The organism is Chromobacterium haemolyticum, assembly GCF_009936155.1.
Lineage (GTDB): Bacteria > Pseudomonadota > Gammaproteobacteria > Burkholderiales > Chromobacteriaceae > Chromobacterium > Chromobacterium haemolyticum.
On sequence record NZ_AP019312.1, the window covers coordinates 962,892 to 1,018,927 of the forward strand.

A 56,036-nucleotide genomic window follows, 5' to 3' on the forward strand; every position below is an offset into this window, starting at 1 on the left:
GCAGCAGCGCGCGGCCGGCCAGATAAATGCCCATTTGGCTGCCGCGCACCACGCAGATGCGCTCGGCGTCGGCGTTGAGGCCGCGCTCCATGTCCAGCATTTCCGCCAAGGCCTGGCGCAAGGGCAGTTCGCCGCGCGGGTCGCCGTAGGCCAGCCGCCCGGCGCGGGCCGTGGCGATCAGCGCGCGGCGGTAGGCGCGGCCTAGCACGTCGAAGGGAATCAGCCGTGAATCCGGCACCCCGTCGCCAAAGTCGATGTCGTCGTGCGCGGGGACGCTTGCGGGCGTCCGCGCGGCGGCCGGCGCGGACCGCGGCGACAGCAGCGGCAGGCTGGGCGCGACGAAGGTGCCGCGCCGGCCCTGGGTCAGCAGCCAGCCTTGCGCCGCCAGTTCCTCATAGGCCAGCACCGCGGTCTTGCGGTTGACGCCTAGCTGCGCGGCCAACTCGCGGCTGCCCGGCAGCGGCGCGCCCGGCCGCAGCCGGCCGCGTTGGATGTCGGCGCTGATCTGCTGGGCGATTTGCAGATGCACCGGCAGCCCGCCGTCTCTATCCAGGCGGAGTTGCAAATCCCATTTTCGCAGCATGCGCGGCCACCTTCCCTAATGTGCTTATTTTGGTTCTGGACCATCAATCTTATCAAAACTGGATGTTTTTGCTGGTCCAAAGGCGGCCTAAAGTCTAGTCGTTCATCTGCGCCGCCGACGCGGCGCGCGAGATATCAAGGAGTGGCAAATGAGGGAACAGGAAGACAGCGGCGCGCGCGGCTACCGGCTGGCGGCAATGGAGCGCTTGGGACGCGATGTCTGCCGATTGCGGTTGGAGTGCGTTGACGCGGCGCCGCTGTGTTTTCGCAGCGGGCAGTTCGTTTCGGTGACGGCTCCGGGCGGGCTGACGCGCAGTTATTCGATGGCGGCGGCTCCGCGAGCCGATGGCGATATCGAGCTGCATGTGAGGCTACAGCCGGGCGGCGCTTTTTCCGAGTGGTTGCGCCGGCAAGCGCGGCCGGGAGACACGCTATGGCTGGAGGGGCCATACGGCGATTGCGTGTGGCGGGAGGACTCCGGCGCCGAGCGGTCGTTGATGTTGGCGACCGGCACCGGCATCGCGCCGCTGCGGGCGATGTTGCAGCAGGGGCTGGGAGTGCCCGGAACGCGACCCGTGACCTTGTATTGGGGCGGCCGCAACGCGGACGACCTGTATTTGCTTGAGGAGATGCGGGCGTGGGAGCGCGAGCGTCCGGGCTTTCGTTTCGAGCCGGTGCTGTCCGAGGCCGGGCCGGGCTGGCATGGACGGCGCGGCTTCGTCCAGCAGGCGGCGGCGGAGGATTACCTCTGTTTGCGCGTTGCCGAGGCCTACGCCTGCGGGGCGCCGGCAATGGTGGACGCGGCGCGTCAGTTGTTGTCGCGGGAGTGCGGCCTGCCGGAGGAGCACTTCCTGGCCGACGCGTTTCAGCCGGCGGTTTCAGCCGCGCCAGCCTTGGAAGCGATGGCTTTAAGCGTGCGCGTCGCGGACGGCGGGGAGCGGCGGCTGGAGGTGGCCGCTTCCGGCAGCCTGATGAAGGCGCTGGCCGCCGCCGGGCTGATGCGCGGCGTTTGCGGCGGGCAGGCCGCCTGCGGCACTTGCCTGGTTCGCGTCGAGCGGGACTGGCTGCCGCGTTTGCCGGCGATGGAGCGTGCGGAGCGGCGGCTGTTGGCGGCGCTGGAAGCCGGCGACGGCCACAGCCGGTTGGCCTGCCAGATCGCCTTGCATCCGCGTTTGCAGGGTCTGAGCGTTGTCATTCCAGGGTAGGCGGCCGCCTGCCCGTATTTAGCAAAGGAGCATGAAATGGAAGCAAATATTCGGCAATCGGCTTTGGAAGGCGTGGGGCCGGCTTTTGACCCGAGGCAATTGATGGCGGTGCGCGATAAAACCCGACAGGCGATTGTGCTGATCGCCGCGGCGATGCAACCCGGAATGCTGGAGGAGGACGCGGTGGAACAGGCCAAGGACATCCTGGCCGAGCGCGGCATGCTGCGCGGCTGGCACGACGTCTACGTGCGCTTTGGCCGCAACACGCTGAAGACTTTCGGCGCGGCCTCCGATCCCGGCGTGCGTCTGGGCGACGACGATATTTTCTTCATCGACATCGGCCCGGTGTGGAAACAGTGGGAGGGCGACGGTGGCGACAGCTTCGTCACCGGCGCCGATCCGGAGATGGCGCGCTGCGCCGCCGACGCCCGCGCCATCTTCCACGAGGTGAGGCGCAAATGGGCGAGCGAGGGCTGTAGCGGGCGCGAGCTGTACCGCTTCGCCGAGGACTGCGCCACCGCCCGCGGCTGGGAACTGAACCTGGACCTATCCGGCCATCGGCTGGCGGATTTCCCGCACGCGGCCATTCACGAGGGGCCGCTGGCGGAGGTGGACTTCACGCCGGCGCGCATGCTGTGGGTGTTGGAAATCCACATCCGCCATCCGTCCCGGCCCTTCGGCGCTTTCTTCGAGGACATGTTGTTGGAAGATGCCTGCTTCGCGGAGTGAGGGCTGCCTAGGTCTTGTTTACAAGCCCAGCTCGCTCAGGCCGGGATGATCGTCCGGCCTGCGTCCCAGCGGCCAGTGGAACAGGCGCTCGTCCTCGCGGATGGCTAGATCGTTGATGCAGGCGTAACGACGCCGCATCAGGCCGTCGGCGGCGAACTCCCAGTTTTCGTTGCCGTAGGAACGGAACCACTGGCCGGCCTCGTTCCGCCATTCGTAGGCGAAGCGCACCGCGATGCGCTCGCCGTCGTGGGCCCATAGTTCCTTGATCAGCCGGTATTCATGTTCGCGCCGCCATTTGCCGGCGAGGAAGTCGACGATCTGCGCGCGGCCGTGCGGGAATTCGGCGCGGTTGCGCCACTGGCTGTCTTCGGTATAGGCCTGAGCCACTTGTTCCGGGTTGCGGCTGTTCCAGCCGTCTTCGGCCAGGCGGACTTTGAGGACGGCGCCGGCGCGGTCGAAAGGTGGCAGCGGCGGACGAAGGGTATCGGACGGGGACATTTTGTTCTCCATGGGGATGCGTGAAGGAGGGGCCAGTGTGCGCCGCAGCAGCAGCGGGCGGAATAGCCGCCGCGAGCAATGCACTATTGCGCATGGCGCAAGAGCGTCCGGACCGGACTGGCGCGCCGCTCGCGCTTGAGGCAGACTGCCGGACTGGGGCGCTCCGCCAGATCTTGCCGAATCCATGCCGTGAACAAATACAGCCAAATCTTTTCCGACATCGTCGCCGACATCGACAACCAGCGTTACCAGCAAGGCGACCGCATTCCTTCCGAAACCGAACTGATGCAGGGCTACGAGGCCAGCCGCGGCACCGTGCGCAAAGCGGTGGACATGCTGCAGGAGCGCGGTTATGTGCAGAAAATCCACGGCAAGGGCGTGTTTGTACTGCGCTCCGGCAATATCGAATTCCAGCTCAGCGGCATCGTCAGCTTCAAGGAGGCGCACCAGCACCTGGGCCGCCGCGTCAGTTCCCGGGTGGCGGAGATGGAGACGGTGCCGGCGGATGCGCAACTGGCCAAGCTGCTGGACGTGCGCGAGAAAACCCCGCTGCTCAAGATCAAGCGGGTGCGCAATATCGACAATGAAAACGTGATCCTGGACATCAACTATTTCGTCGCCAGCCTGGTGCCGGGGCTGGACCGTGAAGCCGCCGCCGGCTCCATCTACGAGTTCATCGAACAGCGGCTGGGCCTGAACATCAGCTACGCCCGCCGGGTGATAGAGGCGCAGGCCTGCAACGACGACGACCGCCGCTACCTGGACCTGAACGGCATGGACCACGTGATCGTGGTCAAGAACCACACCCATCTCTACGACGGCCGGCAGTTCGAATACACCGAATCCCGCCATCGGCTGGACAAATTCTTCTTCTCCGACGTCGCCCGCCGTAAATAGCGGCCCGGCGGCGCTCGCCGTCATTCCTTGATCTGAAGCGATTTATGGCGCCTGTTGCGTTAGCGCACCGGCGCGTTTGATTTTGCGCAAACTCGTCTATACGAGTATTGACACAACTCGTCTGTACCAGTTAGCGTGCCATCAGCATCGGCGGCGCTTGCCAATACCGCCGCCAGGTTTGATAACGGGCTAGACGGCGCAGACCGGCAGGCCGAGAGATACAGGGACCCTCAGATGAGCCACGATTACCAGAAGATCGCCGCGCGGATACTCGAAGCGGTGGGCGGCCGCGACAACCTGCAACAGGCCGCGCACTGCATTACCCGGCTGCGCTTGTCCTTGAAGGACGAAAGCCGGGTGGACCAGGAGGCGCTGCGCCAGGTGGAGTTGATCAAGGGTCAGTTCAGCCACGGCGGCGTGTTCCAGATAGTGATCGGTTCCGGCGACGTGGACCGGGTCTACCAGCCCTTGATCGAGCTGGCGGCGCTGCAACGCGCTACGGTGGCCGAGGTCAAGTCCAGCGGCGATCAGAAGCAGGGTCGTTTGCAGCAGCTGGTCAAAGTGTTCTCCGATGTGTTCATGCCCATCCTGCCCGCCATCATCGTGGCCGGCCTGCTGATGGGGCTGAACAATCTGCTGGGCGCCAAGGGCATGTTCATCGACGGCAAGAGCCTGCTGGACGCCTACCCGGGCCTGGACGGGGTGTGGGGGCTGATCAACATGATGGCCAACACCTCCTTTGTGTTCCTGCCGGCGCTGGTGGGCTGGTCCGCTGCCAAGCGCTTTGGCGGCAGCGAGGTGCTGGGCATCGTGCTGGGCCTGCTGCTGGTGCATCCGGATCTGCTCAACGCCTGGAACTACGGCAAGGCCGCCGCCGGGCTGGATGGCGCGGCGCTGCCGTATTTCGATGTGCTGGGCTGGTTCCGTATCGAGAAAGTGGGTTATCAAGGCCAGATTCTGCCCATCTTGGCCGCCACCTGGGTGATGTGTAAGGTGGAGCTGTGGCTGCGGCCGCGGGTGCCCAATTCCATCCAGTTGCTGGTGGTGCCCATCGTCACCATCGTGGTGAGCGGCGTGCTGGCGCTGGCGGTGATTGGTCCGGTGGCGCGCCACCTGGGCATCGCCATTACCGATGCGCTGGTTTATGTGTTCAACCTGGCGCCGCTGCTGGGCGCGATGTTGTTCGGCGCCTTGTACGCGCCGCTGGTGTTGACCGGCATGCACCATATGTTCATCGCGGTGGATTTGCAGCTGATCGCCAATCAGGGCGGCACCTTCATCTGGCCGATGATCGCCTTGTCCAATATCGCCCAAGGCAGCGCCGCGCTGGCGATGTTCTGGCTGGCGCGCGCCAGCAATGAGAAGAGCATGGCGTCCACCTCGGCGATTTCCGCCTTCTTCGGCATCACCGAGCCGGCGATGTTCGGCGTCAACCTGCGCTACAAGCTGCCGTTCTACGCGGCGCTTGTCGGCTCGGCGCTGGCGGCCGCCACCATCACCCTCAGCCACGTGCGCGCTTCGGCGATCGGCGTCGGCGGCTTGCCGGCCTTCATCTCCATCATCCCGCAGCAGATTCCGATGTTCATGGTGGGCATGGTGGTGGCTCTGGTGGCGCCGTTCGCTCTGACCTGGGTATTGGCGCGCCGCCAGTTGCCGCAGTCCTGATACGAAAGCCGTTCCGATGAAGAAGAATCTGAAATCCGCGGTGGTGTACCAGATCTACCCCAAGAGCTTTTACAGCCACCACGGAGCGGCCACCGGCGATTTGCTGGGCGTGGCGGACAAGCTGGATTACCTGGCCTGGCTGGGGGTGGATTATATATGGCTGACGCCGTTCTATCGTTCGCCGCAGCGCGACAACGGCTACGACGTCAGCGATTACTACGCGATCGATCCGGCTTACGGCAGCATGGCCGATTTCGAGCTATTGCTGGCCGAGGCCCGGCTGCGCGGCATCGGGGTGATGCTGGACATCGTGGTCAACCATACCTCCACCGATCACCCCTGGTTCCGTCAGGCGTTGCAGGGTAGGGACAATCCCTATCGAGACTTCTATATCTGGCGGGACAGGCCCAACAACTGGCGCTCCAAGTTCGGCGGTTCCGCCTGGGAGCGGGACGAGGCTAGCGGTCAGTATTATCTGCACCTGTTCGACAAAACGCAGGCGGACCTGAACTGGGACAACCCGGCGGTGCGGCGCGCGGTGTTCGACATGATGAATTTCTGGGCGGACAAGGGCGTGTCCGGCTTCCGGCTGGATGTGATCAATCTGATCTCCAAGGATCCGGCTTTCTCCGAGGACGACAGCGACGGCCGCCATTTCTACACCGACGGCCCGCGAGTGCATGAATACCTGCAGCAGATGCACCGCGAAGTGTTCGCCGGCCGGGATTTGATGACAGTGGGCGAGATGTCGTCCACCTCGCTGGAGCATTGCGTCGCCTATTCGCACCCCGAGCGGCGCGAACTGTCGATGACCTTCAACTTTCACCACTTGAAAGTGGATTATCCGGACGGCGAGAAGTGGCGGGCCGCGCCCTTCGACTTCATCGCGCTCAAGCGCATTCTGTCTGACTGGCAGCGCGGCATGCACGAGGGCGGCGGCTGGAACGCTCTGTTCTGGTGCAACCACGACCAGCCGCGAGTGGTGTCGCGCTTCGGCGACGCCGGCCGCTACCGCGTGGAGTCCGCCAAGATGCTGGCGTCCACGCTGCACGGCCTGCAAGGCACGCCCTACATCTATCAGGGCGAGGAAATCGGTATGGCCAACCCCGGTTTCTCCGACATCGAAGACTACAGAGATGTGGAAACCCACAATGCTTATCGCCAGTTGCTGGCTAGCGGCCTGGACCGCGAGCAGGCGATGGCGGCGATCAGGCAGAAGTCGCGCGACAACTCACGTACGCCGATGCAATGGGACGACAGCCGTTTCGCCGGCTTTTCGCGGCGTGAACCGTGGATAGGGCTGGCGCCGGACGCGGCGACGGTGAACGTCGCCGCCGCGCGTCGCGATCCGGACTCGGTGCTGCAGCACTACCGGCGCTTGATCGCGCTGCGCAAGCAATACCCGATCTTCAGCGACGGCGATTACCGCTGCCTGACGCCGGAGGATCCGGCGCTGTGGGTCTACGCGCGGACCGGCGAGCGCGAGAAGCTGCTGATCATCAGCAATTTCAGCGCCGAGGAGCGAGATTACTCGCCGCCTGCCGACTACCTGAGTCCGGACCATGCCTGGCAGTTGCTGTGCGCCAATTACGCCGACGCGGCGGCTCATCCCGCCCGGGCGCGGCTGCGGCCTTACGAATCGTTGATCTACCGCGCCGTTCTGAACTGAGCCTCAGAATTTTCGAGGAGTTAATCCTCTGCGAGCTGCCGGCATTCCCGGCCGGCAGGCCGCGTTGTGCCCAAAACTAAGGGAAATGGAGAGAACAATGACTCAATTCACCCCCCGCGGCCTGGCCTTGCTGGCCTTGTCCGCCCCCCTGCTGCTGCCCGCCGCCGCGCAAGCACTGGATTTTCACGGCTACGCCCGCCTGGGCGCCGGCGGTTCCGACAGCGGCGGCAAGCAGAGCTGCTTTCAGCTGGCCGGCGCCGAAACCAAGTACCGGCTGGGCAACGAATGCGAGCAGTACGCCGAGCTGGAACTGGGCCAGCAGCTGTTCCAGGCCGAAAACGGCAGCAAGCTCAGCGTGGTGGGCATGGCCAGCCTGTACAACCGCAACGGCCATTCGCTGACTTTCCAGGGCGACAATGGCAATGTCCGCTTGCCGCAGGCCTACGCCAAGTGGAGCGATATCCCGGAACTGAACGGCGCCACGCTGTGGGCGGGGCGGCGCTACTACAAGCGGCACGACGTGCATATCGCCGACTTCTATTTCTGGAACCCCAGCGGCACCGGTTTCGGTTTGGAGGATTTCAAATTGGGCCAAGCGCTCAAGCTCAGCTACGCCTTCTCGCGCAACGACAATTGGTGGCAGGCGGATCAGGCTAATAAGCATGATCTGCAATTGGGCGGCATCGCCGTCAATCCCGGCGGCGAGTTGACTCTGGGCCTCAGCTACATCCAGCGCGCTGGCCAGGTGACGGGCGCGAACAGCGGCTGGTCGCTCAGCGCCTTGCACGAGCAAAAAGGCGTATTGGGCGGACGCAACCTGTTTGCGTTGCAATACGGGGTGGGGCCGGGCACCGGCCTGGGCGGCACCGGCAGTCTCGTCAGCGACAGCGGCACGCGACGCAGCCGGCTGGTGGAGGCGCTGGACTGGCAAGCCACGCGAGAATTCGGCGGCCAGTTGATGCTGGCCTGGCAACGCGACGCGCGGCCGGACGGTGGGCAGACCTGGTGGTCGGCCGGCGCGCGGCCGGTCTACGCCTTTGGCGAGCGCTTCAAGCTGGCGGCCGAAGTGGGCTTCGACCGGGTCAAGGCCGCCGATGGCCAAGTCCGCACCCTGAGCAAGTTCACCATTGCGCCGACCTTGGCGCTGGATAAGGCGTTCTGGAGCCGGCCGGAACTGCGTTTCTTCTACACCTACGCGCGCTGGAACCGCGCCGCCCAGCAGGCGGCCGCGCCCGGCTCGACTTTGGCCGACGGCGGCGCCTTCGGCCATGCGCTGAGCGGCTCCACCTTCGGGGTGCAGCTGGAACACTGGTGGTGAGCAATGTTTGAGCGTAGCGGGCGCGGACCATCAAATTTTTTGAACGTTTCGCCCGGATAATTGATCTGTCGATCCCGTCCGACGGCTGTTAGATTGCCTGTCTGAAGTTAGACGGGAGGGACTATGCCGGACATCAACGCTCTATTTCGGGCCCGCATCGGCTGGGACGCGCAGCGGCCGCTGGCTTTCGAAGACATCGACGCCTTGCTGCGCGAGACGGCCTTGAGCCTGCCGTTTGAAAACCTGAGCCTGTTCCAGGGCGGGCCCGAGCCTATCAGCGAGCACAGCCTGCTGGAAAAAATCGCGCTGCGCGATGAAGGCGGCCTATGTTACGAACTCAATCCCTTGCTTTATCTCTTCCTGCGCCGCAACGGCCTGGAAGCCAGCCTGATCCGCGCGACGATCTTCGATGAAGACAGCCAGGACTGGTTGCCGCTGGGAGGCACCCATGTCGCCATTCTGCTGTGGCATCAAGGCCAGGGCTATCTGCTGGATTGCGGCTACGGCCTCAAGCAGCCGCTGCGCATGGTGCCGCTGTGCGGCGAAGTGGCGCGCTCCGCCAACGGCGACTACCGGGTGGCCTGGCCGGCCGGCGCCGGCTTCGCGCAACTGGAGCGGCGGCCGCCGGGCGAGGGCTGGCGCATCGCCTACGGCTTCGACCTGGACGATGAGATCGCCGATTGCGGCGCGCTGAGCGAGATCCAGCGCCGCATCTCCGAAGACCCGCGTTCGCCGTTCAACAAGACCCGGCTGATGGCTTTGCTGACCGCCGAAGGCAGCCGGGTGCTGACCGAGGACGCGCTGACCGAGACCCGCAACGGCAGGCAATGCCGGCTGACGCTGGCGCCGGGCGAGTTCGAGACCTTCCGCCGCTTGTTCACCCGGCGCTTCAGCGAACCGCCGGCTTGAGCGGCGAGGGCTTGCCGCCCGCGCCGGGATGGGTACACTGAGGCCCTGTCCATCGTCGGGGAGTCTCGCCGCCATGTCCGTCCTGTTTCGCTCCATCCGCCGGTTCGCGCCGGCGCGCATGCTGCTGGCCCGTCCGCGGCTGGCGATCGCCGCCGCCGTCGGCCTGCTGACCGTGCTGGCGCTGCCCTGGCTGTTGCCGATGCGGGAGATCACCCGCTACATCGTCGGCTGGAACGCCGGCGCCGCGCTCTATCTGGCGCTGGTGGCCTGGATGATGTTCAGCGAGGGCCGTCAGCACATCCGCCATTGGGCCAGGCTGGAGGACGAGGGGCAGACGCTGGTGATGACGCTGGCCGTTTTGGCGGCGCTGGCCAGCCTGGCCGCCATCGTGCTGGAGCTGGCGGCGGTCAAGGACCTGCACGGCTGGCCGCGCGCCGTCCACGTCGCGCTGGCCATCCTGACCATTTTTTCCTCCTGGGCCTTTATTCACGTGATGTTCGCGCTGCATTACGCGCGGGCCTACTACGCCGCCCACGCGCGCGGCCTGGCGCCGGGCCTGGAGTTTCCCGGTAAGGAGGAGCCGGATTACGGCGACTTCCTCTATTTCGCCTGCATCATAGGCACGTCCGGACAGACGGCCGACGTCAGCTACACCACCAGCGCCATGCGCAAGGTGGGCACGCTGCATTGCGTGCTGTCCTTCTTTTTCAACGCCACGGTGTTGGCCTTGATGATCAATATCGCCGCCGGCCTGATCTGATGCCGGCGCGCAGCGAGACCCCATGTTGAATGCTTTGAAATTATTGCTCTTGTTCGGCCTGACCGCGGTGGCGGAAATCGTCGGCTGTTACTTGCCCTGGCTGTGGCTGCGCAAGGAGGGGCCGTGGTGGCTGTTGCTGCCGGCCGGGTTGTCGCTGATGCTGTTCGTCTGGCTGCTGACCCTGCATCCGGCGGCCGCGGGCCGGGTTTACGCCGCTTACGGCGGCGTTTACGTGGCGGTGGCGCTGTTGTGGCTGTGGCTGGTGGACGGCGTGCGGCCCAGCGGCTGGGACATTGCCGGCGCGGCGGTGGCCTTGTGCGGGATGGCCATCATCATGCTGGCGCCGCGGCCTGGCTGAGTGTCGTTCACGATCCGTTGTGCGGGCACAGGCATGAAAAAACCGGGCTCAGGCCCGGTTTTTCTTGGCGGCGGCGCGATTCAAGCGGTCGGTGGCAGCGTGTCGGCGAAGGACGGCCGCGTCATCAGCCTCTCCAGTAGACTGGCCAGATTGGGGTGGCTGTCGCGCCAGTCTATTTCCGGGAAGCGGAAGTCCAGATAGCCCAGGCAGGCGCCGACGGCGATGTCGGCCAGGCTGTAGCCCACGCCGTTGCACCACTGGCGGTCAGCCAGATCGGCGGCGAGCGCGGCCAGGCCGCGGTCTATCTTGCCGCGTTGGCGGGTGATAGCTTCCTGCATCTGCTTATCGTCCGGGCGGCGTTTTTCCAGCACGATGGCCACCGCGGCGTCGACGATGCCGTCGGCCAGCGCTTCCCAGCGCCGAGTAGCGATCAGCAGGCGGTTTTCCTGGGGAAGAATGCGCGATACCGGCGAGATGTTATCCAGATACTCGGCGATGACGCGCGAGTCGTAGAGCGTCGAGCCGTCATCTAGTTCCAGAACCGGCACCTTGCCCAGAGGATTGTAGTCGCCAACGCGGGTGTCCGCGTTCCATGGCACGTCTTCCTCCAGCGGGCAGTCTATTTTCTTTTCGGCCAGCACGATGCGCACCTTGCGGGCGTAGGGGCTGGTCAACGAGGCGATCAGTTTCATGTTTCGGGTCGTTCTGGATGATGGCAGGCGAAGTGCTCGCCGGACGGATAAGGCCCGGCGAGCGACTACTTTAGCGCAATGCCGTGGCGGCTGGAAGGCTTACTTCAACTCCACCTTGCCGCTGACTTGCAGTTGCAGTTGAGATTGTCCTGGCTGCAGGTCCGGTTGCGCCACTTCCGCGTTGGCGGCCATGCCGGCGGCTTTCATCATCATAGGCGGACGAAAGATGGGGGACTGGCTTCCAATATCCAGTTCCTTGATATTGCTGACATTTTTTCCGATGGCCTTGGCGGCGATCTTGGCTTGGGCTTCCAGGTTGGCGATGGCTTCCGGCAGCATGCTCTGCTCCGCTTCCTTGCGCGCCTGGTCGGATACGCTGAACTGCAGTCCTTGCAGCAATAAGTTCTGTTGCAGTTTGGCCATCAGTTCGGCGGCCTGGGCGAAATCGCGGCTTTTCAGCTGGATTTCCACCCGGCCTTGCCAGCCCTGGATCTTGCCGTTTTTGTCGTAATTGGGCCAGGTGTTGTAGCCGCCGCTGGACAGCTGCACTTTGGTATAGGTTTTGCCCAGAGCGATGCCCTGGGCGGCGGCCTTGTTAAGCCTATCGGCCAGCACCGCCGGCTGGGCGTTGCTCATTTGCTGGTAGAAGGTGGCGCTGATCTGGTCGTTGGGCACTTCGCGCTGGGCGCTGGCGGACAGATTGAGCTGGGTGGCGTCGGCCAGGGCCGGGGCGGCGCTGACGGCGAGCAGGGTTCCTAAGCTGGCAAGCAAGAGAGTCTGTTTGTTCATGTGTCGATTCCCATGACATTGTTGTCTTGATCGGAAAAGTCCGATTCGCAGTGTGTAGGCCCATCATGCCCGAGAAAAGTTTCCGACGGCATACTGTCCTTCGGCCAGTTCTATCCGGTTGCGGCCGTTACGTTTGGCCCGATAGAGCTGGCTGTCCGCGGCGCGGAACAGGCTGGACAGGCCATCATAAGGCTGCTGGCTGGTGCTGGCCACGCCAATGCTGACGCTGATGCGCAAGGGCGGGGCGGCTGAGGCAGGTTGCGGCCGCAGATCGGCCACCGCTCGCATGAGGCGTTGAGCTGCCGCGTGAGCGTCGTGCAAGCCGGTGCGCGGCAGCAGCATCACGAATTCCTCGCCGCCGTAACGGCCCACTATGTCGCCGGCGCGCGCTTGGGCGCGCAGACAGGCGGCCAGTTGTTGCAGCACCAGATCGCCGCATTGGTGGCCGTGGCGGTCATTGATGCTTTTGAAGTGATCGACGTCCAAGAGCAGCAGGGCCAGCGGCTTGCGCTCGCGCCAGGCGCGGCGGCAGGCGGCCTCGGCCAGTTCGCGGAAGCCGCGCTGGTTGAGCAGATTGGTCAGGCCGTCGTGACTGGCCTGATGCTGGGTCCGTTCCAGCGCGCGTTCGTAGCAGATGTACAGCGCGCACAAGATGAAGCTGAAACTAAGCCAGTGCATGCCTAGAGAACTGAGCATGGAAAAGCTCATGGAGTCGGCGTTGTAAATGTTGCCGGCCCAGATGGCGTGCACGATGCGCGCCAGCGCCAGCAGGGCATAAAGCAGGCTGACCGCCAGCGCCATTTTGCGGCCGGCGCCGGCGATGCGGGAGTGTCCAGGCCACAGTTCGCGGGCGGCCAGCAGCCAGGCGACCAGATAGACCAGGCAGATCGCGATGGTGCGCTCCCCCATATCGGCCGGGCCGGCTTGAAGATAGGCGGCCATGCCGGCGGCAACCAGCAACAGGCTTTGCCAGACGCGCGGACTTTTGCCGTTCAGATGGCGAATGCCGCAGAGCGCGAGGGGATGAAACAGCATCCACAGCAGATTGTTGAATACCAGTTGCGGCCATGGCGGCAGGCCGATGGGTAGCAGGCTGAACATGCCGCCCAGGCTGACGCTGGCGCCGGCCGAGCAGAAATACAGGAAGGCCCGCTCACCGCGGTTGCGCAGCCAGAACATCGTGATAATGGCGGTCAGCGCCAGGCCGTAGCCGGTGGTGCTGAGCACGGTGGCCTGGAAGTCGAGGATGCTTTGCATGTGGGGTCTGTTCAAAGTCTGCTGTGCGTCGTGAAACCTCGCGCGGCGGACGCGGCGTCTTGTCTCGCGAGCGGTGGCCAGAGCTTGAACAGATGACTGGCGGGCGCGCTTTGCAAGGTGAATTATGACAAGCGGCCCATGATAGGGCCGTTGTCCATGGGCTTCAATCCGCAAAGCTACGCAGCCAGGCTGACAAATCCCGACATTAGCGCCGTCGGGATCCATCTGTCCTGTCAGGCCAGGTATTCGTATCCAGGCAGCGTCAGGAACTCGACGAAATCGTCAGAGGTGGTCAGCAGGTAGAACATCGCGGCGGCATCGTCGTACTGGCGGGTCCAGCGCGCGCCGTACTCGGCCTTGAGCTTGGCCACTTCCGCCGCGTGCAACTGGTGGAACAGCTCGGCTGTTACTTTGCGGCCGTCGTCCAGCACGCCCTTGGGGCTGCGTATCCATTGCCAGATCTGAGAGCGGGAGATCTCCGCGGTGGCGGCGTCTTCCATCAGATTATGGATGGGAACGCAGCCGTTGCCGGAAATCCAGGCGCCCAGGTACTGGATGCCCACATTGATGTTCATCGCCAGTCCGGCTTCGGTGATCGGCGCTTCCGGGCGGAAGTCCAGCAGTTCGGCGGCGCCGACCTGAACGTCCGGCCGTTGTTTGGCGATCTGGTTGGGCGCGTTGCCCAGCACTTTGCCGAAGGCCTCGGCGGCGATGGGGACCAGGCCGGGGTGGGCCACCCATCCGCCGTCGTAACCGTCGGCGGCGTCGCGCTCCTTGTCCGCCCGGACGCCGGCCAGCGCCTTCTCATTGGCCGCCGGATCGTTCTTGATCGGGATCAGCGCCGCCATGCCGCCTATCGCCGGCGCCGCGCGGCGGTGGCAAGTCTTCAGCAGCAGCAGCGCGTAGGCGCGCATGAAGGGCACGGTCATGGTGATCTGGGCGCGGTTGGCCAGACAGAAGTCGCGGTTCTGACGGAATTTCTTGATGCAACTGAAAATATAGTCCCAGCGGCCGGCGTTGAGGCCGGCGCTGTGCTCGCGCAGTTCGTACAGAATTTCGTCCATTTCGAAAGCGGCGAGTATGGTTTCGATCAGCACTGTGGCCTTGATCGTGCCCTGCGGGATGGACAGCTCCTGTTGGGCGAACACGAATACCTCGTTCCACAGCCGCGCTTCCAGATGGCTTTCCATCTTGGGCAGGTAGTAATAAGTGGAGCTGCCCAAGCTGCGTAAGAATACGATGTTGTGGAAGAAGGACAAGGCGAAGTCGAACAGCGCGCCGGAGACGATGTCGCCGTCTACCTTGACGTGTTTTTCCATCAGGTGCCAGCCGCGCGGACGCAGCAGCAGGGTGGCGGTATCGGCGTTGAGCCGGTACTGCTTGCCGTCGGGGTTGGAGAAGGAGATGGTCTTGCGGTAGGCGTCGCGGACATTGATCTGGCCGTTGATCTGGTTGTCCCAGCTCGGGCAGTTGGAGTCCTCGAAATCCGCCATGAAGCTCTTGGCGCCGGAATTGAGCGCGTTGATCATCATCTTGCGGTCTACCGGGCCGGTGATTTCCACGCGGCGGTCCAGCAAATCGTCCGGCAGCGGCGCGATCTTCCAGTCGCCGGCGCGTACGGCGGCGGTTTCCGGCAGGAAGTCCGGCAGCTTGCCCGCGTCCAGCTCGGCTTGGCGCGCGGCGCGGGCGGCCATCAGTTCGCGGCGGCGAGGTTCGAAGCGGCGGTGCAGCTTGGCGACGAAGGCCAGCGCGTCGTGGCTGAGGATGTCGGCGTAGGCCGGGGTGAGCGTTGCGAGGATTTCGATCCCCTGAGGAAGCGTGGCTGCCATGCTGGGACTCCTTTGCAGTGTTGGCCGGGGCGGGCGGCGCCCGCATTCGGACCTGGGACAATGAAACGGGACCTGGCTAGTCTAGCTAGGCAAAGCGTAAAAAAAAATGCATATATAGACATATCATCTTTTACTTTTTGTTAGCTAATCGTGGGGCGGCCCGGATGTTTAAACAATTGGAGACCTTTGTCGCCGTGGTGTCGCAGGGCAGCTTGTCGGCCGCCGCGCGCCAGGAGGGGGTGGTGCCCGCTATCATAGGCCGGCGCATCGACGCGCTGGAGGAGAGGCTGGGCGTCAAGCTGCTGACCCGCAGCACGCGCAGCCTGGCCTTGACTCAGGAGGGGGCGGCCTTTTTCGAAGACTGTCAGCGCATCCTCGCCGATCTTGAAGACGCGGAGGCGGCGGTGGCTTCCGGCAGCGGCCGCGCGCGAGGTCATTTGCGGGTTTCGGCGCCGGCCGGTTTCGGCCGCAAGCACGTGGCGCCGCACATCGCGGGCTTTCAGCAACTTCACCCGGACGTGAAGGTGACGCTGGATCTGTCTGACCGCTTGGTGGACCTGCAGCGCGACCGCATCGACTGCGCGATCCGTATTTCAGACCTGGCGGATTCCTCGCTGGTGGCGATCCGGCTGGCGGAGAACCGTCGTGTGGTGGTAGCGGCCCCGGCCTATCTGGCGCGTCACGGTTTGCCGCTCCGGCTGGAGGACCTGGCCGAGCACAACTGTCTGTCGCTGGGGGAGAGTCAGAGCCGCGGCTGGGCGTTTCGTCGCGAGGGCGAGGCGGTGAACCTGCGCGTGTCCGGCCGGCTGGAGTGCAACGACGGCGCGGTGTTGCACGACTGGGCGTTGCAGGGTTTGGGTTTGGCCTGGCGTTCGCTGTGGGAAGTGAAGGACGATCTATCCGATGGCCGCTTGGTGACGGTGCTGGACGAGTTCTCCGCGCCGGACTATCCGGTATGCGCGGTGGTGCCGCAGCGGCGCTTACTGCCGGCGCGTGTGCGGCACTTCGTCGACTATCTGCGGTCAGTATATGCTGATGCGGCTTATTGGAATTGAGGCATGAAGATGAAAACAGCGATGGTGGCGCTCCTTGCCGCGCTGGCGGCCGCTCCGGCCTGGGCCGGCGCGGGCACGGTGGGGCTTAGCTGCCTGCCGTCGGCCGGCGCCGGCGTGGACATGCGCGCATGGCTGCTGGATCGCCTGGCTTTGAAGGGAGCGGCAGTGGATGAGACGCGGCCTCAGTGGAAGCTGTGTTTCAAGCAAAGCCAGCAGCGCCAGGTGTATTGGCCGGCGGATCGCTGGTATGCCGGCGGCTGGCGAGATTGGCGCTACGGCGGCGGCATGTACTGGTCGCCGGACTACCAGGTGCGCACCGTGCGCACGCTGGCGCTGGAAGTGGTCAACAGCGCCGACGGCACTGTGCTGTGGCAGGGCCAGCAGGAATTGGGCGACGGCGACAACGGCCGCCAGCAACTGGAGAACGCCGCGCGCAAATTGATAGATTTAATGCCATTGCCATGATTTGTTTTGCGTTATGATGACGCGCAGGGTTGGGATATTTCAGGCTATATGGGGTTTCCCGTATTGCCGACGGCGGGCCCTGCGGTACTATCGCATTCTTCCCCGGCATGAACTGCGTGGATCGGCGGCTAGTCAAGAACGGCGAACAAAATCAGCGTAGCGTCTGAGAACCGGTTCAATATCTGCTGTGCGTCGGCGATACGGCGCTGAAATCAGCTTCGAAATGCTCATGTACCACTCGTACATTCCGCTTTCTCAGCCGTTTTCGCCTTGTCTCGCCATTGCTCGCTAGATTTTGAACAGCTTCTTAAGGCAAGGCGCGTCGACGAAGACAGTACACAGAGTACGGCAAGTCGACGCAACGCGGCATCAGGATTTTGTCATGCCTTTTCTAAGCCGACGACGGACAGAGCAGCGGGGGATAGGACACAACAGATCATACAGGCCCCATCCGAGTATGAAGCGCCCGCCGGGACAGCGGGCGCTTTGTCGTTGTACCGGACGGCCGTTACGGGACAGTGAAACAAATGAGTTTGATGCGCAAAAAGAGCGTCCAGGGAATGCTGGCTACCGCTCAAACCTCGCGTGGGCTTCGCAAGGAGCTTTCCGCTTTCGACCTTACCATGCTCGGCATCGGCGCCATCATCGGCACCGGCATCTTCGTGCTGACCGGCACCGGCGCCACCGTGGCCGGCCCCGGCTTGGTGCTGTCCTTCGTGATCAGCGCCTTCGCCTGCGGCTTCGCCGCGCTGTGCTACGCCGAATTCGCCTCCATGCTGCCGGTGTCCGGCTCCACTTATACCTATGCCTACGCGACCTTGGGCGAAATGATCGCCTGGATCATAGGCTGGGACTTGTTGTTGGAATACCTGCTGGCTTCGTCGGCGGTGTCGGTGGGATGGTCCGGCTATTTCCAGAGCCTATTGTCCGGCTTTGGCGTGACTCTGCCTGAATACTTGACCGCCGCCGCAGGCTCGCTGCCAGGCAAACAGACGCTGTTCAATCTGCCGGCCTTCTGCGTGGCGATGGTGATCACCGCCTTGCTGGCCTTCGGCATCAAGGAGTCCAAGCGCGTCAACAATGTGGTGGTGCTGATCAAGGTGGGCGTGGTGTTGCTGTTCATCGGCATCGGCGTGTGGCACGTCAAGCCGGTGAACTGGCAGCCGGCGCTGCCCTTCGGCTTCTCCGGCGTGTTCCACGGCGCCGCCATTGTGTTCTTCAGCTTTATCGGCTTCGACGCGGTGACCTGCGCCGCCGAGGAAGTGAAGAACCCGGCCAAGGACATCCCGCGCGGGGTGATCTGGTCGTTGGGGGTGTGCTCCCTGCTTTACGTGGTGGTGGCGGCCATCATGACCGGCATCGTGCCTTATATGCAGTTCGCCGGTGTTGATCATCCCGTGTCCCTGGCCTTGCAAGTGGCCAAGTTGGACTGGTTCGCCGGCTTCGTCGATCTGGGCGCCATCCTCGGCATGATGACGGTGATCCTGGTGATGACCTATGGTCAGACTCGAATCCTGTTCGCCATGTCGCGCGACGGCCTGCTGCCCAAAATCTTTTCCGAGGTGAACCCCAGGTACGGCACGCCGTACAAGGCCACCTGGCTGATCGGCACCATCATCGCGCTGCTGGCCGGCTTCGTGCCGCTGCACACGCTGGCGGAACTGGTGAACATCGGCACTCTGGCCGCCTTCACCCTGATCGCGCTGTCGGTGATCGTGCTGCGCAAGCGCGAGCCCAATCTGCCGCGCAAATTCGTTTGCCCGGGCGTGCCCTACATCCCGACGCTGGCCATTCTGTGCTGCGGCTTCCTGATGACCCAGCTATCGCTGCTGACCTGGCTGTGTTTCATGGCCTGGCTGTTGATCGGCCTGGTGGTGTATTTTGGGTATTCGCGACGGAATTCGCTGTTGAACAATCCCGCCTGAGGCGGAGTGTGAAAAAGCCGGCAAAAGCCGGCTTTTTTTGCGCCCGCGGCCGCCCGCGGGCGGATAATGGCGGCATGGACGGAGGAGGGGAAACGATGGAAGCGAAGACCGAATTGACGGCATGGCAGGGAGACATCACCACGCTGGCGCTGGACGCCATTGTCAACGCCGCCAACGCCAGCTTGCTGGGCGGCGGCGGGGTGGACGGGGCCATCCACCGCGCAGCCGGGCCGGAACTGCTGGCGGAATGCCGGACCTTGAACGGCTGCCGCGTCGGCGAAGCCAAGCTGACCGCCGGCTACCAGCTGCCGGCGCGGCATGTGATTCATACGGTGGGGCCGATCTGGCAGGGCGGCGCTCAAGGAGAGGCGGAGTTGCTGGCCGCCTGCTACCGCAACAGTCTAGCGCTGGCGGCGCGGCACGGGCTGGCCAGCATTGCCTTCCCTGCGATCAGCTGCGGCGTTTACGGCTACCCGGCAACGGAGGCCAGCGATATCGCGGTTGGCTCCGTCCGTCAGTGGCTGGCGCAGGAGCCTCATACGCTGCGGCGCGTGCTGCTGGTGGCCTTTGACGACGCGATGGCCGACCGCTACCGGCGCTTGCTGGCCGGCTAGGCTAGCTGACCTCGCCCTTGGACGGGCGCGGCAACTGGCCGCCGCAGTGTTTGCAGAAACGGGCGTCCCAGTCGTGGCCCTCAGTGAAGCAATGAGGGCACAGCCGAGTGCCGGACACGGCTTCCACAGTCTTGGCCTTGGCGCCGCTGCCGCGCGCGATTTCCGCGGTGACGATGCCGGTGGGCACCGCGATGATGCCGTAGCCGGTAATCATGACTACGCTGGCCAGCGCCTGGCCCAGCGGCGTCTTGGGCGTGATGTCGCCGAAGCCCACCGTGGTCAGGGTGACGATGGCCCAGTAAATGCTGACCGGGATGCTGGTGTAGCCGTGCTCCGGGCCTTCTATCACGAACATCATCGTGCCCAGAATCACCACCAGCAAGACCACGGTGACCAGAAACACCGTGATCTTGCGGCGGCTGGCCAGCATCGCCCGTTTCAACTCGCTGGCCTCGCCGATGTAGCGGGTCAGCTTGAGAATGCGGAACATGCGAAGCAGGCGAAGGATGCGGATATCGGCCAGGAAGCGGCTTTCCGGGATGAGCAGCCCAAGATACAGCGGCAGCACCGACAGCAGATCGATGACGCCGAAGAAGCTTTTCACATAGCGCATCGGCTTGTGGATGCAGATCAGCCGCAATGCGTATTCGATAGTGAACAGAATGGTGAAACACCAGTCTAGAATCTTGAGTTGGGGCCCCCAAGCGGCTTGTATGCTTTGCACGCTCTCCAAGATCACCGTCAGCACCGACAGCAGGATGGCGACGATCAGCGCCAGGTCGAAGATGCGGCCCGGCCGGGTGTCTGCCTCGTAAATGATGATGTAGAGCTTGCGGCGCCAGCCGGTGAGGGGGATCAGGGTTTCCTGTGTTGGCATAAGCGGGGAATGGGCCTCGGTCTGCGGGTGATGGGCAATGGTTTCAGTGTAGTTGCCGGACCGCGGCGCGCGCGGGGCCGGCTGAGACTGCCAAGTTTGTCGATTATAAGCAAACAATATTTTGGTTCGTTGCTCAGCTTGTTTATGATGCTGGGTAATATGGTTTTCTTCAAAACAGTCTGTGGAGAATAAAGATGCGAATTGCCAATGCTGTGACGGATTTGATCGGCAACACCCCGCTGGTGCGGCTTAATCGGGTGACCGAAGGCTGCGGTGCCACTGTGGTCGCCAAACTGGAGTTCTTCAACCCGGCTCACAGCGTTAAGGACCGCATCGCTGTGGCGATGATCGACGCCGCCGAGCAGGCCGGCAAGATCGGCCCGGACACTACCATCGTCGAACCCACCTCCGGGAATACCGGCATCGGCCTGGCCATGGTCTGCGCCGCGCGCGGCTATAAGCTGGTGATCACCATGCCGGAAACCATGAGCCGGGAACGCCGTCAACTGCTGCGCGCCTATGGCGCCGAGTTGATTCTGACCCCGGGACCCGACGGCATGGGCGGCGCCATCGCCAAGGCGCGTGAATTGGTAGAGCAGAATCCGGACAGCCACTTCATGCCGCAGCAGTTTGAGAACCCGGCCAACCCGGCCATCCACCGCAACACCACCGCCGAAGAAGTATGGAAGGACACCGACGGCAAGGTCGACATCTTCGTCGCCGGCGTCGGCACCGGCGGCACTATCACCGGGGTGGGCGAAGTGCTGAAGGCGCGCAAGCCCGGCGTGCGCATCGTAGCGGTGGAGCCGGACGCGTCCCCGGTGCTGTCCGGCGGCCCCAAAGGCCCCCACCCGATCCAGGGCATCGGCGCCGGTTTTGTGCCAGCCATTCTCAACACCGGCATTTACGATGAAATCATCCGGGTGAAAAATGAGGATTCGATGGAAACCGCGCGCGCGGTGGCGGCGCGCGAGGGCCTGCTGGTGGGCATTTCCTCAGGCGCGGCGGTGTGGGCGGCGCTGGAACTGGCCAAGCGTCCGGAAAACGCCGGCAAGCTGATCGTGGTGGTGATTCCCTCCTTTGGCGAGCGTTATCTGTCCACACCCTTGTTCCAGCATCTGGCGGATTGACACGCTCGCGGCGGCGGCCGCGGACATCGACAGCCTGGCGGCTTTCTGCCAGGCTGTTTGTTTTTGTCGTTTCGCATCAAGGGGAAATCATGGAGCAGTTGCAAGCTTTGCTGACCCGCGCCGAAGCCATGCTGACGCGCTTGGAGCCTCTGCTGCCGCCAGCGCGGCCGGAACCGGACTGGAGCGCGCTGGCCTTCCGCTGGCAGCGCCAGGGCATGGCCGGCTGGCTGGAGGCGGTGGCGGAGCCGCACGCGCCGGAACTGGAGCGACTGACCCATATCGACGCCCAGCGCGCGCAGCTGCTGCGCAACACCCGCCAGTTCGTCAAGGGCCGGCCCGCCAACAATGTGTTGCTCACCGGCGCGCGCGGCACCGGCAAGTCCTCGCTGGTTAAGGCGCTGCTGCCGGAGTTCGCCGCCAAGGGCCTGCGCCTCATCGAAGTGGACAAGGCGCAACTGGGCGATCTGAACCGTATCGTCGAGCTGGTGGCTGGGCGCAAGGAGCGCTTTATCCTGTTTTGCGACGATCTGTCCTTCGAGCAGGGCGACGACGCCTACAAGGCGCTTAAAACCGCGCTGGACGGCGGCCTGGCTCGCCGCGTCGATAATGTGCTGGTGTACGCCACCTCCAACCGCCGCCATCTGATGCCGGAAAAAATGAGCGAAAACCGCGAAGGCTGGGTGCAGGACGGCGAAATCCATCCGGGGGAGGCGATTGAGGAGAAGGTGTCGTTGTCGGACCGCTTCGGCCTGTGGCTGTCTTTCTACCCGTTTGATCAGGACGCCTACCTGGCAGCGGCGGCCGAGTGGCTAGCGCATTTTGGCCTGAAGCTGGACGCCGAGGCGGAAAAGGCCGCGCTGCATTGGAGCCATCTGCGCGGCAGTCGCTCCGGCCGCGTCGCCTGGCAGTTCGCCTGCGATTGGGCCGGGCGCAGCGCCAAGGAGCGCAAGGCCTTGCTATGACTTCAAATAGCGCAGGCCCACGCTCTTGACCTGACCGTCGGCCGCGGCGCGGATCACCATCTCCAGCCGGTCCAGCCGCAGCACGTCGCCGGCCACCAGAGGATAGCCGCAGGCGCGTTTGCAGTATTCGGCGATGCTGTCGGCGCGGTCGCGCTCGCTCAGCGTCAGGCCGTAGCTGTCTGCCAGATCGCCCAACCGCGCCAGCCCGGATACGGTGAAGTAACCGTAATAAGGATCGTCCCCGGGCGGATGAAAGGCCTCGCCGGCCGTCTCCAGAGCCGGACCGGGGCCGATCAGGCAGGCCCAGTCGCCGGCGCGCAGCGTCTGGCTCGCCGCCGGCTCAAGCGCTTGTTCATCACGATACAGCGCCACCAGCCGCACGCCGCTGGGCAAGGCCAGTTCGCCGGCCAGTTGGTCTTCGGCCGGGCTGTCGGCGCGCACCAGGCAGGAGGCGGCCTCGTAGCGGGCTTCCTGGCCGCTGACCACGGGCACTCGGTGTTCGACGTCCGGCCGCGCCGGCAGCTTCAGCTTCAATTTCTCCGCCAGCGGCGCGATGGTCCAGCCTTGGAACAGCAGCGACATCATCACCACGAAGAAGGCCACGTTGAAGAACAGCTGGCTATTGGGCAAGCCCGCCATCAGCGGGAAAATAGCCAGAATCACCGGCACCGCGCCGCGCAGGCCCACCCAGCTCATGAACAGCTTTTCCGCCTTGGGCACCGGGAAAGGCAGCATGCACAGCCACACCGCCAGCGGCCGCGCCACCAGCATCAGCACGATGGAGATCGCCAGCGCGTAGGGCGCCACCGGCAGTAGATTGGACGGCGTCACCAATAGCCCCAATACCAGGAACATGGTTACTTGGGCCAGCCAGGCGTAGCCGTCGTGGATGTTCAATAGATTGGGCAGATCGGCCACTCGGGCGTTGCCCACCACGATGCCGGCCAGATAGATGGCGAGGAAGCCACTGCCGCCGGCCGCGGTGGTCAGGCTGAACAGCGCGCCGGCGGTGCCCAGGCTGAACAGCGCCAGCATCGCGCCGCGCGGACCCAGCCGTTGGAACAGCCAAACCATGGCTTTGCCGCCGGCCCAGCCGGCCAGCGCGCCCAGGCCCATTTGCTTGATGAATAGCCACAACATGGCAGCGATGCCGGCATCCTGGCCCTGCTGGCCCAGCACCCCTATCAGCGCCGAGGTCAGAAACACCGCCATCGGGTCGTTGCTGCCGGATTCTATCTCCAGCGCGCTGCCGACGCGGCGGTTGATTTCCAGGCCGCGCCCGGACAGGAGCGCGAACACCGCGGCGGCGTCGGTGGAGCCGACGATGGCGCCAATCAGCAAGCCTTCCAGCCAGCTGAGGTTCAGCACCCAGGCGGCGAACAAGCCTGTCACGCCGGTGGTAATCAACACCCCCAGCGTGGCGAGCACCCCGGCTGGTTTCAGGCTGATGCGGAAGCTGTCCTGGCGCGTGCGCAGGCCGCCGTCGAACAAGATCACCACCAGGGCGATGGTGCCGACCACATAACTGAGCTGGTAATTGCTGAACACGATCTTGCCGGGGCCATCCTCGCCGGCCAGCATGCCCAGCGCCAGAAAGACCAAGAGCAGCGGGGCACCGAAACGGGAGGCGATGGAGGACACCACCAGGCTGGCCAGGAATACCAGCGAGCCGGCCAGGATGAGTGAATTTAAGGTGTCCAAGTGCATGCTCCTTCAGCGGGATGGGGGAGGTCATGACGAAATCGATCAAGCCCGTAGGCGGAGCGCGGATGGCTTGCCTTGTGTCGCCACGAGATGGAATGACAATCGGGATAAATATGCAGATTTCGCAGGTTTACAGTGCTAATGGTAACACTTTGAGACTTATCAGCCGCGCCTGAAACCAGCAATTGGCTCATTTTTTTGCGTTTTTAATGCATATTATGATTTTTCTGACTTGGCAATATCGCCGCGAATATGACGAAGTATTTACTTTTCACTCGATGCGATGTGCATTTTGTGCATTTTGTATTTGTATATTAATGACAAGTAAATGTATTGGGGTGTGTATGACTTTTCGTAAAATCGCCTTGCTGGCTAAGGGCCTAAGCATCTCCTGGATGGCTTTTGCTTCCATGGCTCCTTGGTACAGATGGGAAAGCAAGTTTGACGGCTAGCTGGTGTGCTCGCAATTCTCCTATGGCCCGGGGTGGGTTTTGTTCAATAACATTCCTTACTAAAGACGCGGGCTGCCGCATTTCTGGCCGTCCGGGCTGATTAGGCTCGACGCTAGGCCTTGGCTGGGTTGCTCTTGGCGCGCGGTCCCGCTTGTTCAAAGCGGCGCCGTGTGTTGAGGTCGACGATTTCAGTTCAGGGCTAAGAACCTGTTTACGATCTGCCGCGTGTCGTGACGCGTGGCACGGTGTGTACGGCATTCGAAATGTTCATGTACCACGCCTGCATTCCGCTTTCTCAGCCGTTTTCACCTTGCCTCGGCCTATCTCGCGAGATCGTAAACACGTTCTAAGCACTAAATTTTAAGAGCGGTGAAAAACAAGGGCGCTAAGGCGCCCTGCATTATTGGATGTTGGAGGGAAGGGGCGGATAGGTTTTGAAGCAGTCCTCTGTGCGAAGCAATACGATAAGCTTTATGCCATTAGTATTATGCTGTATATTTGTTTGGCATTTTATGCGCATGATCACTGTTGGAGCCTGTTCAAAGTCTCGCGAGCAAGGGCGAGACAAGGCGAAAACGAGCGAAAAAGCAGAATGCACGAGGGGCACATGAGCATTTTTGATGCTTGTACCCATCGTGAAATGCTTCATGAAGCGCAGCAGACTTTGAGCAGGTTATTAGGTCTGGATCATGCTTTTCTTCACTTGTCCTGAGGTACGCACGATGACTCGCAAAATCATTCTGGCCCTGGCGGCCTTGTCTTTTCCCTTGATGACTTTGGCCGCTCCCGCTCCTTGGTATCTGTGGCAGAGCAAGATCGACGGCAAGCTTGCCTGCTCGCAATTCTCTTTGGGGCCGGGTTGGACGCAGTTCAGCTCCCAGCCTTATAAGGACGCGGGTTGCACCAAGCCGGGCCGTCCGGGTTGAGACAAGCTTGAATCCATTAAGGGCGCCGCGGCGCCCTTAATGCTAGGGGGCGCTTGGGGTAGAATGCGCTGCCGGCCGCCGAGAGCCGGAACGATATTCACCGGGCAAGACCAAGCGATGAGCGACAGCAAGATCATAGAGGTAGTGGCCGGCGCGCTGATGCGGCCGGACGGCAGTTTCATGCTGGGCAGCCGGCCCGAGGGCAAACCCTACGCCGGTTATTGGGAATTTCCCGGCGGCAAGGTGGAGCCGGGCGAGAGCGGCGAGCAGGCGCTGGCGCGAGAGCTGTACGAGGAAATGGGTATTGAGATGGAAGCTGCGACGCCGTGGCTGACCAAGGTCCACCATTACGAACACGCTTCGGTGCGGCTGCGTTTCTTCCGGGTCTGGTCCTGGCGCGGCGAGCCGCAGTCGCGGGAAGGCCAGCGCTTCGCCTGGCAGACGCCGGGCGCGTGCACGGTGCAACCCATGCTGCCGGCCAACGGGCCTATTCTCAAATCGCTTGAACTGCCGGCGGCTTATGCGATCAGCTGCGCGCATGAGATCGGCGTCGACGCCCAGTTGCGGCGGCTGGAGCAGGGGTCAGGCTGGGGCATGGTGCAGATCCGCGAGCCGCAGATGTCACGCGCCGAGCTCGCCGACTTCGTCGCCAAGGCGGCGGCCATCGTCCATGAGCGCGGCGGTAAGTTGCTGGTCAACGCGGATCCGTCCTGGGCGGTGGAATGGCCGGTGGACGGCGTGCATCTGAACGCCGCGCGGCTGGCCTCGCTGGAGGTGCGCCCGGCGTTCGCCTGGGTGGGGGCGTCAGCGCATGATGCGGCGCAAGTGGCGCGGATCGGAGACCTGGGCCTGGACTACGCCTTGCTCGGCCATGTGGCGGCTACCCCCAGTCATCCCGGCGCGGCGCCCTTGGGCTGGGACGGTTTCCGGGAGTGCCTGGCCGCCGGCGCGCCCGCGCCGGTCTACGCGCTGGGCGGCATGAGCCTAGACGATCTGGATGCCGCCCGTCGTCATGGCGCGCACGGCGTCGCCTTGATGCGGGGAGCTTGGCGATGAATGCCAAGCAGCGTAAATGGCTGGCTCTGGGCGGCGCCTTGCTGTTGTTGGCCAGCCTCAAGTTCAGCTTGATCTACCGCTGGTACGGCGAGCGGCAGCCGACCAAGCCGACGCCGTTGGCCTGCGTTGCCGGCCGGCCATCCTGTGATCTGCCCGGCGGCGGCGTGTGGCGTTTCGCGTCGCCGCCGCAAAATGGCAAGCCGTTCGAGATTCGTTTGGAAGGCGTCGCGGCGCGGGAAGCGCCGCAGGTGGAGTTCAATATGGCCGATATGGACATGGGCTTCAATCGCTACACCTTTGTGCGCGACGGCGCCGATTGGAAGGCGGTGGTCACCCTGCCGCTGTGCGTCAGCGGCAGCCGCGACTGGCTCGCTGTCTTTAGCCTGAACGGCAAGCGCTATCTGCTGCCGTTTTCCACGCATTGAAGAGAGGGGGGCGCGCCGCCTCATTTCTTCTTGCGTTTGATGTACAAGGTCTTGAATACCCTCGCCACCAACTCGCCCTGCTGATCCAGAATATCCACTTGTAATTTCGGCAGGTATTTGTCTCCGGCGGCGGTGCGCCGCCGGATATCCTCCAGCATGCCCGGCTCCAGTCGGAAGCGAGCACGCACTGTGCCGCGGCCCGGCTTGATGTAGTCGATGCTGCCGCTCTTGTCCCACACATAGTAGTCCCGCCCCAACTGGCGCATCAGCATCAGCATGAAGAAGGGGTCGGTCATCGCGTACAGGCTGCCGCCGAAATGGGTGCCGACGTAGTTGCGATTGCTGAAGCCCAGTTTGAGCCGCACCTCGATATCGCTGAAGTCGGTGGCCAGCCGTTTGACGCGAATGCCGGCGCCCAGAAAGGGCGGCCATAGATTGAGCAGGAATTTGAACAGCCAGGCGGGTGGTTTCATTGCCTTGAAACGGTCGTTTGAATTTGACCATCGTCGATAAAAAAACCGGCGCTGTCAATCGCGCCGGTTTGGGCTGTCGCGGCCAGGCTTATTTGACCACGCCGCAGGCCACGCGCGCGCCGCCGCCGCCCAGCGGCTGCGGGTGATCGCTGTGATTGTCGCCGCCGGCGTGCACCATCAGCGCATGGCCGGCAAAGTCCGCCGCTTTCAAGCGCGGCGCCAGCACGGGATAGTTCGCCTTGCCGTCGGCGCCCACGTATAGCGCGGGCAGGTCGCCCTTGTGGCCTTGGCCGTATGGGCCTGCGTGAGTGCCGGTTTTGTCCGGATCCCAGTGGCCGCCGGCTGAGCCGGCCGGCGTGGCCACGCCGTTGGCGCCGATGGACGGCGCGCAGGAAGGTTTCTCATGTACGTGGAAACCGTGCAGACCTGCCGGCAGTTTTTCAAGATTGGGCGTTAGCAGCGCGCCGTAGGGCGTGTCCTCGATGACGATGCTGCCGGCGGGGCCGGCGTTGCCCTTGGCGTCGACGAAGGATAGTTCCACGCTTTGAGCCAGGGCCAGAGCAGGCAGACAGCACAGTATGGTGGATAAGGTACGTAACATGGGGCGGTTCTCCGTGTAGGGCGGGGGAGTGATCAAGACTCCGATTGTGCCATTTCGCTTCCTGCTTGGAGCCTGGCTGTTAGAACCTGTTTACGATCTGCTGCGCGTTGTGGAATGTAACAGGGGGAGCGCCCTTTCGAATTGCTCGGAGGCCACCAGTACATTCCGCTTCTCCAGCCGTTTTCGCCTTGTCTCGCTCTTGCTCGCGAGACTTTGAGCAGGTTCTAAGGGGGGAACGTGAATCAGGAGGCCAGCCGGTCGCTTGGCGTCAAGCTCTCGTTCTGCGCCTCGGTGTCCGGCGAGCAACGGTGGCAGTCGGTCACGGCGGGAGCCGGATCCGGAACCCGGCGCCGCCAGCTCATGCGCCGCAGCGTGTCATCTTTCAGCGCGACATGGTGCCAAATGGCGGCGGCGATATGGACGGCGAGCAGGCTGTAGCAAGCCCAACCCAGCCAATCGTGCAAGCGCACTGTCGCGACGACCAGGGACGGGTCGGCCGCGACCAGGCGCGGAAACTCGAAGCCCAACAGGGGCATGGGGATTGCCAGGCCCTTGGCGTTGACGATGATCCAGCCCAGCAGGCAGGAGGCCAGTATCAAGGCGTAGATCGCCAGATGGGCGGCGTGGGCGCAAGCGCGTTGCGCGCGACCGCTGCCGGCCAGCGGCGGCAGCGCAGGGCCGGCCAGCCGCGCGGCGGCGCGAAGCAGAGTCAGAAAGAGCAGGGCCATGCCGCAGCCGATATGCACGATCATCACGCTGCGCATTTCGATGGAGGCGTGTTTGACCAAGACGTGACGCAGCCCGCCGGCCAGCGCCAGGCTGGCCATCAAGAGTACGCTTAGCCAGTGAAACAGGATTTGCAGACGCGGGTAACTATGGCTGGTGGCGACCAGAGCGGAAGGTGACATACGTTTCTCCAAGGTGCGTCCGCGCCGATTAGGGGATGGCGGCGGCACGCAGTTAAAAAAGACGCTATTCAAACGCAGCCGCCGGCGATGGCGCCATGATTCTGAAGCCATTCTCAATTCGTCCACCTGTGTCGGCGGGCGGCCTCCCTGTGCCGGCCGTCTTGTATCGGAGCGCTCGGTTTTAGATTCCTTTCAGAAACATTGAGAACGGCGGAAGCCTCATGTGAGCATGCGCTGGCAACGGGCAGGACCGTCGCCGTTCGTGGCGCGGATCTGTCTTCATCTTCAACCGCACGCCCCTGGCGCGGCCTTTTTTTTTGGACAAGCGATTTTATGACGACGATGAACGCTGGACGGCGCTCGGCCGGTCAAGGTGGCTTCACGCTGCTGGAATTACTGGTGGTGTTGTTGATCATCGCCCTGTTGGCCGGTTATGTCGGGCCCAAGCTGTTTTCCCAAGTGGACAAGGCCAAGGTCAAGGCCACCCAGGCGCAAATGAAAACCCTGGGTGACGCCTTGGCGCAATACCGGCTGGACGTCGGCGTCTATCCCAGCGCGGAACAGGGCCTGGAGGCGTTGGTGAAAGCGCCGCCGGGCGTGGCCGGCTGGCATGGCCCCTACTTGGCCAAGGACGTGCCTATGGACGCCTGGGGCCGGCCGTATCAATGGCGGGTGCCCGGCCGCGATGCCGATGCCGAGGCCGAGATCGTTTCTCTGGGCGAGGCCGGACGGACGGGGGGCGACGGTGAACTGGCTCATGCGCTGTAAGGGTCTGCTGCCGCTGCTGACCATGTGCGCCGCGTTGTTCGGCAGCGCGCAGGCGTCGGCCAATTGCTGGAGGGAAGCCGGCGCTCGCTACCAGGTGGACCCGCTGCTGCTGTATTCGATCGCCAAGGTGGAGTCCGCGTTGAATCCCCTCGCGGTCAATTACAACAAGAACGGCAGTCACGACATCGGCCTGATGCAGATCAACAGCATTCATCTGCCGGCGCTGGCCAAGCGCGGCATCAGTCGTCAGCGGCTGCTGGACGAGCCTTGCCTGAGCATACAGGTGGGCGCGTCCATTCTGGCGGACTTCATCGCGCGTTACGGCTACACCTGGCGCGCGGTGGGCGCCTACAACGCCGGCGGCGCGGCGGCCCGCGAAGGCGCGCGCAAGCGTTACGTGGATAAGGTGTGGCGGCAGTATCTGCAATTGCGCGCGGAACGCGAGGCGAGGCGCTGAGATGGGGGCCTATCGGATCAGCGTGCTGCGGCAGGGCGAGGTGAGGACGCATCGAGTGCGGGCGGACAGTGAGGCTGCCGCGTTGGCTCAGTTGAGCGCGGACGACGGCCTGGTACTGGAGGCTGCGCGCGAAGCCGGCGGCGGACGAGCCGAGCGCGCGCTCAAGGGCGCGGCGCTGGGCCTGCTGTTGCAAGAACTGTCGGCGTTGCTGGAGGCTGGCCTGGTTTTGATCGAAGCGCTGCAAGCGCTGCGCGATCAGGCCGGCGGAGGCGACAAAGCATTGCAGAGCGTGCTGGACCGGCTATTGCAAGCCCTGTACCAGGGGCAGCCGCTGTCGCGGGCGATGGAGGCCCAGCCGGATGTGTTTCCGGCCCTGCTGGCGGCCACCGTGGCCGCGTCCGAAGGCAGCGGCCAGCTGCCGGCGGCCTTGAAGCGCTATCAGTACTACGAACTGCGCATTGTCGCCATCCGCAAGCGGGTGACCGGCGCGCTGGTCTACCCGGCGCTGGTGCTCTCCGTTGGTTTCGGCATCCTGCTGTTCATGCTGTTTTTCGTGATTCCCCGTTTCGCCGTGGTGTTCGAATCGCTGCGCGAGCTGCCGGCCACCGCCGCAGCCATGCTGTGGTGGGCGCGGCTAGTGCAGGCGCACGGCGGCTTGCTGGGGGCGGGCCTGGCCGCGGGACTGGCTGCGCTGTGCCTGCTGTTGCGCGCGCAGCGCACTCAGCACTTTTTGTTGAGCCTGTTGTGGACGCTGCCCCGGCTGCGCGATGTCGCGCGTCTGTTTGTGTTGGCTCGGTTTTACCGCACCGCCGGCTTGTTGATCGCCGGCGGCACGCCGGCCTTGCAGGCTTTTGAATTGTCCGGACGGCTGCTGCCGGCCGCGTATGGCCAGCGCCTGGACCGCGCGCTGGAAGAGTTGCGCGCCGGCCGGCCGGTGGCGGACACCCTGGCGCGCCACGAGCTGACCACGGCGGTGGCGGAGCGGCTGCTGAGGGTTGGCGAACAGAGCGGCGACCTGGGCGGCATGTGCGAGCGCATCGCCCAGTTTCACGACGGCGCGCTGGATCAAGCGATAGAAGTGTTCAGCAAAGTATTCGAACCGATTTTGATGTTGGCGGTGGGCGGTTTGGTCGGTCTGATCGTCGCCCTGCTGTATATGCCGATTTTCGAATTGGCCGGCGGGATGGGGTGAGGGCTAGTTCAAATCTCTCGAGTAAGAGCGAGACCAGGCGAAAACGGTTGAGAAAGCGGAATGTACCGGTGGTGCATGGGCATTTCTTAAGGAGTTTTCAACATAGTATCGCCGCAGCGCGGCAGATTACGAACAGGCTTAGAGGAGGTGTGATGGGAGCATTAATGGACTCCGCGTCGCCGGCCGGTTGGCAATGGAGGCGCGAAAGCGGAGAACAAGACCTGCCTATGGCCGAGCTGTTGAGCAGGCAACTGGAGCGCGAGCCGGGCAGCCTGCCGCTGGCTGCCCGGCTGCTGGGCCTGGCCGCTCTGAGCGAGGCTCAGGTAGGAGAGGCGGCTGCGCGCTTCGATCTGCTGCCTCTGGCTGAGGCCCTGTCTTGTCGGGCGGCGCCGCTGGAGTGGCGGGGCGGGCTGTATCTGGTGATGGCCGAGCCGCTGCGGCTGGATCTGCGACTGCGTTTACAAAACCGGCTGTTGGGCGGCGAGCAGCGCTTCGCTATCTGTTTACCAGGCGTGGTCGACGCCTGGCTGAAGCAGGCGGAGGCCCGCGAGCGGGTGATGGACGGCGCGGAAGTGGACTTGGCCGAGGACAGCCTGGCCAAAGCGGTGGAGTCGATCTCGCTGACCAGCCTGGCCAAGGATGAAAGTCCGGTGATTCGTCTGGTTAACATGACCCTGTACGACGCCTTGCAAAGCCGCGCCAGCGACATCCACCTGGAATCGCGCGACGACGGGCTGCAAATCCGCTACCGCATCGACGGCGTGATGCAGTCCATACGTCAGGTGCCGGGACAGTTGGCGGCCAGCCAGACCATGTCGCGGCTGAAAGTGCTGTCCAGCCTGGACATTGCGGAAAAGCGCGTGCCGCAGGACGGCCGCTTCAAGGTGGCGTTGCAAGGCCGCGAGGTGGATTTCCGCGTCTCCATCATGCCGGGCGCCCACGGAGAAAACGCCGTATTGCGCCTGTTGGACAAATCCCAACGAGGCGACAGCCTGAACTTGGACAGCTTGGGCTTTCACGGAGAGACCGCGCGCCGCGTGCGCGCGCTGGCGCAACTGCCCTACGGCCTGACCTTGATCACCGGACCCACAGGCAGCGGCAAATCCACCACCTTGTACGGCGCGCTGGCGGAGATCAACACCGGCGAGGAAAAAATCATCACCATCGAAGATCCGGTGGAGTACGAAATGGCCGGCATTCTGCAAATTCCGGTGAACGAGAAAAAAGGTCTGACCTTCGCCCGCGGTCTCCGCTCCATCCTGCGTCATGATCCGGACACCATTCTGGTGGGCGAAATCCGCGACGCCGAAACCGCCGCCATCGCTGTGCAGTCGGCGCTGACCGGCCACCGCGTGCTGTCCTCGGTACACGCCAACGACGCCTTTAGCGTGATAGACCGCTTCCTCTACATGGGTGTGGAGGCGGCCACTTTTCTGGAAGCGCTCAACGGCGTGGTATCGCAGCGCCTAGTGCGCCGGCTTTGCGTCGCTTGCGCCGGCGCGGGGTGCGACCACTGTCGCGGCGGCGGCTTCCACGGCCGCATTGCGCTGGCGGAAGTGCTGCGTCTGGATAGCCGGATGAAAGACGCGCTGCTGGAGCGCTCGCCGCAGAAGCGCCAACAGGCGCTGGCGCAATGCGCCGACTATCAATCGCTGCGCGACGCCGCCCGGGAGGCGGTAGCGCGCGGACTCACCACCTATCAGGAGGTCAGCCGTGCCGTGGCCATGGAATGACAGAATCGTATTGATCGACGCCGAACTGGCCACCCTGCTGCCGCCAGGCGACATCCCGGGCCAGCCGTGGCGCTGTCGTCATCACGGCAAGCCGGCCGAGGCGCTGGCCATGTTGCTAGGCGGCGTCAAGCGCCGACGGCCGGCTTGGCGCAACCGCGTGCAAGTGCTGTTGGGATATCCGTGGGCGCATAGTCAGCTCTTGCCGTGGCAGGACGGTCTGCCCGGACAGCGCGGCCAGTGGCGGGCCTACGCGCAGGGGCTGCTGCGCGAACGCGGCGTAGCGGGGGAACTGGACATTCGCCTGGCGCCGGCGGCTTACGGCGCGGCGCGGCTGGCCTTCGCCGCCCAGCTTCCGCTAGTGGCCGGCTTGCGCGCCGCCGCGCGGGAGGCCGGCTGGCGGCTGGCCGGCTGCCGCGACTTGCTGTCCTCCTGCCTGCAACACCATTCGCGCGCGCCGGCCTCGGGCGGGCTGGTATTGGCCGAGGCTGGCGCCGTCACCTGCTTGTGGCGGGGCGAGCGCGGTTGGGAAGAACTGCTCACCCTGGCGCTGGCGCCGGGACAGTGCGCGGCCGAAGGCGTGGCGGCGGCAGAGGCCTTGTGCGGCCGCGAGCCCGGCGGCGACTACGACTGGTGCGCGACCCAAGGTCCGACGCAGCAGCCGCTGGCGGCGCGAGCGCGCTGGCTGGGTTTTCCCCACCCTCTTCTTGCTAGCCAGCCATGCGCCGCTTGAATGCCCGCGGCCTGGACTTTAGCCGCCCCGAGGCGAGCGCGCCGCTGGCCGGCGTCGCCGCCATTGTCTTGCTGACGCTGTTGGCGGCGCTGGGCTGGCGGCAATGGGAGTTGGAGCTGCTGGCAGAGGACACCGCTGCCTGGGAGCAGCGGCGGGAGCAACAACGTTTCTTGCGCGAGCGCGAACAGCGTCGCGACCAGGCCGCCTCGCCGGAAGCGCGCAAGGCGCAGGCCTTGCTGCAGGCCCAAGGCGACGATCAAACCCGGCTGCGCCCGGCGCTGCTGAGGGCGATCGAACAAGCCTGGTCGCCGCGCTTGGGTATTTTGTCGCTGCATCTTGAAGGCGCTGGCAAACAAGCCAGGCTGGAGCTGGCCGCGGCGGAGCTGCGGGAAGTGTTCCATTTCGTCGAACGGTTGAATCTGCCGTCCGGCCAGGGCCAGGCGCAGCTGCTGCGGCACGGGCTCAAGCCCGGCGATCCGAACCAGGCGGTGCTGGCCACGGTGCAGGTGGTCTTGCGATGAGGGCCTGGATGCAAAGCGCTGGACGTTGGCTTGTGGCTTTCAAACGCGGCGCCCGGCCCGTCGGCGGCGGACGGCAATGGCGCGCCAGGCTGCGTTGGCAACGGCAAACGCTGGCTTGCCGGCTGGGACGCGGCGGCCGGTTGTCGCTGGCGGCCTCCGGTCTGCTGCTGGTTTACGGCGCGCTGGTGCAAGAGGCGCAAGATACGGATTTGCAACAGCGCCGTCAGCAATTGAGCGCCCCGTTGCGCGCGCAGCAGGCGACGACGGCGGGGCGAGAGCGGCAATGGCAGGCCCAATTGCGGCTGGCGCTGGTTCCGCGCAAGCTGGCCTTGCTGGAGCAACTGCGACAGTCCGGTCTGAGCGTGTCCGAGGCCAGCTACCGGGAGGAAGTGGAGGCGGGCGGCGCTTTGCGCCGCGTCTCGGTGGAGCTGAGCGCCAGCGGACGTTATCCGGATTTGATGGCGGCCTTGGGCGAGTTGGCCGCGCAGCCGCTGTTGAGGCTGGAAGCGCTGACGCTGGAGCGGCCGCACACCGACACCGAGGCCTTGAGCATGCGCATGCGATTCAGCCTGCTGGGAGCAGGGCGATGAGGCGGGGCGCGCATTGGCTGGGCGGCCTCGCGCTGGCTTGTGCGACGCTGGCGCTGGCGCAAGGGCCGCAGGCCGGCGGCGTCAACCTGTTTCCAATTCAGAACTGGGCGTCTCTGCGCGAGGAGACCAAGCCCGTCGTCCCGCCGGCGGACGCCGCGCCGGAGCTGGCCGCTCCCTTGCCGGAGGCTCCGTCTGAAGCCGCGCCGGCGCCGTTCAGCGCCGTCGGCGAATGGCGGCAGGACGGCCAGCGCGTGGTGGTGTTGGAGGGGCTTGGGCGCAGTTTCCTGCTATGCGCTGGCTGCAGGATGCCCAAGGCCTTGCAGCCGGGCGCAAAGCTGGCGGAGCAATACACATTCAAGGCTGTGGAGGCGGAGCGCGTGCTGCTGCTGGACACCGAAGGGCGAGAGCATTCGATTCCGCTGCATCCATTGGCTAACTGAGGCGTCATTGTCACCGCGACGACGCCGTTTTCACTAGGCACCAGGCATCATGAGACATTGCAAACCCACACTGCTGGCCCTCGCCCTCGGATTGACGCTGGGCGGATGCGCGCTGCCCGGGCCGGTCAAGAAAATCTTCGATCCGGCTTCCCAGCCCGGCGCAGAAGAACAATTGCGCGCTGCCGAAACCGCCTTGCGGCGGAAGCCCGACGATGTCGAGCGCCGCAAAAACGTTGTGGTCAAGAGCGCGGCGTTGGCGGAGGAGGCTCTGCGGACGGCCAAGGCCAGGATGGACACCGGCGACGACGCGGCCGCGCTGGCGGAAGTGAGCCGCTTGCTGGCGCTGGCGCCGGAGCATATGCGCGCCCAGCAGTTGAAACGGCAACTGGAGCGCCGGCTGCGGTTGAAGCTGGAGCTGGACGCCGCCGCCGAGATCGGTGCGCAGCGTCCGCGCGAGGCGCTGGAACGGCTGGGCCGCATCTTGCAGGAACAGCCCGACTACCCGCAAGCGCAAGCGCTGCGCGATGAACTGCAAAATCAGGAAGCCGGCCGCCGTGACGCGCGCCCCAGCCTGGCCGAAGCCCTGCGACAGCCGGTGACGCTGAACTTCAAGATACAGCCGATTTCCAGCATCTTCGACGCGATTTCCCAACTGGCCGGCATCGACTTCGTGTTCGACCCGGAAGTGCCCATCGCCGCCCCCGCCAGCATCGTAGCCAGTCAGACCACGGCGGAAGATGCCATCAATCTGCTGTTGCGCACCCATCAGCTGGAAAAGAAAGTGCTTAGCCAGCACAGCATGCTGATCTACTCTGCGCGATCGGAAAAAGCCAAGGAATATCAGGAGCTGCTCACCCGCGCCTTCTACCTGAGTCAGGCCAACGCCAGCCATGTGCTGGCCGCGCTGCGCCAGATCAGCTCGCCCAAGAACGTCCACCTGGACGAGCGCACCAATGCGGTGATCGTGCGGGATACGCCGGAAGTGATGGCGGTGATCGAACGGCTGGTGGCCAGCCTGGACATCGCTCAGTCCGAAGTGACCATGGATGTGCAAGTACTGGAGGTGAACACCAACGACGTGCTCGACGTCGGCGTCGACTATCCGGCGGAGCTGCGTTTTTCGGTGCTGCCGAAAGAGGGCTCGGACAAGGTGACGGTGGGAGACCTGCTGGGCCTGAACCGCGACGGCATCGGCGTAGGAGGCAGCAATGGCGGGGACCTGGGCGCGGCGATCAAACTTCTGCAAAGACAGGGGAAGACCAAGGTGCTGGCCAACCCCAAGATCCGTGTGCGTAATATGGAAAAGGCCAGCATCAAGATAGGGGAGAAAGTGCCGGTGGTTACCACCACCAACGCCAACGGCGTGGTGACGGAGTCGGTCAACTATCAGGATGTCGGCCTGATCCTGCAAGTGGAACCGCGGATCAGCCTCAGCAATGAAGTCAGCGTCAAGGTCAATATGGAGGTCAGCAATCTCAAGGGCGAAGTCAAGACCGCCGGCGGCGGCACCGTCTATCCGATGAGCACCCGCAACGCCGAAACCGTGATGACCGCGCGAGATGGCGAAACCCAGGTGCTGGCCGGCCTGATCAAACAGCAGTACGACCGTGGCAGCAGCGGCCTGCCCGGTCTCAGCACCCTGGGTTGGCTGGGCAGCTTGTTCGGCAGCCAGAAGCGGAGCGCGGAAAACACCGAGCTCATTTTGCTGCTGACTCCGCGCATCGAGCGGGCGCTGGACCTGCCGGCGGCCTCCAACAGCTACTTCCATTCCGGCACAGAGGGGCGAATGACACTGGAGCGTCTGACTACCGAAGCGGCCAGGCCGGTCGTTCCCGCCAATGCCGCCGCGCCGGCGCTGGACAGCCCGCTGGCCGCGCCCTGAGGTGCTTATGTCGCGTCAAACCGGTTTCACTCTGATCGAGATGCTGGCCGCGCTCACCCTGATGGCGTTGCTGCTGGGAGCCAGTCTCCCGCTGAGCGAACTGAGCAGACGGCGCGCGCAGGAAGCGGAGCTTAGACACAGCCTGCGGCAGATCCGCAATGCCATCGACGCCTACCGCCAAGCGGTGACTGACAAGAAGATAGAGGTTTCGCCGGATCGCAGCGGCTACCCGCCCAGCCTCGCCAGCCTGGTCGACGGGGTGACGGACAAGAGCGACCCCAACGGCGGCAAGCTCTACTTCCTGAGGCGGCTGCCGGCGGATCCGATGTGCGAAGGCTGCGCGGGCGCGGACCCGGCGGCCAGTTGGGAGACGCGCAGCTACGCCAGCTCGGCCGAGGCGTTCTCCTCCGGCGGCGACGTATACGACATCCGTTCCAAAAGCCTCAGAAAGGGCATCAATGGCGTACCCTACCAACAATGGTAAGCCGGCGCGCGGCTTCACCCTGATTGAATTGCTGGTGGTCATGAGTATCATCGGCGCGCTGATGGCCCTGGTTGGCCCCAGCTACTTCAAGCATAACGATCGCGCCCGCGAAACCGTGCTGCGCCACAATCTGGCCGCGCTGCGCCAGGCGATAGACGACTACCGCGCCGACCACGGCGCCAATCCGTCCGCCTTGCAGGATCTGGTGGGCGGCCGCTATCTGCGCGAGTTGCCGCTCGATCCCGTTGCCGGCCGGCGCGACGGCTGGCAAACCAAGCCGGCGGAGGAGGGGGGCGTTGGCGACGTGGCCAGCGGCGCGCCTGGCGTAGGCCTGGACGGCAGCAGCTATGGCAGTTGGTAAGCAGCGCGGGCTGGCCTACCTGGGGGTGCTGGCGCTGTCGCTGGCCATGGGCGTCGCCCTCAGCGCGGCGGCCAGCGCCTGGAGCCGGCAACTGCAACGCGACAAAGAAGAAGAGCTGCTGCATATCGGCCTGCAATTGCAGCGCGCCATCGCCGCCTACCATCGTTCCGGCCCCGCGCCGGCCTATCCCAAGTCCCTGGAAGCCCTGCTCAAGGACGAGCGCTTGCCCTTTACCCGCCGCTACCTGCGCCGGCTCTATGCCGATCCGCTGACGGGCAAGCCGGAATGGGGGCTGATCAAGGGCGCGGACGGCGGCATCGTGGGCGTGCATAGCCTGGCGGAGGGCCGGCCGCTGAAACAGCGGGGCTTCGCCGCGGAGCTGGGCGATTTCGCCGACAAGGGCAGCTACCGGCAATGGGTGTTTTTGGCGCCAACCGCGCTGTGAGGCTGATGCAGGGGATATTTATTGCTTTGGAATGATTTTTTGTTTGTTTTGATCCTAATGAGGATGGATTAATTAAGGGCTTATTGAGAAAGTTAAGAGTAATCCTATATCTTCCCTAGTCATCCTTCCGTAAGAATCACCTTCTTTTGCGATTTGCGGCGGCCTCCTGTCTATAGCTTTGGAATTCGCGAGCGCACAGAGGCACTGGTGCTCTCCGTTGCCGCTTCTACCGTGAATCCGCCTCATTTAACCGAAACACATATTATGATTGTCGCAATTTTAGAAGACTGCCCGCTCCAATCCAGCAGCATCGTCAGGTTGTTGGAGCAGCATGGCCATCAGCCCATCACCTGCGCCGATGGAGACCAATTCGTCGCTCAATTTCGGCAACAGCGCTGCGACGCGATGCTGCTGGATTGGGGGGTGCCGGGCCGGGACGGAGTGGAGGTGCTCAAGTGGGCGCGCGCCAAGTTGCCGCAAGCGCTGCCCATTCTGATGGTGACCCAGCGCGACGACGAAGAAGACATCGTGCTGGCCTTGGAGCACGGCGCCGACGATTACCTGCAAAAGCCGATTCGCGAGCGGGAACTGCTGGCGCGGTTGAACGCCCAGTTCCGCAAGCAGCAGCGGCTGGGTGATCCGGAGGCCTCGTTCGAGGTGGACGGCTACACTTTCAACCCGGAGGCGCGCAGCATCAGTTTTCCCGGCGGCAAAGCCACGCTGCCGGCGCGAGAATTCGTTTTGGCCACGCTGTTGTTCCGCAACCTGGGCCGCATTCTGACCAAGGACTTCCTCAGTCAGCGCATCTGGGGCCAGCCGGACCGCAAATACGACGCCAGCCTGGCCACTTATGTCAGCAATCTGCGCTCGGCGCTGGGTTTGAGACCGCGCAACGGCGTGGTGATCTCCACCGTGTACAACTACGGCTACCGGCTGGAGAGAGTCTGAGCTGTTCATAATCCGTGGCGCATCGGGGGACGCCGCGCGTGATGAACGTCGTCTTCTGAATGCGCGCCTGTCGTATGCCCGCTTCGCGTCTTCAGCCGGTGCTGTCTTGCCCCGCTTGCCCGGTGGATTTTAAACAAGTTCAGAGTCTGGCGTCGGAAGTTCGATCCCCTGCGTTCTCATTCCGCGTTTTGGATGTCTTATGAAATGGTTTTGCCAAGCGCTTCGGCGCGTGCGTCGGCATGATGTGCGCTTCCTGATCGCTTTCGTCCTGTTGGCGGTGGTGTTTGCCATCCCCAATCAGGATGCCCTGTTCCATTCGCTGGACCGCTTGTATTTCGAACTGCTCTCCACACTGCAAACCGAAGACGATGAACACGATGTCGTGCTCGTCAACGTCGACCAGGCCACGGTCCAGGCGTTGGGGCGCGAAGAGGTCAACGGCAATGTGCTCTATGCCTCTTTGCTCGAGCGCCTGAGCCAGGCGGACAGCGTGGCGCTGAATATGAACCTGATGTCGCGCCGAGACGAAGGCATGCTGGCGAACGCCATTCGGCGTCATGGCCGCGTAGTGCTGGCTTTGCCGGCCGAATTCCAGCAAGGGGAGGGGAGAGACGGCCCCGGACCCTCAGCCGTGTACGCCGCTGCGGCTGGGCAAGGACATCGCGAGCTGCTGATTGGCGACCGCAGCGTGGTCACCGGCATCGTGCCTTACAAGCTGCATGGGGAGAAACTCGCCCCGCATATGGTGATGGAGGCTATCCGCGTCGCCGGCTATGAGCTGCCGCCGCGGGAAAATACCTGGTGTTTTGCCGCGCTGTGGCGGCGCTGCACGCCGCAAGCCGACGGCTGGCTGCTGGTGCTGCCTGCTCAGCACCATATTCAGCAGTATTCGATGTTGGATGTGTTGACCGGCGCGGTGCCGCGGCAGGCGTTTCACAATAAGATCGTTTTTGTGGGGCACCTGGCGCTGGACCCGTTTAAGGGGCTGCGCGCCAACCGTTATCCACTGGATCGAGAAGGTCACACCCGCAGCCAGATTCTGGCCTTGCAAACCCAAACCCTGATGAATCACGGCCCGGTTGCCATGTTGGCCGCTCCGTATAAGCTATTGGTCAACTTCGGCATTATGTTCGTCCTGTTGCTGATCTGCCTGTTGACGCCGCCGGCGCGCATGCATGTCCGCGCCTGTTTGTGGCTGGGAGGCTGTTGGCTGGTGTCCACCTTGCTACTGCTGCAGAGCCAGGTTTGGATTCCTGTGAGCTCGCCTTTGATCGGAGGTCTGCTGATCTACGCCGGCTGCGCTTGGCGCTGGCAGACAAAGACCCATCTATTGTTACGGCAGGAAATGGCTGCGATGCAACTGAGCTTGCGCGAGGCCGGCATGAATCTGCCGCTACGCGCCCAGGTGACCGAAGCCGGCGCTGATGAAATAGAGCGCTTGATGCGGCAGATGCGCGCCTGGCAAAACTCTTACGCCAGCGTGCTCAATATGTTGCCTTACCCCATTTTCTTTGAACAGGGCGGCAAAATCATTCTCAGCAACCAGGCGGCGCGCAAGCTGCTGTGCGAGCACGGCGCCTCGGATAAAGCTGAAGCCTGGGTGCTGGATCTGGCCGCGCCGGCCCGCGAGAAGGCGCTCCGCAGCGGCGGTATCGGCGTGGAAGAGGTGCGTAGCGGCCAGGGCGAGCACTTGTTGTTGGTCACGCCTTGTCATGAACTGTGCGACGGACTGTCCAGCAGCCTGATCAGTCTGGTAGACCTGCAAAACGTCAAGGCCAGCGTATCCGGCGACCGGCGCGTGCTGCGCCAGATGGCGCACGACCTGCGCAACCCGTTGACCACCATGCTGGCGATGATTGAACAGCGAGGCGGCGAGACCGGGCCGCGGCAGGATCAATTCTTCAACGATCTCCGTCGACAAGTGCATTACAGCCTGCGCGTGGCGCAGGATTTCATGCAACTCTCTAGGGCGGAACAACTCGATCCGTCCAGCTTTCTGCCAGTGGCGTTGACCGATCTGGCCGAAGACGCGATGGACCAGATCGAAGCCAGCGCCCGTCAAAAACGCATCACGCTGCATGGGCCGGAAACAGTGGAAGCGCTTTGGGTGCGAGGGCATTACGACATGCTGCTGCGCGCCGTGGTCAATGTACTGGACAACGCCGTCAAATACTCGCCGCCCAATAGCCATATCGTGGTGAGACTGGAACGATGGGGCGAGATGGCCGGCATCAGCGTGACGGACCAGGGCATAGGCATTCCCGAGCATGCGCTGCCCAGGCTGTTTGAACTGTTTTATCAAGTGGACGAAGGCCGCCGCGACGGGGCTGGTTTGGGCCTGCCCTTTGTCAAGGCGGTGATGCAAAGCCATGGCGGCAGGGTAGAGGTCAAATCTCAAAGCAGACTCGGAAGTGAGTTCCTGTTGCTGGCTCCAAAGATAGAGGCGGAGAAGGAGCTTGGAGCGTGCGGGTCTGCTTGAGCATCTCTTGAGATTGATTGGGGGAGCAGTAGGGGTTTGGAACAATGGTGCGGGCAGTGACGGCGCTGGGCGCTGTCCCGGCCTCTGAAGCCGTTCAATATCCTATCGCCGCTGCGCGGAAGGCCTAGAACGGACGCTGATGTACCCCACCCACCTTTATACAAGGAACACCATGTCCCAATCCCGCAAGGCCGGCAGTTTCGCTCTGCCCGCGCTGGCGTTGAGTCAGATCGCCGCTTCTCTGATGTTGCTGGCACCAGTCGCCGCCTCCGCCCATGGTTCGATGGAAGAGCCGATTAGCCGCATTAAATATTGCCACTCCGCGGATAATCCTGAATCCCCTCGAACACCGGGGTGCCAGGCCGTCAAGCAAGGCGGCGGCTCGCAAGCCATCTACGACTGGAATAGCGTGCTCCAAGGCAGCGCCCACGGCAATCACCAGCAAGTGGTGCCCAACGGCAAGCTGTGCGCTGGTGGCGCTAAAAAATTTGGCGGCCTGGATGCGGCCGTTGACTGGCCGGCCACCACCATCCAGCCGGGGCCGGACGGCAAATACACGATGACCTATCATCAGACAGCTCAGCATCAGACGGCCTATTTCAAATCCTATATCAGCAAGGATTCCTATGATTTCAAGCGTCCGCTGAAATGGGACGACCTGCAACTGATCGGCGACTCCGGCGCGGTGGCGCCTAGCGCCAAAACCAAGCTGGACGTCAAGATCCCAGCCGGCATGCAGGGTAAGCGGGTGATCTACAACGTATGGCAGCGCAGCGACAGCGGCGAAGCTTTCTACAGCTGCTCCGACGTTGACATCGTGGCCAACAACGTCGACTTCAAGCCACTGGGGCCGCTGGTGTCCAGGCCGTTCGACGCCAAGCTCGACACCACCATCACCCTGCGCATTTTCAATAAATTGCGCGGTACGGATCTTGAAAAGCATTCGATCAAGATCGCCGCCGGCCAAACTGCGGCCAATGATTGGACCTATGCTTTGGCCACTGAGGCCAACGCAAAATCCAGCGTGGTCAAAGTCGGCCAACTGGAAAACGGCAAAGTGGTGCCGGTTAAGAACGCTGCCGCCAACACCGTATTCGGCCTGGGCAAGGAGTACAGCTTCGCGCTGGAGCAATCGGACGAGGGCGGCAAGCCGCCGGTGGACGAGATTCCGCCGGGCAAAGTCACCGTTAGCGGCCCGGCCAGCGTCAACGGCGGCGCCAATGTCAGCCTGTCGGCCAAACCCGCTGCCGGCACCAATCTGAAATATCAGTGGACCGTGTCGCCCAGCATCGCCGGGCTGCCGCTGAACGCCGCTACCCTCAACTTCAAGGCGCCGACGCTGAAGCAAGACACCCGCTATACCTTCCAAGTCAAGGTCAGCAATGTGATGGGCAGCCAGAGCGCCAGCCACCAGTTGCTGGTCAAGGCCGACAATACCCCGCCGCCGGTTGAAGGCAGCTGGGACGCGGCCAAAACCTATGCCCAGCCCTGCGCCAAAGTGACATATGGCGGCAAGGAGTGGATGAACGGCTGGTGGACCAAGGGCACGGTTCCGGGGTCGGATGGAAAGTGGGGCGTATGGCGTGCGGCGGGCGCCGCTGAAATGCACGGCCAGTGCAAGGGCAAGTAATGCTCGGATGGCCATCCCTCCCAGCCTGAGTTCCAGCTGGGCGCAGGTGTAAGACCCGGTTTCGGGCTCTGCCCGGCAGGCATTGGCCTGTCGGGCTTTTGCCGCTGATCGCGGATATTGATTAAGAATTTCCCAAATTTAGCTTTTATTGAGAATGATTGGGTGCTGCGGTGGGGTTTGGAACAATGCGGGCAAGTCCTTTTTCGGCCGATGGCGGCCAAGAAGAGCGACAACCCAACCCTAGACTAAGGTTTTAGAAACATGACCGCACCTCGCACCGCCGGCAAGCTCGCACTGCCGGTGTTGGCTTTGAGCCAGATCGCCGCCTCCCTGATGGCCATTGTCCCGTCTACCTCCTCCGCCCATGGCTCCATGTCTTACCCGGTAAGCCGTGAAGTGGCTTGCAAGCTGGAGGGTGGACATTGGAACGGCTCCAGCAAATTCTCGGGCTGCAAGGCCGCGGCGAATGCTGTCGATGACTGGACCGCTAATGCCCAGGCTAAATCGGATGGCAACCATCAGCAGTTGGTGCCCAACGGCAAATTGTGCGGCGGCGGTAAAGCCGGCAGTTGGGCCCAGCTGGACAACCCCAAGCACAGCTGGCCGACGGCCACGGTGCTGACGCCGGGCGCGGATGGAAAAATGACTTTCCGCTACGCTCAGAGCGCTCCGCACTACACCAAGTATTTCGAGGTATTCATCAGCAAGGACAGCTACGATCCCTCCAAGCCGCTGACCTGGAACGATCTGGTGTCCATCGGCAAGGACCAACGCCGCGATAGGCCGGAGCTGACTGGCGATCTGGCCAGCCGTAAAGTCGGCTACACCGACATCGCGGTGACGCTGCCGGCCTGGGCTACCGGCAAGCGCGTGGTCTACACCGTATGGCAGCGCGCTCCGGACGACAACGACGAAGCCTTCTACTCCTGCTCCGATGTGGATGTGGCTTCGGCCAATGTTCAGTGGAAACATAGCGGCACAATCGACAAGAGCAAAACGGTGCTGAGCCCTGGCATGAAAGTGACCATGCGCGTGTTCGACCGCGCGCGCGGCAGCGATATTGGGCGTCATGAAATCACAGTGGCCGCTGGTCAGCAGCAGCCGGAAAAATGGGTGTACGCGCTGGCTCAGCAAGTGAATCAGGAGTCCCGCATCGTCAAGCTGGGCAAGCTGGTGAACAACGAGGTCAAGCCGCTGGAAAGCGCCACCGACAACGTGGTCTATGGCCTCAATAAGGCCTACAACTTCGAAATCGAAACCTCCATGGGCGAGATCAAGCCGCCGCCGGTGGATGAAATCGCGCCGGGCAAGGTCACGGTTACCGGCAAGACCGAAGCCAAGGCGGGCGAAGCCGTCAGCTTGAGCGCCCAGGCCGCCTCCGGCAGCAACTTGAAATACTTGTGGACCGTGTCGCCCAATATTGCTGGTCTGCCGCTGAACTCCGCCACCCTCAACTTCAAAGCGCCGACGCTGCAGCAGGACACCGCCTACAGCTTCAAGGTCAAGGTCAGCAACAGCAAAGGCGAGCAAACCGCCGCGCATGCGCTGACGGTCAAGGCCGACGACAGCGGCACCACGCCGCCGGTGGAGGGTAACTGGGATGCCGCCAAGACCTATGACAAGGTGTGCACCAAGGTGACCTACAACGGTAAGCAGTGGATGAACGGCTGGTGGACAAAGGGACTTGTACCGGGCTCGGATGGTCCGTGGGGGGCTTGGCGTGTGGTTGGCGCGCCGGAAATGCACCACCAGTGCAAAGGCAAGTAAGGCCTTGATGGCGACGGCTTGAGGCCGGTCGCCGTCGCAAACCCGCCCCGGTGGCCGCTAAGCTGCCGGGGCGGTGTTCATTGACGCGTCAGCGTAAACCTTCCGTCCATGCCACACCGCCTTGACCAACTGCTGGAATAAGGGGTGGAGCCGTGTGCCGGGGATGTTTTCCCTATACCGTCGTAGCGGTGGGGTTGACTGGCAAGGAATAAATTAATTATGCGGAGATGTTTAGCTTGGATGACGTGTATTCAAATAAATTCGTCCAAAGAATCTTCATGTTAATTTATTAAATATAAATTTAATTTTATTTGAAGTGAAATGGGATGGTCTTACGGTTTTTTGTAATTGCTTGTTTTTTTAGGAGTAATCCTATTCGTGGTTTGAACCGGAGAACGTAGACTGCGCCTGTCTTTATTCGCAGGCTCGACGCAGTAGGTGATATGAGTCTGAAAGGCGCGTTCAATATCAATTGGAGAGTAGTTTCATGAAAAAAATTGCCGTTTTGGCCAGTTTGTGTTTGCCCGCTTTGGCATGGGCGGATAACACCATTAATTTCCAGGGTGAAGTGACCTCGCAAACCTGCTCGGTGGATATCAACGGCAATGCTGCCACACCGCTGGTGTTGTTGCCGACGGTGCCGGCGACCAGTCTGAGCACTCTAGGCGACGTGGCTGGGCAAACCGATTTCACCATTCGCCTGACTGGTTGTGAAGCAGCACCCGCTGGCGGCACCAAGATTAATACCGTGTTTGTGGCCAACAGCCTGACAGCGGATGGCAATATCGGCAACGTCGGCACCGCCGGGATGGTGGCGCTGCAGCTACTGGACCCCGCTACGCCGGCTACTCCGTTCGATCTGACGGGGGGGTACAAGGCGCCAGGTCTGGAGCTGCTGGAGGGTGCTACCTCGGCTGAGCATAAGTTTGCCGTCCGCTACTATGCCGAAGGCGCCGCCACCGCAGGGTCGGTACTGGGCAGCGTGCAGTATGCGGTTTCCTACTTGTAAACGCAGCAGCCCGCCGGAGCGCGGCGCGTTAAGCGCAGCGCTCCGGCGCGCGCTGCTGCCGGGGCTGATTTTGCTGGCGGCTTGGCCGGCGGTCTGGGCTAGCGTGGTGTTGAACAATACCCGCATCGTCTATCCCGGCCAGGCCCGCGAGAGCAGCATCCAACTGCGCAACGAAGATTCGATACCCAATGTGGTGCAAGTGTGGTTGGACGCCGGCGAGGTGGACTCTGCGCCGGAGCGCGCCACGGCGCCGTTCGCGGCCATGCCGTCCGTGTTCCGCATGGAACCCAAGGCCGGCCAGACCGTGCGGCTGGTGTTTGACGGCAGCGAGCTGCCGCAGGACCGGGAGTCGGTCTACTACTTCAATATGCTGCAGATTCCATCGGTCAACGGCGAATTTTCAGAGCAAAACCAGATGATGGTGATGCTGCGAAGCCGGCTCAAGTTGTTCTACCGCCCGACGGGCATCCAGGGCAAGGTTGAGCAGGCGCCTGGCCAGTTGCGCTTCTCCTTGCAACGGCAGGGACGCGCGTGGCGACTGGTCGCCGACAATCCCAGCGGCTATTACCTCTCGCTAATCGGCGGCGAGGTGGTGAGCGGTGAGAAGGCTCATATCTTCAGCGCGGACATGCTGGCGCCTTTTTCGCGCGCCAACTGGCCGGTGCCGGGGCTGACGCAGACTAGCGGCCCGCTCTTAGTGCGTTTCAAGCATGTCAATGATTACGGCGGCGTGAATGAAGTCGAGTCCGCCGCCGTGACAGCGGAATGACTCCTCGGAAATGACCCCAAATACTTATCGCGGCCAGTGGCTTCCTGGCCTTCCCCCAGTGTTGGCCGCCAGCGCGGTCTGCCTGTCGCCCGGCTTGGTCTGGGCTGAGGCGGCCGCGGAGACGGCTCCGGCCTTGTTGGCCTATCGTTTCGACAGTCGCTTGCTGCTGGGGTCTTCGTTGGCGGATGGCCTTGAGCGTTTCAACACACCCAATCAAGTGGACCCTGGCGACTACCTGGTGGATGTCTTCGTTAATGGCGTCTTTAATTCCCGTCAGACGGTGAGTTTTCGCCGCGAAGGCGAACATCCTACCTCCGCCTGCCTGGACCAGGCTTTCCTGCTCAAAGCCGGGGTGCTGGCGGACAGCTTGCCGTCTGCCGAGGACGCGGCGGCGGCGTGCTGGCCGCTGGCTCTGCGCATTCCCGGCGCCAGCAGTGTGTTTGACCTGCCGCGCTTGCGCCTGGACCTGTCGGTGCCGCAAGCGGCGATGAAGCGGCGGCCGCGCGGCTATGTGGCGGAGGAGGATCTGGATGCCGGCGCGGCCATTGGTTTCGTCAACTACGACGCCAACAGTTATCGTTCCAGCAGCGGGAACATCAGCAACAGCTATCATTATGTTTCCGCCGATGCCGGGATCAACCTGGGCTTATGGCGCTTGCGTCAGCAATCCAACTACAGCGGAGGCATGGCCGGCGGCGGACGTTGGAATCATATCCGCAGCTACGCGCAGCGCGCCTTGCCCGCCTTGCAGAGCGAATTGACGCTGGGGGAGAGCTCTACCGGGGGCAGCCTGCTGAGCGGCCTTAGTTTCCGCGGCGTGCAGCTGCGTAGCGACGACCGGATGTTGCCGGAGTCCTTGCGCGGCTACGCGCCGGTGGTGCGCGGCGTGGCGGACAGTAATGCCCGGGTGGTGGTGCGTCAGGGTAAGCAGGAGATTTATCAGACCGTGGTGGCGCCCGGCCCTTTCGTGATTGACGACCTGTTCCCCACCAGCTACCAGGGCGACCTGGAAGTGGAGATCACCGAGGCGGACGGGCAGGTTAAGCGCTTTACCGTGCCCTTCGCTTCGGTGCCTGGGTCCATGCGGCCGGATCAGACCCGCTACAGTCTGACCTTGGGTCAACTGCGCAATGTGTTGGACGACAAGCCGGTGTTCGCCGATTTCACCTATCAGCGCGGCATCAACAACGCGCTCACCGCCAATATCGGCGCGCGGGCGGCTTCCGATTACACCGCCTTGCTGGGCGGCATGGTGTGGGGATCCCGCTATGGCGCGCTGGGCGCGGACGCCACCTATTCACGTTCCCGCGACGGCGACGGCAGCTTGAACCACGGCTGGCGCGCGGCCCTGTCGTACAGCCATACCATCCAGCCCACCGCCACCTCCATCACCTTGGCCGGCTATCGCTATTCCACCCGAGGCTACCGCGATCTGGTTGACGCGCTGGGCGCGCGGCAGGCTTTTAAGCGCGGCGAGACTTGGAATTCCAGCACCTTCCAGCAACGCAACCAGTTCACCGTCAGCATCAACCAACGGCTGGGCGGCTACGGCAGCCTGGGGCTGTCCGCCGCTATCAGCGATTACTACAAAGGCAAAGAGCGGGACACCCAATTGCAGCTCAGCTATCAGAACCAGTTTCGCTCCATTAGCTACGGGGTGTCGGTGTCGCGCCAGCGCGTCGGCCAATTGCAGGGCGGTGGGGGGACTTTCCAGCCGCTGGATAGCGGGCGGGTCCGTAATACGGTGATGCTTAATCTGTCGGTGCCGCTGGGCAAGATCCGGCGCGCGCCGATGCTGTCGGCGTCGACGAGCCGCAGCGAGGGCGAACGCAATCTGCAATTGTCTCTCAGCGGCACTGCTGATGAAGCGCAGACGGTCAGCTACGGCGTCAACGCCTCGCACAGCTCGCAAAGTAGTTCAGGCGCTTTCGGCGCCAATGTGCAAAAGCGTTTCCCGGTGGTCACGGTGGGCGGCAGCTATTCGCGCGGCCGCAACTTCAGCCAAACCGGCGTCAGCGCGCGAGGCGCGCTGGCGGTGCACCGAGGGGGAGTGACTTTCGGTCCTTATCTGAGCGAGACCTTTGGTCTGGTGGAAGCGCCCGGCGCCAGCGGCGCGGCGGTGCGCAACGGCATGGGCGCCACGGTGGACCGCGCCGGCTACGCCTTGATTCCGTCGCTGACGCCGTATCGTTACAACGATGTGGCGTTGGACAGCAAGGGCCTGGCCGATGGGGTGGAACTGCAGGGCGACCAGTTGCGCACCGCGCCGTACGCCGGCGCGGCGGTCAGGCTGACGTTCGCTACCCGCCGCGGCCAGGCGCTGTTGATCAAGGGGCGGCTGGCCGATGGCTCGGCCCTGCCCATGGGGGCGATGGTGTATGCGGAAGACGGCGTCAATGTCGGCATGGTGGGCCAGGGCGGACAGGCCTATGCGCGGGTGTCCGCGCGCAAGGCCAGGCTGAGGGTGAAGTGGGGCGAAGCGAGAGATAGCCAATGCGCCTTGCCGTACGCGCTGCAAGACGATGCCGCCAGTCGGCCCATTATCCGCCTGGAGGCTGAGTGCGCGCCATTGGTCAAACAATGAGGGTCAAGATGACAGTTCAACACGATGCGACGGTGCGGCGGCGCGGAGCCGCCGTCTTGTTGGCCTTGCTGGGAGGCGGGCTGTACAGCGTGTCGGCGGAAGCCACGTGTTATCGCGTATCGCGTTCCACACCGACGACTGATACCAATGCGGTGGATTATGTCGAACCTGGCAAGGGCGAGGTTAGGGTTTGGGATGGCGCACACGATGGCGCAGGCCAGGGGGCGATGGCGATGACCATCAATATCAATAATGAGGTGTTCCAGCCCGACGGCACCTTGTTGAGCAACAAGGTACTGAGCATCTTCGACCTGGGGTCCGGCCATACTGGGGGGTACTCGCCGGAGCAAGTGCTGTTCCGCTGCCAGCCGACGGATGATCCGAGCACTTTTTACGAGTATTACTCAACCAATGGGGATAATGATACCGCCGGCAAGGAGGAGATGGGTAGCGCCATCGGTCTGCCTGAGTCCTACCGCACGATACAGCGCGGCTTGATCTCGCGGGTGACCAATCTGAACACCGGCGAATACGCGTCGCGCTATTGGAAGCGGCGGCCGCTGGAGCTTGATATGGAGAAGGACAGGGACTCAAAAGGCTGGTATCTGATCAAGGCCAGGCATTTCAGCAATTACAAGATTGAGTTTTTCAAATACAGCCCGTCCAAGGGATTGAATAGTGATAGCTGGCAGGATGGCACGGCCGGCCAGAATTGGGATAACAGCCAGCCTATCGCCTACAGCGCGTTTCAAGGCGGCGGCCTGTCGCCAAATTTGAAGCCAAACGCAGATCACGCGTCCGAGTGGTCCGGTTTTTACGGTGACTGGCCTGGCGCCATCAATCCGTATCTCACAGTGAAAGTGCGCCGAAGCGCCAGCTGCCGTGTGGAAACAGTGACGCCAGTGGCGGTTTTCCCTCCCATCAGCGCGGTGGAATTAGAGAAGGGCGGACAGCGTACTTTAGCCATCGACATCCACCTGCAATGTCAGACCGGCGCGCCGGGCAATGCCGGCCTGACTGGTTTCAAAAGCGGCATCGAAGCCGGGGAGACGGCGATGGGGCTGCTAGTTCAGTCTGCCAATTACCTGGCGGCGCAAAAAGAGGGGCTAGGGGTGCCCGGCGGAAGCGGGGTCACCCACCTGCTTTCCGACGGCTATGGCGTTAATCCTGACGTGGCCACTGGAGTAGGCGTGGCGCTGAGCCGGCAGGATGGACAGAAGCTGAACTGGTTGAGCAGTGAGTGGATTACCGGCGGCGGTAACGCTGCCGGCTGGTATCCGGTATTGCAGGATGCCGACACATCGGGCAACCAGGATGGCTTGACTCGTTATCGTGCGCGGATGCGCGCGACGCTGACTCGCCTGCCGGGCAAGAAGGTCAAGCCTGGCTCCTTGAACGCGACCGCACAGGTGGTGGTCCGTGTCCAGTGAAATGAAGGTAAGCATAAAAATTAAATGCGTCGCGTTGTTGGCGGTGTTGGGGGGCATGCTGAGCGCTCAGGCGGAAGGGGCTTGTTATCGAGTGTCGCGGGCTACGCCGTCGACGAATCCGAATGCTAACGACTATGTTGAGCCAGACAAGGGGGTGGTGGCGGTTTGGGACTCGCCAGGCATTGGTCATGGCGGGGGTTCCGAGGCGGTGCCGGCATCAATCAACATCAATAGCAGCCGGTTTCAGCCGGATGGCACCTTGCTGTCCAGCGGCGTGGCGCCCAGCACTTCCTTGGGGCGAACGCCTTATCTCTCTCCGGAGCAGGTGCTATTCCGCTGCGATGCCGCGGATCAAAATCAAGTGTATGAGTACTACACGACCAATGGGCCATATCCCTTGACCGGGATGCATGAAGACGGCTCAAAGTTTGGGGTGGAGCGGGGCTACCGTACTCGTTATCAGGGCGTGGTCAGCCGTCTTACCAATTTGGCCGACGGCATGTTTTTTCAGAGGCACTGGCAGAGGCGCTTGTTGACGGGGCTGGATGCCGATAGCCAGGGCAAGCTGCTGATCAAGGTGAAGAATTTCACCAATATCCGGGTGGAGCTATTCCGAGTCAGTAATGAGGAGATGTCCGGGTGTGCAGGGTGCGGAGGCGGCGGGGATGGTCTTCCGGCTCAGGGAGGCACGGGTATTGGCGGCGGTTTCCCTTTTGATTATGGCATCGCCTACACGGTTTTTAAGGGGCCGGGAGTGGGGTCGGGCGTCGAATATGTGAATACGGATTCGAACTCTAATTACCCTGACTATAACCGAGGAAATTATATTGGCGCGGTCAAGTTTTACGACAAGTTGTATATCAACCGCTCGGCCACTTGCGCGGTGTCCAACGTCACCCCCGTAGTGTCGTTTCCGAGGATCAGCGCGCAGCAGTTGAATGCGGGAGAGCAGCGGGAGCTGCCGCTGGAGATCCATTTCAGTTGCCAGACTGGGCCGGTTGCAGAGGGACTGGTGAATGGGATGAGTAGCGGAACAGGCCGAGGCCAGACGGCGATGGGCGTGTTGGTGCAGCCCGCCAACTATCAAAGCGCGGTTCATTTGGGCTTGACCTCCAGCGGCAGCGGGGCGACTCATTTATTGTCGGACGGTTACGGGAGCGTGGGCGTGGCTGCCGGTGTTGGCGTGACACTGACTCGGGAACAGGGGAGCGAGACCATGAACTTCCTGGGCAATGAATGGCTGACCTTGGGGGGCAGGCAAGACGGTTGGTACCCCGTGTTGAGCGGAGCGAGTGAAACCGGCAGGCCCAACGGCGAGACGGCTTATTCCACGCGCTTGCGGGCGCGTTTGACCAAGCTGCCGGGGATGACGGCGACGGCGGGTCGTTTCCATGCAACGGTGCAGGCGGTGATTCGTGTTCAATAAGCTTAGACGCGGCATGGTGGCCGGGGGAGTGGCGGGCTGCTTGTCTTGCTCTGTTTCGGCCGGGATTATGGCGGAATCCACGCGGGTGGTGTTCGCCGCCGGCAGCGCCGAGCAATCGCTGCAATTGGCCAATCTCAACCCCTATCCAGTGATGGTGCAAGCCTGGGTGGACGACGGCCGGCTAGAGTCCGGGCCGGACTCCGCGGAAGCGGCGGCGGTGGCCTTGCCGCCTATCTTCCGCCTGAACCCGCAAGGGCAGATCAGCCTACGCCTGATCGCCACCGGCCTGCCCTTGCCGGCGGACCGAGAGTCATTGTTCTGGTTGAATCTGTATGAGATTCCGCCGAAGCCAGGCGATCTGCCGGCGGACGCGCAAACGCTGACCGTTACCTTGCGCACCCAGATGAAGCTTTTCATGCGGCCGGCCAAGCTGCCCTCGCCAGTGGAGAAGGTGCCGGAGCAGCTGCGCTTCTCGCTGGTGCCGACGAAGGACGGCCAGGGCTTGCGCATCGACAATCCCAGCCCTTATTACGCCACCTTCCGCGCTCTGGAGTTGGTCTGCGCTGGCGAACTTGCCCAGCCGCTAACGGCGGACATGGTGGCGCCTCAGGCATGGGAAACGCTGGACTTGCCCCTGCCTTGCGAAGCCGAAGCGGCGGAGGTCCGTTTCCTGCTGGTGGACGACGACGGCAAGCCGGTTGCGGGTAGAACCGAGCTATGGGCGAGCGCTGGCTAAGAACCTGTTCAAAGTCTGCGGCGCTTCGTGGAGCGTTGCACGGAGAGTACAAGCTCAAAATGTTCATGTACCACTCATACACTCCGCTTTTTCGCTTGTTTTCGCCTCGTCGCGCCCTAGCTCGCGAGATCGTAAACACGTTCTAAGGCTCCGCCCACATGGCGCGTTGCCTTCGGACGGCCAAAGGCTCTGGCATCGGCGCGCCCACCAGCGCCTGGCGGGCGGTGACCATATTCTTGAACCCCGCCAGACGATAACACTGCCGCACACAGGTATCGCGGTTGGTCCATTTCCCGGATGCCCACATCTCCAATAAAGCGGCGCGGGCAGGCTCGTGCTCGCCACGCCATTTGCGCCAAAGGTGGAAAGCCGTCAACGCCTGCTTGATTTCCTGATGGATGTCTTCGGTATTGGCCGGGTGGAGTGGGTTCTTGTCCGCCAGAGAAATCACCCCCAGGCGCATCTCATAAGCAATGATCAAACGGGCGGCGCGCTTGAGAGCCTGGTTATGCTGGATCAGCAGCTTCATCATGGCAATGCTCTCCCTAATAGCCATCACAGCACGCCGTTAAAGTGTTCCAGCCCCTGTTTCAAGCGCTGCTGTATCGGCTCCAGCAAGGCCAGCGCGTCCTCGCTGGTAAACAACAGCGGCTCGTCGCGGCGTTCCAACAAGGTGATCAAGGCCAATAAGCCCGTGTGGGCGGCGCGCATGTCCATCACGCCGCGCAGCAGGGCGGTGTCCAGTTCGACATAGCAATGGTTTAACTGCTGGCCCAGTTCGCCCAGCAACACCATATCGCCGGCAACGGCGGGCAAGCGCTGGGAACAAAGGTGCAGCTGCTCCATCACCGGCACAGTGGCGGGCGTGGATTGTTGGCCTGGGCAATGGGGACAGGCGGGCGGCGGCATGGCGGGGGGAAAAGTGGAAAAGGTCATCACGGTCTCCATGTCATCTTTGGAAACCTGCCCAGGCGAGGCTGGGGCAGGCACATGACAAGGTGGCAAGACCGGTTCGTTTAACCAATAGACCGGCAGTCCAGAGGACTCCCTGCCACGGCCCGCCCCGAATGGGTACGGCGTGGCAGCAGACGTAGTTGTGCCAAAGCGGACACTATTAGTCTGCGGTTAAACGATCTTGGGCTTGCCAGCCCTGCGTCGTGTATTGGGCACGACGCGGAACCAAGCCTAAACAGGCTGGGAGGGGGCGTCAAGGGCGGGAAGCGGGTGAGGGGCTAAGAACGTGTTTACGATCTAGCGAGCAAGAGCGGGACAAGGCGGAAACGGTTGAGAAAGCGGAATGTACACGTGGTATATGAGCATTTCGAAGGCGTACTCGCCGTGGAACGCTCCACGGCGCGCAGCAGATCGTAAACAGGTTCTAACAAACTTTCCAAACCCAAGCAGCCATGCCGCTAGATGCGGTCAAGAATGGAAAAAGCCCCGCGTTTGATACGCAGGGCTGAAGAAGGGGCTTAGTTTGGATTGCTGTTATTTACACTGGGCGTGCATTTCCTTACTACCTTCCTGACGCCATACTCCCCAAGCGCCCTCCGAACCGGGCTCTATGCCTGTAGTCCACCAGCCGTTCAACCAAACCTTACCGTTATGGCTAACTTTTGTACAAGCCTGCTTGTATTCAATCATTTTATTCCAGGTGGAAGAGTTGCCATTGTTGCCGCCGCCGTTATTGTCTTTGGCCTTAATGAGTACGGTATGTTTTGCGGTATCCTTTCCCTTGTCATTGCTGACGATGGCTTCAAAAGTGAATCGTTGATCCTGCTTTAATTCAGGCGCGACGAATATCAGTAGTTCATCAATGGGTGTTACGGCTAAAGAGTTAGAGTATTTCCACTGTGTTTTCAGATTTTTACCCGTGGACGATGCGGTGGATAAAGTCACCCGCTCACCCGCTTTGGCTTCGCTGGCGCCCATGATTTTAGCGATTGGGACATCGCCGCCGCCAGGAGGCGGCGGTTCCGGCGTTTCCATGTCCACGGCGAAGTCATATTCCTGGCCATTGCCATATAGCGTATTCTCGGTGGAAGAACGTTGTGGTTCTACTTTGTTGCCAACTAGTTTCCCCATGTTGACAATCTGGGATTTGCTATTGACTTTTTGAGCCAGCGCATAGAGCCACTCTTCCGGCTGGGCTTGTGCTGATGTCACGGTAATGCTGTGGCTTTCCTTATCCGCGCCACGTGCCATATCGAATACCCGCAAGGTAATTTTAGTGCCGGGTTCAACGAGGTGGCCTGGTACGGCTCGGATAGGTTTCCATTGAATGTTAGCCGCTACAATTTCAACATCAGAACAGCTATAGAAAGCCTCGGCGCTGTCGCTACGTTGCCAAACGTTGTAAATAACGCGGGGCCCAGTCATGCCAGATGGGATTTTCACTTTAAGCTCAGTCATGCGCTCGCCCGGCTTGGCGCCGGAATCGCCAATCTGCACCAGATCTTCCCAGTGCAAGGCACGGCTACCGTCATAGCTGTCTTTGCTGATATAGGTTTTAAAGTATTTTGTCGCGTGAGGAGCGGTTTGCTGGTATTTAAAGGTGGCCGTGCCATCGGCGGCGGGTTTGATGGATGTTGCGGCCCATTTGGTATCTTTGGGCGGAATATCCAGACCCTTGGCCCACGACGCGTCGCCGCCTGCGCACAGTCGGCCATTGGGGACAACTTTCTGGTGATTGCTGTTCGCTCCCATTTGAGCAACCCCCATCCAATTGTAGAGCATTGGCTTGCCGCCATATTTAACTGCGTTCTGACACCCAATTGTCCTGGGGTACTCTACGCTGTCATTCGCATTGCAATTATAGTTTCGGCTAGGTGGGTCTATCATGCTGCCATGGGCTGAAGCCGTAATTGGAGTCATCGCAAGTAATGCGGTTGCAATCTGCGATAAAACAAACGTTGTGGTTATTGA

General features: G+C 62.9%; 54 protein-coding genes (2 of these 54 cut by a window edge). 40 read left to right on the forward strand and 14 right to left on the reverse strand.

What is annotated here, in order from left to right; all coding sequences use genetic code 11:
* Positions 1 to 583: the beginning of a MocR-like pyridoxine biosynthesis transcription factor PdxR gene (gene pdxR / locus GYH29_RS04335; protein WP_081574650.1), read on the reverse strand. 866 nt of this gene lie to the left of the window's left edge; only the first 583 of its 1,449 coding nucleotides appear in the window; it begins with the start codon at positions 581 to 583; its stop codon lies beyond the left edge, outside the window.
* Positions 584 to 731: 148 nt separating this feature from the next.
* On the opposite strand from pdxR, the gene GYH29_RS04340 reads away from it, so the two are divergent.
* Complete coding sequence (locus tag GYH29_RS04340; RefSeq protein WP_052052077.1) at positions 732 to 1,787, forward strand: NAD(P)H-flavin reductase; 1,056 nt, start codon at positions 732 to 734, stop codon at positions 1,785 to 1,787.
* 36 nt (positions 1,788 to 1,823) lie between these two features.
* On the forward strand, positions 1,824 to 2,516 hold the full coding sequence (locus tag GYH29_RS04345) for a M24 family metallopeptidase (RefSeq protein ID WP_043591958.1): 693 nt from the start codon (positions 1,824 to 1,826) through the stop codon (positions 2,514 to 2,516).
* 18 nt (positions 2,517 to 2,534) lie between these two features.
* Here the strand turns inward: GYH29_RS04345 and GYH29_RS04350 are convergent, their stop codons facing one another.
* Complete coding sequence (locus tag GYH29_RS04350) at positions 2,535 to 3,014, reverse strand: nuclear transport factor 2 family protein (RefSeq protein WP_043591956.1); 480 nt, start codon at positions 3,012 to 3,014, stop codon at positions 2,535 to 2,537.
* Positions 3,015 to 3,203: 189 nt separating this feature from the next.
* Between GYH29_RS04350 and treR the strand changes: the two genes are divergently transcribed.
* From treR to GYH29_RS04385, 7 genes are all read left to right on the forward strand, one after another.
* Complete coding sequence (treR, locus tag GYH29_RS04355; protein ID WP_019104245.1) at positions 3,204 to 3,911, forward strand: trehalose operon repressor; 708 nt, start codon at positions 3,204 to 3,206, stop codon at positions 3,909 to 3,911.
* 234 nt (positions 3,912 to 4,145) lie between these two features.
* Positions 4,146 to 5,576, forward strand: coding sequence for a PTS system trehalose-specific EIIBC component (treP, locus tag GYH29_RS04360; RefSeq protein WP_043591953.1), 1,431 nt, complete (start codon positions 4,146 to 4,148; stop codon positions 5,574 to 5,576).
* Between the two features lie 16 nt (positions 5,577 to 5,592).
* Complete coding sequence (gene treC, locus GYH29_RS04365) at positions 5,593 to 7,245, forward strand: alpha,alpha-phosphotrehalase (protein WP_019104243.1); 1,653 nt, start codon at positions 5,593 to 5,595, stop codon at positions 7,243 to 7,245.
* A 97-nt stretch (positions 7,246 to 7,342) separates the two neighbouring features.
* Positions 7,343 to 8,563 (forward strand): maltoporin, encoded by a 1,221-nt coding sequence (locus tag GYH29_RS04370; protein ID WP_019104242.1) that lies wholly within the window; start codon positions 7,343 to 7,345, stop codon positions 8,561 to 8,563.
* 123 nt (positions 8,564 to 8,686) lie between these two features.
* Positions 8,687 to 9,472: an arylamine N-acetyltransferase family protein gene (locus tag GYH29_RS04375; RefSeq protein ID WP_019104241.1), complete on the forward strand. Its 786-nt coding sequence runs from the start codon at positions 8,687 to 8,689 to the stop codon at positions 9,470 to 9,472.
* 73 nt (positions 9,473 to 9,545) lie between these two features.
* The gene (locus tag GYH29_RS04380; protein WP_019104240.1) at positions 9,546 to 10,232 is read left to right on the forward strand and encodes a DUF1345 domain-containing protein; all 687 of its coding nucleotides are present in this window, start codon (positions 9,546 to 9,548) and stop codon (positions 10,230 to 10,232) included.
* A 22-nt stretch (positions 10,233 to 10,254) separates the two neighbouring features.
* Positions 10,255 to 10,590: a YnfA family protein gene (locus GYH29_RS04385; RefSeq protein WP_039756656.1), complete on the forward strand. Its 336-nt coding sequence runs from the start codon at positions 10,255 to 10,257 to the stop codon at positions 10,588 to 10,590.
* Positions 10,591 to 10,670: 80 nt separating this feature from the next.
* Here the strand turns inward: GYH29_RS04385 and GYH29_RS04390 are convergent, their stop codons facing one another.
* The 4 genes from GYH29_RS04390 to aceB form a co-directional block, all read right to left on the reverse strand.
* Entirely contained in the window at positions 10,671 to 11,282 is a 612-nt protein-coding gene (locus GYH29_RS04390; RefSeq protein WP_019104238.1) for a glutathione S-transferase, read from the reverse strand.
* A gap of 99 nt (positions 11,283 to 11,381) precedes the next feature.
* Positions 11,382 to 12,071: an SIMPL domain-containing protein gene (locus tag GYH29_RS04395; RefSeq protein ID WP_019104237.1), complete on the reverse strand. Its 690-nt coding sequence runs from the start codon at positions 12,069 to 12,071 to the stop codon at positions 11,382 to 11,384.
* A 63-nt stretch (positions 12,072 to 12,134) separates the two neighbouring features.
* Positions 12,135 to 13,328: a GGDEF domain-containing protein gene (locus GYH29_RS04400; RefSeq protein WP_019104236.1), complete on the reverse strand. Its 1,194-nt coding sequence runs from the start codon at positions 13,326 to 13,328 to the stop codon at positions 12,135 to 12,137.
* A gap of 233 nt (positions 13,329 to 13,561) precedes the next feature.
* Entirely contained in the window at positions 13,562 to 15,157 is a 1,596-nt protein-coding gene (gene aceB, locus GYH29_RS04405) for a malate synthase A (protein ID WP_161523222.1), read from the reverse strand.
* Between the two features lie 164 nt (positions 15,158 to 15,321).
* On the opposite strand from aceB, the gene GYH29_RS04410 reads away from it, so the two are divergent.
* The 4 genes from GYH29_RS04410 (at position 15,322) to GYH29_RS04425 (ending at position 19,216) form a co-directional block, all read left to right on the forward strand.
* Complete coding sequence (locus GYH29_RS04410; protein ID WP_019104234.1) at positions 15,322 to 16,212, forward strand: LysR family transcriptional regulator; 891 nt, start codon at positions 15,322 to 15,324, stop codon at positions 16,210 to 16,212.
* Between the two features lie 3 nt (positions 16,213 to 16,215).
* The gene (locus GYH29_RS04415) at positions 16,216 to 16,677 is read left to right on the forward strand and encodes a DUF4136 domain-containing protein (protein WP_152596928.1); all 462 of its coding nucleotides are present in this window, start codon (positions 16,216 to 16,218) and stop codon (positions 16,675 to 16,677) included.
* 560 nt (positions 16,678 to 17,237) lie between these two features.
* The gene (locus GYH29_RS04420) at positions 17,238 to 18,602 is read left to right on the forward strand and encodes an amino acid permease (protein WP_269473795.1); all 1,365 of its coding nucleotides are present in this window, start codon (positions 17,238 to 17,240) and stop codon (positions 18,600 to 18,602) included.
* A 95-nt stretch (positions 18,603 to 18,697) separates the two neighbouring features.
* Positions 18,698 to 19,216 (forward strand): O-acetyl-ADP-ribose deacetylase, encoded by a 519-nt coding sequence (locus tag GYH29_RS04425; RefSeq protein ID WP_043591942.1) that lies wholly within the window; start codon positions 18,698 to 18,700, stop codon positions 19,214 to 19,216.
* Position 19,217: 1 nt separating this feature from the next.
* Here GYH29_RS04425 and GYH29_RS04430 read toward each other — a convergent pair whose 3' ends face one another.
* Positions 19,218 to 20,093 carry an ion transporter gene (locus GYH29_RS04430; RefSeq protein ID WP_019104230.1) on the reverse strand — a complete coding sequence of 292 codons (876 nt, stop codon included), beginning with the start codon at positions 20,091 to 20,093 and terminating at the stop codon, positions 19,218 to 19,220.
* 194 nt (positions 20,094 to 20,287) lie between these two features.
* On the opposite strand from GYH29_RS04430, the gene cysK reads away from it, so the two are divergent.
* Both cysK and GYH29_RS04440 read left to right on the forward strand, forming a co-directional pair.
* Positions 20,288 to 21,223: a cysteine synthase A gene (gene cysK / locus GYH29_RS04435; protein ID WP_019104229.1), complete on the forward strand. Its 936-nt coding sequence runs from the start codon at positions 20,288 to 20,290 to the stop codon at positions 21,221 to 21,223.
* Positions 21,224 to 21,312: 89 nt separating this feature from the next.
* Positions 21,313 to 22,185, forward strand: coding sequence for an ATP-binding protein (locus GYH29_RS04440; protein ID WP_043591941.1), 873 nt, complete (start codon positions 21,313 to 21,315; stop codon positions 22,183 to 22,185).
* Here GYH29_RS04440 and GYH29_RS04445 read toward each other — a convergent pair.
* Positions 22,180 to 23,886, reverse strand: a complete 1,707-nt coding sequence (locus GYH29_RS04445; protein WP_043592061.1) for a potassium/proton antiporter — start codon at positions 23,884 to 23,886, stop codon at positions 22,180 to 22,182. The genes GYH29_RS04440 and GYH29_RS04445 overlap by 6 nt on opposite strands.
* A 1,177-nt stretch (positions 23,887 to 25,063) precedes the next feature.
* On the opposite strand from GYH29_RS04445, the gene GYH29_RS04450 reads away from it, so the two are divergent.
* From GYH29_RS04450 to GYH29_RS04460, 3 genes are all read left to right on the forward strand, one after another.
* Entirely contained in the window at positions 25,064 to 25,267 is a 204-nt protein-coding gene (locus GYH29_RS04450; RefSeq protein ID WP_019100082.1) for a hypothetical protein, read from the forward strand.
* A gap of 117 nt (positions 25,268 to 25,384) precedes the next feature.
* On the forward strand, positions 25,385 to 26,323 hold the full coding sequence (locus GYH29_RS04455; RefSeq protein ID WP_043591939.1) for a Nudix family hydrolase: 939 nt from the start codon (positions 25,385 to 25,387) through the stop codon (positions 26,321 to 26,323).
* Positions 26,320 to 26,748 (forward strand): hypothetical protein, encoded by a 429-nt coding sequence (locus tag GYH29_RS04460; RefSeq protein ID WP_043591937.1) that lies wholly within the window; start codon positions 26,320 to 26,322, stop codon positions 26,746 to 26,748. Before GYH29_RS04455 ends, GYH29_RS04460 begins: the two co-directional genes overlap by 4 nt.
* 20 nt (positions 26,749 to 26,768) lie before the next feature.
* Here GYH29_RS04460 and GYH29_RS04465 read toward each other — a convergent pair whose 3' ends face one another.
* The 3 genes from GYH29_RS04465 to GYH29_RS04475 form a co-directional block, all read right to left on the reverse strand.
* Complete coding sequence (locus GYH29_RS04465; RefSeq protein ID WP_019100079.1) at positions 26,769 to 27,221, reverse strand: DUF4442 domain-containing protein; 453 nt, start codon at positions 27,219 to 27,221, stop codon at positions 26,769 to 26,771.
* Positions 27,222 to 27,309: 88 nt separating this feature from the next.
* Complete coding sequence (gene sodC / locus GYH29_RS04470) at positions 27,310 to 27,822, reverse strand: superoxide dismutase family protein (protein ID WP_107731622.1); 513 nt, start codon at positions 27,820 to 27,822, stop codon at positions 27,310 to 27,312.
* Between the two features lie 242 nt (positions 27,823 to 28,064).
* Complete coding sequence (locus tag GYH29_RS04475) at positions 28,065 to 28,730, reverse strand: cytochrome b (protein WP_161523223.1); 666 nt, start codon at positions 28,728 to 28,730, stop codon at positions 28,065 to 28,067.
* Positions 28,731 to 29,063: 333 nt separating this feature from the next.
* Between GYH29_RS04475 and gspG the strand changes: the two genes are divergently transcribed.
* From gspG to GYH29_RS04585, 22 genes are all read left to right on the forward strand, one after another.
* Positions 29,064 to 29,498, forward strand: a complete 435-nt coding sequence (gspG, locus tag GYH29_RS04480; protein WP_051002556.1) for a type II secretion system major pseudopilin GspG — start codon at positions 29,064 to 29,066, stop codon at positions 29,496 to 29,498.
* On the forward strand, positions 29,488 to 29,955 hold the full coding sequence (locus GYH29_RS04485; protein ID WP_019100328.1) for a transglycosylase SLT domain-containing protein: 468 nt from the start codon (positions 29,488 to 29,490) through the stop codon (positions 29,953 to 29,955). The genes gspG and GYH29_RS04485 overlap by 11 nt, the downstream gene beginning before the upstream one ends.
* A gap of 1 nt (position 29,956) precedes the next feature.
* The gene (locus GYH29_RS04490; RefSeq protein ID WP_019100327.1) at positions 29,957 to 31,147 is read left to right on the forward strand and encodes a type II secretion system F family protein; all 1,191 of its coding nucleotides are present in this window, start codon (positions 29,957 to 29,959) and stop codon (positions 31,145 to 31,147) included.
* Positions 31,148 to 31,299: 152 nt separating this feature from the next.
* Entirely contained in the window at positions 31,300 to 32,880 is a 1,581-nt protein-coding gene (locus tag GYH29_RS04495; RefSeq protein WP_198001636.1) for a GspE/PulE family protein, read from the forward strand.
* Positions 32,861 to 33,610, forward strand: a complete 750-nt coding sequence (locus tag GYH29_RS04500; RefSeq protein WP_141113124.1) for a hypothetical protein — start codon at positions 32,861 to 32,863, stop codon at positions 33,608 to 33,610. The genes GYH29_RS04495 and GYH29_RS04500 overlap by 20 nt, the downstream gene beginning before the upstream one ends.
* Entirely contained in the window at positions 33,598 to 34,131 is a 534-nt protein-coding gene (locus GYH29_RS04505; protein ID WP_019101940.1) for a hypothetical protein, read from the forward strand. Before GYH29_RS04500 ends, GYH29_RS04505 begins: the two co-directional genes overlap by 13 nt.
* A 32-nt stretch (positions 34,132 to 34,163) precedes the next feature.
* Positions 34,164 to 34,721: a GspMb/PilO family protein gene (locus GYH29_RS04510; RefSeq protein WP_141113125.1), complete on the forward strand. Its 558-nt coding sequence runs from the start codon at positions 34,164 to 34,166 to the stop codon at positions 34,719 to 34,721.
* Positions 34,718 to 35,161 (forward strand): hypothetical protein, encoded by a 444-nt coding sequence (locus GYH29_RS04515; RefSeq protein WP_019101942.1) that lies wholly within the window; start codon positions 34,718 to 34,720, stop codon positions 35,159 to 35,161. The genes GYH29_RS04510 and GYH29_RS04515 overlap by 4 nt, the downstream gene beginning before the upstream one ends.
* Before the next feature lie 49 nt (positions 35,162 to 35,210).
* The gene (locus GYH29_RS04520) at positions 35,211 to 37,043 is read left to right on the forward strand and encodes a secretin N-terminal domain-containing protein (protein WP_081574663.1); all 1,833 of its coding nucleotides are present in this window, start codon (positions 35,211 to 35,213) and stop codon (positions 37,041 to 37,043) included.
* A 7-nt stretch (positions 37,044 to 37,050) separates the two neighbouring features.
* A complete protein-coding gene (locus GYH29_RS04525; protein WP_107731625.1) occupies positions 37,051 to 37,527 on the forward strand; it encodes a type II secretion system protein in 477 nt (158 codons plus the stop codon).
* Positions 37,502 to 37,888: a type II secretion system protein gene (locus GYH29_RS04530; RefSeq protein ID WP_019101945.1), complete on the forward strand. Its 387-nt coding sequence runs from the start codon at positions 37,502 to 37,504 to the stop codon at positions 37,886 to 37,888. The genes GYH29_RS04525 and GYH29_RS04530 overlap by 26 nt, the downstream gene beginning before the upstream one ends.
* Entirely contained in the window at positions 37,875 to 38,333 is a 459-nt protein-coding gene (locus tag GYH29_RS04535) for a hypothetical protein (protein ID WP_019101946.1), read from the forward strand. The genes GYH29_RS04530 and GYH29_RS04535 overlap by 14 nt, the downstream gene beginning before the upstream one ends.
* Before the next feature lie 264 nt (positions 38,334 to 38,597).
* A complete protein-coding gene (locus tag GYH29_RS04540; protein ID WP_019101947.1) occupies positions 38,598 to 39,281 on the forward strand; it encodes a response regulator transcription factor in 684 nt (227 codons plus the stop codon).
* A 199-nt stretch (positions 39,282 to 39,480) separates the two neighbouring features.
* Positions 39,481 to 41,760 (forward strand): ATP-binding protein, encoded by a 2,280-nt coding sequence (locus GYH29_RS04545; RefSeq protein WP_019101948.1) that lies wholly within the window; start codon positions 39,481 to 39,483, stop codon positions 41,758 to 41,760.
* A gap of 172 nt (positions 41,761 to 41,932) precedes the next feature.
* Positions 41,933 to 43,390: a lytic polysaccharide monooxygenase gene (locus GYH29_RS04550; protein ID WP_161523224.1), complete on the forward strand. Its 1,458-nt coding sequence runs from the start codon at positions 41,933 to 41,935 to the stop codon at positions 43,388 to 43,390.
* Between the two features lie 261 nt (positions 43,391 to 43,651).
* A complete protein-coding gene (locus tag GYH29_RS04555; protein WP_161523225.1) occupies positions 43,652 to 45,157 on the forward strand; it encodes a lytic polysaccharide monooxygenase in 1,506 nt (501 codons plus the stop codon).
* Positions 45,158 to 45,644: 487 nt separating this feature from the next.
* Positions 45,645 to 46,166 (forward strand): fimbrial protein, encoded by a 522-nt coding sequence (locus GYH29_RS04560; RefSeq protein ID WP_043591924.1) that lies wholly within the window; start codon positions 45,645 to 45,647, stop codon positions 46,164 to 46,166.
* A complete protein-coding gene (locus GYH29_RS04565) occupies positions 46,147 to 46,935 on the forward strand; it encodes a fimbrial biogenesis chaperone (RefSeq protein WP_019103526.1) in 789 nt (262 codons plus the stop codon). Before GYH29_RS04560 ends, GYH29_RS04565 begins: the two co-directional genes overlap by 20 nt.
* Before the next feature lie 10 nt (positions 46,936 to 46,945).
* Complete coding sequence (locus GYH29_RS04570) at positions 46,946 to 49,519, forward strand: fimbria/pilus outer membrane usher protein (protein WP_161523226.1); 2,574 nt, start codon at positions 46,946 to 46,948, stop codon at positions 49,517 to 49,519.
* Between the two features lie 8 nt (positions 49,520 to 49,527).
* Positions 49,528 to 50,949 (forward strand): fimbrial protein, encoded by a 1,422-nt coding sequence (locus tag GYH29_RS04575; RefSeq protein WP_081574671.1) that lies wholly within the window; start codon positions 49,528 to 49,530, stop codon positions 50,947 to 50,949.
* Positions 50,939 to 52,375: a fimbrial protein gene (locus GYH29_RS04580; protein ID WP_161523227.1), complete on the forward strand. Its 1,437-nt coding sequence runs from the start codon at positions 50,939 to 50,941 to the stop codon at positions 52,373 to 52,375. Before GYH29_RS04575 ends, GYH29_RS04580 begins: the two co-directional genes overlap by 11 nt.
* A gap of 67 nt (positions 52,376 to 52,442) precedes the next feature.
* A complete protein-coding gene (locus GYH29_RS04585) occupies positions 52,443 to 53,111 on the forward strand; it encodes a fimbrial biogenesis chaperone (RefSeq protein ID WP_198001637.1) in 669 nt (222 codons plus the stop codon).
* Positions 53,112 to 53,253: 142 nt separating this feature from the next.
* Here GYH29_RS04585 and GYH29_RS04590 read toward each other — a convergent pair whose 3' ends face one another.
* The 3 genes from GYH29_RS04590 to GYH29_RS04600 all read right to left on the reverse strand — a co-directional run.
* Positions 53,254 to 53,643, reverse strand: coding sequence for a hypothetical protein (locus GYH29_RS04590; protein WP_141113127.1), 390 nt, complete (start codon positions 53,641 to 53,643; stop codon positions 53,254 to 53,256).
* Between the two features lie 23 nt (positions 53,644 to 53,666).
* Positions 53,667 to 54,047 carry a hypothetical protein gene (locus tag GYH29_RS04595; protein ID WP_161523228.1) on the reverse strand — a complete coding sequence of 127 codons (381 nt, stop codon included), beginning with the start codon at positions 54,045 to 54,047 and terminating at the stop codon, positions 53,667 to 53,669.
* Between the two features lie 552 nt (positions 54,048 to 54,599).
* Positions 54,600 to 56,036 carry the 3' portion of a lytic polysaccharide monooxygenase gene (locus tag GYH29_RS04600; protein WP_161523229.1) on the reverse strand. 15 nt of this gene lie beyond the right edge of the window, so the window shows 1,437 of its 1,452 coding nt (coding positions 16-1,452); its start codon lies beyond the right edge, outside the window; its stop codon occupies positions 54,600 to 54,602.

Bases quoted from the DNA above. Each gene is read 5' to 3' on its own strand.
- GYH29_RS04555 (WP_161523225.1), top strand. From the start codon at position 43,652: ATGACCGCACCTCGCACCGCCGGCAAGCTCGCACTGCCGGTGTTGGCT.
- GYH29_RS04485 (WP_019100328.1), top strand. From the start codon at position 29,488: ATGCGCTGTAAGGGTCTGCTGCCGCTGCTGACCATGTGCGCCGCGTTG.
- GYH29_RS04400 (WP_019104236.1), bottom strand. From the start codon at position 13,328: ATGCAAAGCATCCTCGACTTCCAGGCCACCGTGCTCAGCACCACCGGC.
- GYH29_RS04420 (WP_269473795.1), top strand. From the start codon at position 17,238: ATGCTGGCTACCGCTCAAACCTCGCGTGGGCTTCGCAAGGAGCTTTCC.
- GYH29_RS04370 (WP_019104242.1), top strand. From the start codon at position 7,343: ATGACTCAATTCACCCCCCGCGGCCTGGCCTTGCTGGCCTTGTCCGCC.
- GYH29_RS04390 (WP_019104238.1), bottom strand. From the start codon at position 11,282: ATGAAACTGATCGCCTCGTTGACCAGCCCCTACGCCCGCAAGGTGCGC.
- GYH29_RS04575 (WP_081574671.1), top strand. From the start codon at position 49,528: ATGACAGTTCAACACGATGCGACGGTGCGGCGGCGCGGAGCCGCCGTC.
- GYH29_RS04525 (WP_107731625.1), top strand. From the start codon at position 37,051: ATGTCGCGTCAAACCGGTTTCACTCTGATCGAGATGCTGGCCGCGCTC.
- GYH29_RS04505 (WP_019101940.1), top strand. From the start codon at position 33,598: ATGCGCCGCTTGAATGCCCGCGGCCTGGACTTTAGCCGCCCCGAGGCG.
- GYH29_RS04460 (WP_043591937.1), top strand. From the start codon at position 26,320: ATGAATGCCAAGCAGCGTAAATGGCTGGCTCTGGGCGGCGCCTTGCTG.
- GYH29_RS04465 (WP_019100079.1), bottom strand. From the start codon at position 27,221: ATGAAACCACCCGCCTGGCTGTTCAAATTCCTGCTCAATCTATGGCCG.
- GYH29_RS04520 (WP_081574663.1), top strand. From the start codon at position 35,211: ATGAGACATTGCAAACCCACACTGCTGGCCCTCGCCCTCGGATTGACG.
- GYH29_RS04595 (WP_161523228.1), bottom strand. From the start codon at position 54,047: ATGACCTTTTCCACTTTTCCCCCCGCCATGCCGCCGCCCGCCTGTCCC.
- GYH29_RS04440 (WP_043591941.1), top strand. From the start codon at position 21,313: ATGGAGCAGTTGCAAGCTTTGCTGACCCGCGCCGAAGCCATGCTGACG.
- GYH29_RS04415 (WP_152596928.1), top strand. From the start codon at position 16,216: ATGAAGATGAAAACAGCGATGGTGGCGCTCCTTGCCGCGCTGGCGGCC.
- GYH29_RS04550 (WP_161523224.1), top strand. From the start codon at position 41,933: ATGTCCCAATCCCGCAAGGCCGGCAGTTTCGCTCTGCCCGCGCTGGCG.
- gspG (WP_051002556.1), top strand. From the start codon at position 29,064: ATGACGACGATGAACGCTGGACGGCGCTCGGCCGGTCAAGGTGGCTTC.
- GYH29_RS04540 (WP_019101947.1), top strand. From the start codon at position 38,598: ATGATTGTCGCAATTTTAGAAGACTGCCCGCTCCAATCCAGCAGCATC.
- GYH29_RS04395 (WP_019104237.1), bottom strand. From the start codon at position 12,071: ATGAACAAACAGACTCTCTTGCTTGCCAGCTTAGGAACCCTGCTCGCC.
- cysK (WP_019104229.1), top strand. From the start codon at position 20,288: ATGCGAATTGCCAATGCTGTGACGGATTTGATCGGCAACACCCCGCTG.
- aceB (WP_161523222.1), bottom strand. From the start codon at position 15,157: ATGGCAGCCACGCTTCCTCAGGGGATCGAAATCCTCGCAACGCTCACC.
- treC (WP_019104243.1), top strand. From the start codon at position 5,593: ATGAAGAAGAATCTGAAATCCGCGGTGGTGTACCAGATCTACCCCAAG.
- GYH29_RS04385 (WP_039756656.1), top strand. From the start codon at position 10,255: ATGTTGAATGCTTTGAAATTATTGCTCTTGTTCGGCCTGACCGCGGTG.
- GYH29_RS04530 (WP_019101945.1), top strand. From the start codon at position 37,502: ATGGCGTACCCTACCAACAATGGTAAGCCGGCGCGCGGCTTCACCCTG.
- GYH29_RS04585 (WP_198001637.1), top strand. From the start codon at position 52,443: ATGGCGGAATCCACGCGGGTGGTGTTCGCCGCCGGCAGCGCCGAGCAA.
- GYH29_RS04545 (WP_019101948.1), top strand. From the start codon at position 39,481: ATGAAATGGTTTTGCCAAGCGCTTCGGCGCGTGCGTCGGCATGATGTG.
- GYH29_RS04430 (WP_019104230.1), bottom strand. From the start codon at position 20,093: ATGCCAACACAGGAAACCCTGATCCCCCTCACCGGCTGGCGCCGCAAG.
- GYH29_RS04450 (WP_019100082.1), top strand. From the start codon at position 25,064: ATGACTCGCAAAATCATTCTGGCCCTGGCGGCCTTGTCTTTTCCCTTG.
- GYH29_RS04410 (WP_019104234.1), top strand. From the start codon at position 15,322: ATGTTTAAACAATTGGAGACCTTTGTCGCCGTGGTGTCGCAGGGCAGC.
- GYH29_RS04560 (WP_043591924.1), top strand. From the start codon at position 45,645: ATGAAAAAAATTGCCGTTTTGGCCAGTTTGTGTTTGCCCGCTTTGGCA.
- GYH29_RS04455 (WP_043591939.1), top strand. From the start codon at position 25,385: ATGAGCGACAGCAAGATCATAGAGGTAGTGGCCGGCGCGCTGATGCGG.
- treP (WP_043591953.1), top strand. From the start codon at position 4,146: ATGAGCCACGATTACCAGAAGATCGCCGCGCGGATACTCGAAGCGGTG.
- GYH29_RS04425 (WP_043591942.1), top strand. From the start codon at position 18,698: ATGGAAGCGAAGACCGAATTGACGGCATGGCAGGGAGACATCACCACG.
- GYH29_RS04340 (WP_052052077.1), top strand. From the start codon at position 732: ATGAGGGAACAGGAAGACAGCGGCGCGCGCGGCTACCGGCTGGCGGCA.
- GYH29_RS04475 (WP_161523223.1), bottom strand. From the start codon at position 28,730: ATGTCACCTTCCGCTCTGGTCGCCACCAGCCATAGTTACCCGCGTCTG.
- GYH29_RS04490 (WP_019100327.1), top strand. From the start codon at position 29,957: ATGGGGGCCTATCGGATCAGCGTGCTGCGGCAGGGCGAGGTGAGGACG.
- GYH29_RS04570 (WP_161523226.1), top strand. From the start codon at position 46,946: ATGACCCCAAATACTTATCGCGGCCAGTGGCTTCCTGGCCTTCCCCCA.
- GYH29_RS04535 (WP_019101946.1), top strand. From the start codon at position 37,875: ATGGCAGTTGGTAAGCAGCGCGGGCTGGCCTACCTGGGGGTGCTGGCG.
- GYH29_RS04565 (WP_019103526.1), top strand. From the start codon at position 46,147: ATGCGGTTTCCTACTTGTAAACGCAGCAGCCCGCCGGAGCGCGGCGCG.
- GYH29_RS04515 (WP_019101942.1), top strand. From the start codon at position 34,718: ATGAGGCGGGGCGCGCATTGGCTGGGCGGCCTCGCGCTGGCTTGTGCG.
- sodC (WP_107731622.1), bottom strand. From the start codon at position 27,822: ATGTTACGTACCTTATCCACCATACTGTGCTGTCTGCCTGCTCTGGCC.
- GYH29_RS04380 (WP_019104240.1), top strand. From the start codon at position 9,546: ATGTCCGTCCTGTTTCGCTCCATCCGCCGGTTCGCGCCGGCGCGCATG.
- GYH29_RS04345 (WP_043591958.1), top strand. From the start codon at position 1,824: ATGGAAGCAAATATTCGGCAATCGGCTTTGGAAGGCGTGGGGCCGGCT.
- GYH29_RS04350 (WP_043591956.1), bottom strand. From the start codon at position 3,014: ATGTCCCCGTCCGATACCCTTCGTCCGCCGCTGCCACCTTTCGACCGC.
- GYH29_RS04590 (WP_141113127.1), bottom strand. From the start codon at position 53,643: ATGATGAAGCTGCTGATCCAGCATAACCAGGCTCTCAAGCGCGCCGCC.
- GYH29_RS04495 (WP_198001636.1), top strand. From the start codon at position 31,300: ATGGGAGCATTAATGGACTCCGCGTCGCCGGCCGGTTGGCAATGGAGG.
- GYH29_RS04375 (WP_019104241.1), top strand. From the start codon at position 8,687: ATGCCGGACATCAACGCTCTATTTCGGGCCCGCATCGGCTGGGACGCG.